Consider the following 57,671-nt stretch of genomic DNA (forward strand, 5'->3'; position numbering starts at 1 on the left):
CGGGCGGGGGTGGGCCGCCGCAAGCACAAGCTAATATATGACCGGCTTTAATGCCTATGGTGTGATCGCGGAATCGCTTGACGGGCAGTCTAGGCCATCGGGACTAATTGCTGCGCTTTCATTCTGCCAGTAGCTTGTAGGTCTGGTCATTTAGCCACCTTTGTGCCCAGATTGGTCGGCACGCTCACCGTCACCGGTGCTTGGTAGTTGATCGTGCCGACCTCCCTTTTTGCTACGTGGAATCGATGCCCCTGTGGCAACCGAAGAAATTGGCGAACGCGCCGCATTGAAGCTAGTCCGAGCGCTGGCGAAGGCCATTATTGAGACCGTGGAGCGTTTGACGCGAAAATAGTTGTGCCGGATAATAATGGGCGATTGTACGTTTCCGACAATCCACAATCCAGAACTATTAGACACAGTCAAAGTATCGCAGTATAGCGGCCGATTCCGCGAGGCTTTTAGCGGCTTTAGAGCCCGCTATCGCCCCTTGATGGTGGGCTATTTCTTAGCAGACCAAAGTCTTATTCTTGAAATCCAATGGTCTGATACATGCATTTCACTCCCTTTGCGTTCATTGGATGTTCTATTAGTTTATAAAATACTTATATAACATTGGGCGACAGACGAAATAGGCCCGCCACTGAGGACACAACTACAGCGGCGGGCCTTGCTTTTGAGGCTTGGCCGGGGTTGGAAGCCAAGCTGCAAACCCAACTTCGATTTCAGAAACAGGTTCCAGCCTTATGAAAAGATTTAACGCTTGCCGGCTTTTGCAGGTAGGCCCGCCGCTGAGGTCACAGGGACGGGCCCTGCACCAGAGCTTGGACTTGAGGGAGGGAGTGTTCTCACACCATGCAAATTCCGAACTTCGCTTGCGGATGCATGTTCCTCACGTCGGTTCGAAAAGGGATTGTCGTGGTCATCGATTTCGGTTGTGACACCCGAGCCCGCCGGCAGCATCATGCAGGCGGCAGGCCCAATGAAGAGCTCGCGACGGGGAGCGGCCGGTCGTTGCAGCCCGGGCGCGTTTCACTCCTCCCGGAATGCTCGCTGGATCTGATCGGCCAGGGGCTTGACGAGATAGGACAGCATCGTGCGGCTGCTGGTCGAGAAGAACACCTCGACCGGCATGCCGGGCGCCAGGGTCAGTCTTTTGAGTCTGGCAAGTTCCGTGCGCGGCAAAACGATATGCACGGTGTAATAACCGGCGCCGGTGCGCTCGTCGGTGCTGAGATCGGCGGAGATCTTGCTGACGGTTCCGTTGAGTTCAGGCGTTGTGCGCTGATTGAAGGCCGAAAGCCGCAGCGTCGCCTCCTGCCCCTGTTTCAGCTGATCGATGTCCTGTGGCGCGACACGGGCTTCGACGGTCAGTTGGTCCGCGACCGGCACGATGAGCATGACCGGTTCGCCCGCAGTGATGACACCCCCAATCGTATGTACGGCAAGCTGAAGGACGACGCCGGCCTGCGGGCTGCGAATGTCGATGCGCTTGAGCTGGTCTTCGGCCGATACCTTGCGTTCGACGAGTTCCGAGAGTTTTGCCTGGACCTCACGCAGTTCGGTGGCGACTTCGCTGCGCAGATCCTGATCGATCTGGATGATTTGCAGGCGGATTTCCGACGTGTGGCCTTTCGACTGCGCTATCGCGGCGGTCAGCTGCCCATGTTCAGCCTCCAGCCGCACGGCCTCGCGCTCGAGAGCGGTGATGCGATCGATCGAGACCAGCTTGCGCTGCCATAGTGTGCGCATGCCCGCGAGCTCGGTTCCGATCAGCTTGATTTCCTGGCTCTTGGCGTCCTTTTGCTCGGTCAGGCCGGAGACTTCTTCGGCGAGCTGGGAGATACGTTCCGCCAACTGCGCCTTCTGGCCAGCGCGTGCCTGCCGGCGGAACTCGAAGAGCGACTGCTCTCCGGCCATTGTGCCGCTGACATCCGGATCGTCCCGCCGAGACATCAGCGACGGCGGAAAACCGATGGCGTCCGCACCGTCGCGCTCGGCCTTGAGACGTGCCAGGCGGGCATCGAGTTCATCCGCGCTCTTGGTGACAATGGCCAGATTGGCGCGGGTGACGGTTTCATCGAGATGAATCAAAACCTGTCCCGCTTGCACGGCATCGCCTTCGCGCACGAAGATCTGGCCGACCACGCCGCCGGTTGGATGCTGCACCTTTTTGACGCTGGAATCGACAACCAGCTTTCCCGAGGCAATGACTGCGCCGGAGAGGTCGGTCACCGCTGCAAGGCTGCCCGCTCCACCGACCAGAAGGATGGAGGTCGCAACGCCGCCGAGCAGATAACGTCGAATGGTCCGATCGATCACCGATGTCGCCCTCTCCGCCATCAGAGCGCCGCCTCTTCAGGACTTGAGACAACTTTTAACGGAACACTGATGGGGCGGGTCACCTTGGTCATGATCTCATTCTTCGGGCCAAAGGCCTGGATACTGCCGTTCGTCATGACAAGGATCTGGTCAAGGCTTTGCAATGCACTCGGGCGATGCGCCACCACGATGGCCATGCCGCCTCTGTCGCGCACGCCCTGGATCGCCGCCGTCAAGGCGGCTTCGCCGTCGGCATCGAGATTGGAATTCGGCTCGTCGAGTATGACAAGAAACGGATCGCCATAGAGAGCACGCGCCAAGGCGACCCTCTGTCGCTGGCCCGCCGAAAGCGCCGACCCGGCCTCGCCGATACGCGTTTCATAACCTTCAGGCAGGTGAACCACCAGATCATGAACACCGGCGGCGCGCGCGGCGGCCAGTATCTTGTCCGAGGGGGGCTGGGGTTCGAAGCGAGCTATGTTCTCGGCAATGGTGCCATCGAACAACTCGACATCCTGCGGCAGATAACCGACATGCTTGCCGAGTTCTTCCGACGACCACTGGTCGAGCGTCGCACCGTCGAGCCTGACGGTACCGCGCACTGGCAGCCAGACACCGGCGATCGCTCTGACGAGCGAGGATTTTCCCGAAGCGCTCGGACCGATGATGCCGAGGCCGGCGCCCTTCTGCAGCACGAAGCCCGCATCCTGGACGACAAGGCGACGCTCGCCCGGCGGCGCCACACTGATGCCCTCTACCGAGAGGCGAAACGACGGTGGCGGAAGCGAGACACTTGTTGCTGCCTCGGGCAGCAGCCCCAGAAGCTGAGTCAGGCGCGCCCAGGCCTGTCGGGCGCTGACGAAGCTCTTCCAATGCGCGATCGCGAGTTCGATCGGTGCCAGCGCTCGGCTCATCATGATCGAGCTGGCGATCATGATGCCGCCCGTCGCCTCCTGATGGATGACGAGCCAGGCGCCGATCGCCAGGATGCCGGATTGAAGCATCATGCGCACGACTTTCGATGTCGTTCCGAGCGTCCCCGCCAAATCGCTCGCCTTGGCATTGGTGCTGAGATAGTCGGCGTTGATGCCTGACCAGCGCTCGGCGATGCGTGGGCCAAAACCCATTGCCTGAAGCACCTCGACATTGCGGCGCGTCGCCTCCGCCAGCGTGTTGCGCGCAGCGGCCTGCGTGTTGGCACGTTTCGCGGGCTGCCTGGTGCGCACCTCCGCAAGCAAGGTCAGGCCAAACAGAATGACGGCGCCGAGCAGCGCGGTCATGCCGATCCAGAAATGGAACAGGAAACAGATTGCGAGGTAAAGCGGCATCCAAGGCAGGTCGAACAGCGCGGTCGGCCCAGCGCTCGACAGGAACGACCGGACCTGATCGAGGTCCCGCAATGATTGCAAGCCATCGCCGGTGAGCTTCGTGCGCAACGGCAGACGCATCAGTGCGATGTAGACCTGCCCGCTGAGCCGCGCATCGAGCGCCATGCCGATACGCACCAGCAGCCGCGATCGGATCAGTTCGAGGACGCCCTGAAAGACGAACAGCGTGCCCGCAAACACGCAAAGGCCGACCAACGTCGGCACGCTGCGGCCGGGAATGACGCGATCGTAGACCTGCAGCATGAAGAACGAGCCGGTCAGCGCCAGGACGTTGACGACCCCGCTCATCAAGGCGATGCCGACGAATGCCCGGCGAAAGGAAGCGAATATCGCCGTGAGCGTCGTTCGCGGCGGCTCAGATGGATGGATGTGAGACATCTTCCTTCACCTCGGGTCCAGCGCGGGCGCAAGCGGCAATGAACGCGTCCAAGACCGGTTGGCGAAGGGTGTCGGTTTCACTCCATCTTTCAGCATGGCACCTAGATGAACCAATCATTCAGCGCGTAGGCATGGACATAGTCGACGTGCATTTCAGAAGGGGTGGCAAGCCCGTCGGCGGGCGCTCCCGCCATGCCGCCGACAGCCTGGTCGACCAGCATATACATTGGCTTGTGCATGTCGGCAGGCGTTGGTGCGCGGGCAACTTCGACATCGTCGAAATACCAGACCAGCTCGCTTGGGGTCCAAAGCACCCCATATTTGTGGAACCCTTCGGTATCCGCTGCATATACGGTCGAGGTCACTTTCGTATGCGACCCCGTCGCATTCGAGTGGCTGGTCAGGGTGAGCTTGTTGGGATCCTGGCCGACCATCTCCACGGCGTCCAGTTCCGGCGGCCAGGAGCCATCCGCCGGAAGAAGCCAGAAGGCCGGCCATGCACCCTGCTTTTCGGGCATGTCGGCTCGAATTTCGAAATAACCGTAGGTCTGTGCGAAGGAATGGTAGGTCGTCAACAGACCTGACGTGTAATCATAGTTGTTTATGTAGGGCTTGATCGCGTCGGGAGCCCGGGCGGCCGTAATGGTGAGAACACCGTCCTGGACGCTGAACGGGTTGACCGAACTCGTGGGGGCGTAGCTGGTGTCGATATACCACTGAAGCTCGCTGTTGGTGGTGAGCGAGCTGCCGTTCGGAGCACCCCACCAGAAGTTCGTGTCCCAGGTCCCGCTAGAACCGCTGTGCAGGTTCAAAGTATTGAACTCGTCCGAGAAGGTGAGCGTCAGATGCGACTTGTCCAGGGCGAGATCGAACTGGTTGGCGCTGAACTGGTCGATGGTCTTGTTGGCGAAGACGAGAAACTCGGTTGGCGACAGGGTGAGTCGGACGTTCGATCCCGACTGCACCATGTTGGCGTGCACCTGGTCGAAGGAGGTGAAGCCGTAGCCTCCGACGCGCACAATATCGTCGGCGCCGAAGTCGAGAATGAGGTCGCTGCCATTGCCCGGTTTGACGACAAAAATGTCAGCGCCGGAGCCACCCTTGAGAACATCGTCGCCTTTCAAGCCGTCGAGCGTCTGCTGGCCGGAACCACCGACGATGATATTGTTCAGAGCATTTCCGAAGGCATATTGTTTATCGCCCGTGACCGTCAGATTCTCAAAATTCGCCGGCAGCCTGTAGCTCATCCAGGTCGAGATCGTATCGATGCCCTCGTTGGGCAGCTCCACCGCTTTGTTTTTCGCGGAGTACAGGTAGTAAATATCGTCGCCCTTGCCGCCATACATCGTGACGCTGACGCTGCCGTCGCCATACAGCGAATCGTTATAGATGCTGCCGTAGAGGGCCGGGCCCGAATTCGTTGCCGAGTACCACTTTGCGGAGGACCCACTATAGGGGAGCGGAACACCCTTGGCGTTGGTTACGGTGGCCATTTTACTCACAGCTCCGTTGGTTTGTTCCAAGCCCTAACACGATGGAGGGCAAAAGGAGCCGATACGTTTTGTCTTCCAACGTGGGAGGGTTACCAAAGAGTAAATGCGGAGGGTCCGGGCGCGTCCGTCAGGCCGTCAGTGGGGAACTTGAGACTGTTTTCGACGGCGCACTCAAACCACAATGAAGGCGTCCGAAAGGGGCGGCGAACTTGCGCCAGCAACGCCGGCGTTAGCGGGCCGCCGGCGATGGAGGCCGCTCCGGGTTGACGGTTGCACACCGTCTCGCAGGGCGCAGGCGGCCCTAGCTGCCGAAACACTGGCGTCATCCCTCGCAGTTCAGAGCCCAAGGGTCTGGCCTGTTTCCATCTGAAGGAAATCTGCCGACGAATTCCGGAACACCGCGTCTTGGAACGCGTCGACGTGGGTGACATCGACCAGCACGGCCGCTGCGGCTTCAACCTTGTCGGCCGCTTCGTCAACCTTGTTGAAACGCATCAGCATTCGATCGTGGAGCATCGACAACCGCGTGGCGTGATAAAGCACGCTGCGCTTGTGGTAATCCGAGTCCAGCGGCTCAAACAGTATTGTCATGACGGCAACTCCTCGCCATTTCATGTCCATTCGGGGTGATTTGGAGGCCGCCCACGTATAGATATTGGTCTGGCGCTCCCGGGGCCTCCGTCACGCGCTGTTGAGCTGCCCGGATCCTGCAGCACAGGGCGATATTCACCACGCCATTTTTCCTGTCCGTTCCTTCCTCTGCGCGCTTCAACGATTTCTCGGCGCGTTTGACGCGCAACCTTGAACTGCCAAGTTCGAAATCAAGAATTTCAGCCATCGTTCCGCTTCCTATGCGGTTGCGGTCCCTCGGCTGATAATTACGGCTGTTCTGTTTGGTTCCGGCCAATCGCGACTCGGCTCCAGATTTTACAGGAGCCAGGCCGATCTGGCCCTGCCGATTTAAATCTCTCCGGCAATGGGCTTGAGCGCATCTTCTGTCGCAGGCTCCAGCGGGACGTCGGCGACGTTCCGGAGCATCAAAGCGGCGCGCCGAAGGACGATCTGAAATCCGCCCCGTTCGAGGTCTTGCCGGAGATTGCCAGTGACATAGTTCGCCTGCGCCAAATGGCCGACCTTGTGGTCGTGTGCGGTGGCGATGGTTCGGTGTCGGCGGCGGCGATGGCTGTAGTGGAAAGCCGCCTGAGCGTGGCGGCATGTAAGTCCGCGTCATGTCCAGGGGCGCGATCTAGGCAGATACGGCCGAGACGGTATCTCGCTCGCGGAGATACGATGTCGCGCGCTATGGTACTTCGCTTACCCAAACGGATATGACTCTTGGGATCTGATTCCCCTGCGATAGTCCCGCCAGTCCAGAATGAGGCGGGCCACCATGACTTCTTGGCTCCAATGACTGAGTACCCGCGCCTTGCCTACAGCATGAAAGCCGTTCGCAAGGCAGGCGACCGGCTGGCAAAACCTATTCAGTTCGGACGAGACATCACTGTCGGCCAGTATGTGGACGCACTCGAAATCTTTTCAATCGCCAATAGCTGGCGCGACTCGCACTTTCTGCCGATGCGCAGCGTTCGGTTCTCTGTCCGACATCACATAAGAGCCCTGCGACTGGAGGGCGACATGGCATCCCGGCCAAAGCGCATGGCATCCATTCGTCGGAAGCTTCGAGAGTCCACCACCAATTTGGACACCATGAACGACATCTGCGGTTGCCGAGCGATCATGGCCGATATCAAAGGTGTTCGCTCGCTTCTCGCATCGATGCGAGACAAGTTCCCCCATGAGATCCACTCTAGGGAGTTTAACTATATCGATGAGCCGAAGCCGGACGGGTATCGAAGTCACCATATTGTTTTCAAATACCGATCCCGAGATGCCGACACCGAGGCTTTCGATGGACGACGCATCGAGTTGCAAGTTCGTACCAAGCTTCAGCACTCATGGGCAACTGCGGTTGAGGCTGTCGGGCTATTCCGGGGCCAGGATTTGAAGCACGGAGAGGGCGACCAAGATTGGCTTCGCCTTTTCCAGCTTATGTCGGCGGAATTCGCGCACGTTGAGCAGTGCCCCGTTCATGTAAGTGTTCCGGATCACAATGACCGGGTTCGAGAATTGCGGGATCTCAACAAGCGTATAGATGCGATCGGCATACTAGAAAAAATCAATAATACTACCCGCTGCCAAGAGAATTTTATACAGAAAGCGGAAGAAACTAGATACTTTTTGCTTCAATATGGGAAAGATCATAAACTGACTATCGATAATTTCGAGTCAATTATATCAGGCGCACGGAAATTGAAAGAGATCGAGCAAAAAATCGAGCTAAGGGGCAGTGAGGTGAAGGCTGTCTTGGTCGAGGTGGATAAGAAAGAAAAGCTTGCTGAAATGTATCCGAACTACTTCGGAGACGTTTACTTATTTTCTCGTAATCTGAAATCCATCTGCTCGGGAAAAGCGGCTACCGAATACAGTTAGCCTGCACTGGGCCGGCTTAAGCGGCGTCGCTTCCGTATGAAGTAACCCGAGCGTTTGCCGACGATACCATCAAGGCTGCGACCGGCCCACGCATCGTCGTTCATGCCAGGGGCTGCGCGTGAATTATGGCGGAAGCCATATTCGGAGACGTAGCGTTGCAGATGCTTTCTGCGCAGGGCTGATAGGTGCCACGCATGCCACGCTTGAATATGCTGATGCGCCGGGTATTTTGGCAGTGTTTACTCAGCCGCCGGGGCAGGTCATTTCCGATCTTGGGGTGACATCGAGCGATCGCGGCAGTCTGGCGAGTGCGGAGCGTTTCGTCGATCTTGCGCACGTGAGCGGAACCGATGACCGTGACAAATTCACCGTTTAATCGAGCATGGCCTCGACGGTGGCGACAAAGTCGTCGAGCGAGCGATCCCCGCGAATCTCGATGCGTGGGAGGTCGATGGGATCGCAATTAAGGTCCGCCGGCCCGTGTCTGCTGCCGAAGCCGATCCGATAGCCGGACTCCTTGGCCAGTCTGCCGAGCCGTCGGTCGGTGACAGAGAAGGGTGCCGCGAACGCCGAGATTGGCCGACCGGTCCAACGTTCGATGAACATACGAGAGCGCAGCAGTTCGGCGGCCAAGTCAGAACTCGACAGACCATCGATCGCGCGATGCGTCGCGAGATGGCTTCCGAAGAACGCACCTTCGGCGGCGAGCCGCCGCACCGTCCCGGCATCCATAAGCTGCGTCGGCGGACCGTTTACGGAATCCCACTGCGCGCTTTCACCCACCAGGTCAGTCACCAGGAACACTTCCGCGGTCAGGTCGTTCGCGCGCAAGGTTGGCCAGGCATGGTCGGCAAAATTCTGGAAGCCGTCATCGAAGGTGATGAGCACTGGGCGGCCAGCGAAAGGCTGACGGTTGGCGATGGACCGTTCCAGTTGCTCGGATGTGGTTGCGTGAAAGCCATTGGCGCGCAGCCATGCCATCTGGCTGGCGAATGCGGCGGGCGTTAGCCGAAAACGGGCGAGGGCGGCCGGACCTTCTTCGGCGACGCTGTGGTACATGAGGACAGGGATACGTGGCCGCCGCTCGCTGCGCGCGACGTCGCGGCGCAAGGCCCGCGCCCCGCCCCAGACGATATTTCGGGCGACACCGAGTCCGATAGGCGCGCGGATCGGCGCATGATCAATCCTCGGTTCCGTCACCACATCGTCCGGTGACAGGCGGCGGAAGCGGTCTATGCGATAGAGCTCGGTCTGGATCGACTGCTCGAGGACGAGACCTTCGGTCGCTGCGAGCGCCTCTGAGATCGCTTGTGCCCCGAATGTGTTCCAGTCGAAGCCCGTCCTTTCAACATTGTCACGCAGCACGAATGCGTGGGCGCTGATGAAACTGCCGCCAGGCGCCAACGCCTCTGCGAATTTTTTGGCAATGCGCCGCAACTCGGCGAGATCATCCAGATAGTAGAGCACTTCCGAACAGAAGATCAGATCCATCTCACCCGGCAGCGTGTCGGCGGAGAAATCCAGTACGCCGAATTCAATATTCGGCTGATCGCTGCATCGCGCGCGGGCCCGTCCGACGGCTATGGCGGAGATGTCGGTTGCGGTCAGATGGCCCACTCGCGGCGCCAGCTGCCGCGTGAAATGGCCCTCCGCGCAGGCCAGCTCAAGCGCCCGTCCGATGGGGCCGGCAGGCAGGATTTCGAGTTGCCGCTCGTATTTTTCCTGCTCATAGGACGAACCGTAGTTCCAGGGATCCTCGGTCGCGAAATAGCCATTCCAGAACGACGTGCGATCCTCGTCGTGCCTGACCCGTGCACGCCGCGGCGCGGCGGAAGGCTCGGCTGGTTCGGCGCTCGACCGGACCAACTCCCGCGCTTGCGCGGCCAATCGCGCGAGTTTGCCGAAGTGGCTGTCCGGATCAGGCCCGCGTTCGGCTGTGCCTGACAATGCCCCGGCTGGAAGCGTGTTCGGAGTGTTGGCGCCAGCCTCTTTTTGCGGTGCGAAATTCCGGATCAGTTCAATCCAATGATCCCTTGTCACTGTCCCGAGCACGCCGAATTGTACGACGGCCTCGATGTGGCCATCCATCATCAGGTAGGCATAGATTTGGTCGATTCCTTCCGGCAGTTCGGTCGAGGTCGGATTTCGAGCGTCGACGCGGATTCCAAGTGTTCGCGCCAGCCTGCGCGGCGCGCCAAGATCGTCGGCGTCGAGAAGCATTTGCTCAAGCTGATACTGGATGCGGCGAGCCGCCGCGGGATTGGCCCAGACCTTGCCGAGTTCGGTAATCAATTCGGTGATGGCGCCGCCGAACCTGCCCCACCTGGCAGCCAGTTGCGCCGGCACAGACAGGCTTCCCACCGCAAGGCCGTTGACGGCTACCTTGGCGATCTCACTCGCCCACTTGCGTCCGGCCGGAAGCGCGCGCAGGGACTGCGGGTTGATCGAGCCCGAGCCGCCGCCGCAATCCGACGCGGCGTTCCAAAATGCGAACCACGCGAGTGCTTCGGAAGCGGTGCGGCCATCCGCCGAGTTCGCTCCGTTGGCGTGGATAGTTACCGGGTGTTTGACTCTGGAGTCGGCAGAGAAGCCACGGGCGATCACGATTTCCGCGTCGGCCAGCATCTGAGATGAATTGCGGGTGAGCGAGTTGGAGCTAGCCCGGCAAAAGGCGAGCGGCTCGTCGACCATTACCCAATTCCTGCCGAGACGGGCGAGGCGCTGCCACAGATCCCAGTCCTCGCATGTGCGCAGCGACACATCGAAACCGCCTAACTCGACGATTGTCTCCCGGTCGACCAGCAGCGCGTGAGTGGCGATGGCACACCGGCGGGCAAATGTTTCAAAGGGCTGGACCGCAACCTCTGACGAGACGCTCAACGGAATAAGTTCGCCATCGGGCATCACGCACTGAGAGCCGCAATAGGCGGCCACTGAATCGGGCGCGGCCTCCAGTGCGGCTAGCATTTTCGCGAGGAAGCTGGCGTCTACCCAATCGTGTGCATCCAGAAACATGAGCCAGTGGCCGCGCGCCGCCGAAATCCCGCTATTGCGCGCGCCGGCGGGGCCATGCGCGCAAGAACTCAACGTCCGAAATCGGGCATCTTGCTCCACATAACCGGCAATGATCGCGGCGGTGCGGTCCGTGGAGGCGTCGTCGACGATGATCGCCTCCCAATCCACGATTTCCTGATCGAGGAGGCAATCGAGTGCGCGCGCCAGCGTTACCTCTGCGTTGTGCGCAGGAACCACGACTGAAACCAATGGATTATGCGCCATGCCGTCTTACCCACGCCTGGTTCGAAGGTACAAGAGTCCCAAGACATAGCCGGCGATTTCCCGCCAAAGGAAACGGTCATCGAGGATGCTGCGTCCAAACAGTCTCCCGTGACCTCTTCCGAGCCGTCGCGCCTCCATTTGGCTGCAGGGCGAGCTTGCTCCTGTCCTGCTAGCGACGTTAGAAGCCTGGCGCAGCATTTCATCCGTGCCGCCGAGATCGGGCGCCGGCTGTCGCAGATGCACGTCAAAACCAAGCATGCCGCATACTCATGTCCCTGAAATCGGCACCATGACCACAAGCTGCGGTCCCTGGCACTTGGCTATGGCAAACTGGCGTCCTTTGCAATCGACGACGCAACAATGCAAGCCCACTGAAGCTTTGGTTGAATGACTGCCAGCTATTGGGGCCTATTGCTCTCTCCTATCGACCGAAACACCGCGATTCCGGGCTGCATTCTCGATCGGCGATTCCTCGTGTGAAAAGAAGATTCTCCTTCTACTGTTGAGCTCGCGCCGGAAGCTGATGGTGGCAGTATATAGCGGAGCGAGAGGCAATATGCTGCCCGCTGGAACAGCTATTTTAGCAATTTCTAATAAAAAATTGTTACTTAATTCCATCTAAATAGATATACATAATGCCATTGTATCACTCGGCTTCATAGTAGATTTCGCCCGATAACCAATTAGGTTAAATGGCTATGGTTGCTATCACAGGGAGGGCGAGAGCAACACCTAGCGGTACTGGTGCTTTTTCTGCCAGTCCAAGAGGTGTAAAAAGAGCACCCAAATTGGCTTGCGCCAAGAAGATTCCGGCTTGCAGGTCGCGGATTTTGCTGGCATCTTCATCTGTTTATGGGTCTCTGCACTGTGGCAGGTGTTCAAATAGAGGGGTATAAGGATGGCCAAGGAATCTTCGAGTACTTCGAGTGCCGTTTCCTCCGCAAACAAGGCGGACGCAAATTTGATTGGTAATGCAGACGGAAGCGGGCTGAACTTCATGGCGGCCCAGGTTCGCGAAAACGGGGGCGCCGGCGACGCCGTAGGTGTCGACAAGATACGCGATCTGCTGTTCGGCAACCAGATGCAGGACTATGACCGCCGTTTTTCCAAGCTTGAAGAACGGGTGTTGCAACGCTTCAAGGATGTCGAATCCGAAGCCAAGCGCAATCTTGAGATGTACGAGTCAAATGCAAAGAAGCAGATCGATTCGCTCGCGGCGCAATTGCGGAACGAAAAAGACTCACGAGCCGATGCCGACAAGGAGATTGACCGGAATCTTCGCGAGCAAAACCAGGCACTTGAAAAGCAGGTGCGTGCGTTGGCGGATCAATTGAGCGCGCTTGAGCGGGACGTTTCGGACCGGATAAATCGAAACGATCATTTGCTGCGTGAGGAAATCAAGCAGAAGAATGAAGGCGTTCAGATGCTGATTGAGAAAATGTTTGCCGATCTCAGCAACGTTAAGACCGACCGAAATCTTTTGGCTGGCCTGTTTGTAGAGGTTGCGAAATGTCTGAATCAGGATCCCGTCGGCAGCAAGGGCAACTCGGATCGTAGCTGGAAAGTGAGTTGATGGGACCTTGACGTCAACCGTCGACCCAATCAGTCTTCCACAAAGAACAGCCTCGAACGATACAGAAATTGATCGCGAGGCTCTGGCTCGTCTTTTGGTCGAAATTGCCCGGAACGTTGATCCGGACTATCGTGCGCGTTTCGACGGAGTCCCAACCGCCGATCCTCGCATGGAAACGCTGCGCCAGTTGCTGGTCAGCCGCGAAATTTCGGAGCTTTCACGAGTTACGCATCTGCTGGACGAACCCGAGCAGCTTGCGGCAGCAGTGGGCGACATTCTTCCCAGTGCGGCCGCGCGAGCGCCTCATGCGCAGCTCGGCGAGGCGCTTGCGCCTGCTGTCGAAAGGGCTGTGCAACGGTCAATCCAGAAGAGCCCGCGCACACTGACGGATATATTATACCCGGTGTTTCTGCCGGCAATTCGCAAGTCGATCGGGGAAAAGATCGACCAGACCTTTCAGTCGCTGAACGAAACTCTAAGACATATATTTACCTGGCATGGGCTCAAGTGGAGATTTGAATCTTGGAGGACAGGAGCAAGCTTTTCGGAAGTTGTTCTTAAGCACTCTCTTGTTTATCGTATAGAGCATGCCTTTCTCATTCACCGCAATTCCGGTCTTTTGATAGCGCATGTAACCGCCGATAATGCAACGAGCGAAGATCCTCAACTCATCTCTTCGATGCTTAGTGCAATTCAGGATTTTGTGAAGGACTCATTTAACGAGAAAGAGCAGAGCGGCCTGGACACAATTCGTTTTGGCGACCTTCGTCTCTGGTCAGAAGTTGGACCGTTTGCGACCCTGGTTTCGGTGATCCGGGGAAATCCGCCAGAGGGATTGCATGAAATACTTCGCGATGTATTGCTTCGCATCCATGAGGAATCCTCACAGGCTTTAGAGCAGTTTGACGGCGACGGTTCGCAGTTGGCCAGCGTAGAGGCGCAGTTGCAGACCTGCGTCGAGCTCAAGCAGGAGGAATCAAACGAGGGATTTCCGTGGCTGGTGGCGGCCGTTGCCCTGCTGCTTTTGAGTCTGGCAGGCGGTTGGTACTTTCTTTCCTGGCAATCAGCGCAGCGCTGGCAAGCTTATGTATCGCGCTGGCAGGCTTACGTGTCGCGACTGGAGGCCCAGCCGGGCATCATCGTTGCCGAACAACAGGCGCGCGACGGCCAATTCTATATTGCCGGCCTGAGAGACCCGCTTGCCGCCGACCCGCAGACCCTGTTGTCTGGAACTGAGGTCGATCCCGCCCAGGTTCATTCGCAGTGGCAATTCTATCAGAGCCTTGAACCGGAGTTCGTGCTGAAGCGGCTGAAGGCGTCGCTGGCTCCGCCGGATTCAGTACGACTATCAATCGACAATGAGCGCATCGTTGCCGAGGGTGAGGCCCCCGACACCTGGATAGATCGGGCGCGTGCAGCGGCCCGACAGCTTTCGGCAGGCGGACCGGAATTCGACATCTCCAAGGTTCGTGACGTAAGCCCCGAAGTACTCGAGGCGGAGCGCTGGCAGGCCTACGTGTCGCGACTGGAGGCACAGCCGGGCATCATCGTTGCACAACAAAAAATACGCGATGGCAGATTCTATATTGCCGGCCTGAGAGACCCGCTTGCCGACGACCCGCAGTCGCTGTTGTCTGGAACGCAGGTCGATCCCGCCCGGGTCCATTCACAGTGGCAATTCTATCAGAGCCTTGAGCCGGAGTTCGTGTTGAAACGGCTGACGGCGTCGCTGTATCCACCAGATACAGTACGACTTTCGATCGTCAATAATCGCATCATTGCCGAGGGCGAAGCTCCCGACACCTGGATAGATCGGGCGCGCGCAGCGGCCCGACAGCTTTCGGCAGGCGGACCGGAATTCGACATTTCCAAGGTTCGTGATGTCAGTCCCGAAGCACGCGCGGCGGAGCACTGGCAGTATTATGTGTCGCGACTTGAGGCCCAACCGGGAATTATCGTCGCCCAACAATCGACCAGGGGTGGACATTTCTATATTTCCGGCCTGCGAGACCCGCTTGCCGCCGACCCGCAAGCTCTGCTGTCCGGAACGGAGGTCGATCCTGCCCGCGTTCATTCACAGTGGCAATTCTACCAGAGCCTTGATCCGAAGTTTGTGGTGAAGCGGCTGACGGCGTCGCTGACGCCGCCGAAATCGGTCCGACTTTCGATCATCCAGGGTCGCATCGTTGTCGTGGGCGAGGCTCCTGCCGCCTGGATCAACCGGGCGCAGGCCGCCGCTGAACAACTTTCGGCGGACGGAGTGGTTCTGGATGTCTCGCAGCTGCGTGAACTGGACCTTGCAGAGCTCAATCATTTGAGAGAGGCCATCCAGACGACCGATATTTTCTTCTCTTCCGGCAAAGTTGTGCCGGGACCAGAGCAGACGCCGGTTCTCGACAGATTGGCGGATCAAATAAAGGAATTCGCCCAAAATGCCCGCAAGTCGGGCGTAACTGCGCGGTTCATGTTGACCGGCCATTCGGACACCACGGGCCGTGAGACGGCCAACGCGTCGATCAGCGCCGCCCGCGCCGAGACAGTTCGTGCGCTTCTCAACAAGCGCGGCGTCGCCCCGGAACTGCTGCTGGTTCGGGGCGCGGGTACCTTTGAACCGGCGGTGCCTGAAAATAGTCAGGCTGGTAGCTCCACCAATCGCCGGGTTTCCGTTACGGTAAACCTGGACTAGGGCGGAGCCCAAGATGTTGCAAAAAAAGATCTGTATGCTGGGCGGGTTCTCTGTCGGAAAGACGAGCCTGGTTCGCAGGTTTGTGAAAAGCATCTTTTCAGAAACCTACTTGACCACGGTGGGAGTGAAGATCGACAAAAAGAGTGTCGAACTCCCGGACAAAACAGTGGATCTGATTTTATGGGATTTGGCCGGCGAAGATGATATCGGCTCATTCCGCGTCAGCCATGTGCGAGGTGCGACAGGCCTCGTGCTTGTCGTCGATGGAACCCGCGCCGCTACCCTTACCGCCGCGCTCACGCTGCGCGAGCGGGTCGAGGCTGAATTCGGTGCTATGCCGTTCGTATTGCTTTTCAACAAATCAGATCTGGCCGATCGGTGGGTAATACCAGATAGAGAAATTGACGAACTGAGGCAACGCGGATGGCAAGTCTATCTGACAAGTGCGCTCTCGGGTGAGCATGTCGATGATGCGTTTCTTAAACTCGCTTCGATGGTCACCAAATAGACCATGCAAAGATTGCCAAGAGAGATCGGAAACTGGATTTACGATTTCTTCTACAACGAGCGTGCTATTGCGTATGTGAAAATTGACGCCCAGCTGCGGACAGCGGCGAAGGGCGGTAACGTTGAACATTACGGGCTCTCATCCCTTCGCATCGGTAAGCCTGTTGCCGATCAGCTTGAATTCATGGAAGGTTTGCTGCCTTGCCCGGAGCTTCCATTTCATATGCCTATGGTCGAACTGCCCAGCGGGCGTGTCGCGGACCTTCATCTTTTTGCTGATGATGACTGCGTGTGGCTGCTCTTTCTTGATGCCACTGCCGAACGCGACAACAAGCAGCGGCTTCAACAGAAGGCTTATGAAATGACTCTTCTGCAAGAGAGGGAGCGCCAACTCAACGAGAAGTTACATTCGGCCAATGAGGCGTTGAGGAAGAGTCAGGAGGGATTGTCGCGTGAATACCAGCGCGCCGAAGCCCTGCTCCTCAACATTCTTCCGGCGTCGATCGCGGAGCGGTTGAAAGCGCACAAGAAAATTGCAGACAACCACGCAGAGGTGAGTGTGCTTTTTGCCGACATCGTCGGTTTTACGGAAAGAGCGCGCAGCGTCGGAGCGGTGACGACGCTCGCTATCTTGAATTACTTCTTCAAGGCGGCGGATCGACTCTCGGAACGACACGGCTGCGAAAAGATCAAGACAATCGGCGATTGTGTGATGGTGGTCGCGGGCCTGCCCACCGCGCGATCCGATCATGCACAAGCCCTGGCGCACTACGCAGTTGAACTGCGCAAGGCGGTCAAACGCGAAAGCTTCGCAGGAGAACCGATAAGACTGAGAATTGGAATTCACTCGGGACCGATCGTCGCTGGCGTCATAGGCAAAAGACGGTTCGCCTATGACTTGTGGGGCGAGACCGTTAATCTCGCCTCGCGTATTCAAACGTCCGCGGAGCCCAGTGAAATCCGTATTTCCGATGCAACGCGCCAACTGCTGGGACCAAAATTTGCTTGCGATCCACTTGAGGAAACGGAATTGCGTGGTGCAGGTCGTGTACGAATGTGGCGGCTCCCAGCCTGATTGTCGCTTGCCGGCGCTGGAGCGCACTGCATCTCAAGCCGCAAATTATTAACGTGAAGATTTGATCAAACGGGACCTCATTGGGCGACTTGCGACACAGCTGACATCAGTTCCTTCGGATTGGGCGCCCCAAACATGTATCGCCCCCCCTCCGGAACCTCCGTGAAACTCCAGCGGACAATTCCCTGCCTGTCCAGCAGGAATTGACCGACCAATTGTCCGTGTCCTGTTGCGATCATCTGTTCGTCGGCTTCGGTCACTTCGTAAGGGTCCTTCCTATCGAGGATTTCGCTCGCTGCAAAAGGATCCATGGGACCGGGCAACTCGCCTGGTATGTCGACCCGCATATCCTTTGCTGCTGCCATCGAGACCTTGTACGGCCAGTTCGTCTCGTTTTGGGTGAATTCGAGATTGGGTAGTCCAAAAGCACGATGTGAAGCGCGTTCAGGGTCGGAGGCCGCAAGCAGGTTCGGCATCGGGTGGTAGCGGAAATAGAGACGCGCTCGTTCGATCGGCGTGTTGACCACCGTCAGGCTCTCCACGCCCCTTTCGCGCAGCTCCGGATCAAGCCGCGCCTGGGCGGCGATGTGGCGCCGGCAGAAGGCACAATGCAGACCTCGAAACAGGCCGACCAGCACTGGTTTTTGCCCGCGAAAGTCATCGAGCGCGATCTTGCCTTCCTGGGTAATGGCGTCAAGCACCAGGTTCGGCGCACGGTCGCCCGGTTGAAGCGGTACCAAGTCACTAGGCGCGGACATTTCCAACCCCTAACCCCGGCTAGTCGAGAAAAGGCAGCACCACAAGCGCTTCCGGGTCGAGCCCGTGCTGGGCGCATATACCCTGCGCCAGGGAAAAGTAGCGTTCGGCCTCGGCCAGATTGTCGAGGTCCAGATTAAGCGTTGCGAGACCATCATAGCACGGAAAGAGCAGTTGGGGCTCGCCCATTTCGCGGGCGACGTCCAGTGCTTCGTGGAACAGGCCAACCGCCAGTTCAGGACGGCCATTGCACTGGTGGATCTGCCCAAGCACGATCAACGGCACCGGCAGGTGCTCGCGCTGGTCGAGCGCCCGGTCGATCTCGATAGCCTTCTCGGCGGCAGGCACGCCCTCCGTTGGACAGCGATCCGTGAAAGTACAACAAGCGACCGCCAGATTGGCGAGGAGGCGGGCCTGGAAACCCAGATCACCAATATGGCGCGCCACGTCCAGACCGCGCCGACAGACCTCCATCGCCTTTGCCGGATCGATAGTCGTGTAAAGCACGCCGAGATTGGTGTAGCCGCGGCAGGCCGCACCCAGCAGACCGGCGGCTTCGGCCAATTCAATGCTGCGCTCGACCTGGCCAACGGCTTCACGGTTTCGTCCGAGGCGAGCCAGCGCAACAGCCTTGGTATTAAGTGCCTCGGCGGTCACAAGAGTGGCATCGCGTCCTACGTCGGAAACATGCTCCGTCGTCAAAGTGCGTACGCAATCCAGCGCCGCGTCCGCCCATTTTGCCGCTAGGGAGTGATCTCCGCTCCGGAACGCCTGTCGGCCACGTTCTTGCCAGAGATGCGCCTGCTCGATCGGGGCATCCGCTCCATCGAGGAGCGCTGCCGCTTCAGCATAGCGGGATTCTGCGTTGTCCCGCTTGCCGACGTCCCAGAGCAGCCGACCGACCTTACGCAAAACGCGCGCCGAAGCGACACGATCTGCCGACTGGCGGTATGCCAGCAACACCGCCTCGTAGTGGTGGTGCGCGACCTGGCGGCGGCCTGCCGGGCCGCTCAGATCGGCAATGCGCTCTGCAATTGCCAGCTTGAGCGGTGTTTGCCCGATCGCACCCAATGCGGTCAGTGCTCGCTCATAGAAACGAAGGGCGTCATCGTTGGCGTATATCATGCGAGCGCGATCACCCGCCGCCTGCAGGCAATGCGCGCCCCTTTCCCGCTCGGCGCTCTGTGCGAAATGATGACCGAGCACCGCCAAATCCTCGAGCCGTTCCGGCTTGTCGCCGTACAGTTGCTCCAAGGCAGCACCGACCCGCCCGTGGATGTCGGTCCGGCGTTGCAGGAGCAGATTCTGGTAGATCACGTCCTGCAGCAATGTTTGCGTAAAGCGGTAGCTTTGCGACGAGCCCGAGCCAGATCCGGCAACTTCCTCGATGATTTCCGCATCGCAAAGCAGTTCGCAGCCGGCTTCTAGCCGGCCGGGGTCGGATGTAACGGTTTTCAGAAGGGTGGCATCGAAGCGCGGGCCAATTACCGCGGCTTCCTGGGCCAACCGGCGCACCTCTTGGGGCAACCGGTCGACCCGAGCAAGCAACATTGCCTGGATCGTGGCGGGAATGCCGGTTGCGACTTCGCCTGCCACAGTCCGCCATCGCTGGCCCTCGCGCATCAATACACCGCGATCGATAAGGCCGCGAACGATCTCCTCTAAAAAAAGCGGGTTGCCGCCCGAGCGCTCGAGGATCTGGCCGAGAAGCCCTCCTGCGGAGTTTACCCAGCTCTCGCCGAAAAGCGCCGCCAGCAGACTGCGTCCGTCATCATTGTTGAGCGGCGAAAGCCTGAGCGCCGTGTGACTGACCCGATTTGAATCGAGTTGGTCGTTGTCCGGCGCTGGACGATGCGTGACCAGCAACATCAACCGTGTGCGTTCCAACCTGTCCATCACGAAACGCAGTGCCTCAAGTGACACGGCGTCGGCCCAGTGCAGGTCTTCCACGACAATCAACAGCGGCGACAACGCAAGCCGCCGTTCGATGATTGTGCGGACTGCGTAAAGAATTTGCCGCCGCAGCTGCTCGGGCTCGACATGCTGCAAGGTGGCATCGGGGTCGCCAAGGCCAAGCACATGGTAAAGCAAAGGCATCAGTCGCTTTGCCTCTTCGCCCTGCAGGCCGAGATCGGTAAGCAAGGCTGCGAGCTTCCCCCGTATTTCATCCCCATTGTCGTTCTGCATCATCCCCGCAGCGCTGCGCACAACTGCGTCCAAGGCGCCAAATGATTGTTCGCCCAGCGGTGAGCACGCGGCCTGCCGCACGGCGACGTTGCGAAAACGATCCTCGTCGCCGACGCGGGCGACGAACTCCTTCACCAGCCGCGACTTCCCGATACCGGCTTCTCCGACGAGGCGGACAAGTTGGGCCGAGCCGCCGCACGCCTGGTCAAGGCTCGCCAACATTCTATGAAGCTCCGCACCGCGACCAATCATCGGCGCGCTGAGGCCGAGCGCCTCGAGCCCACGTGCTGCACGCGGGGCCGCAAGCGGTGCATCCAGTCGATGGACGAGCACGCTGCCGGCCTTGCCGCGAAGCACGACATCGCCCAGCGACTCGTAAGAAAAGGCATGCCGGGTCAGCCTGTGAGTGAGTTCGCCTACCAGCACCTCACCCGGTGCGGCCAGCGATTGCAGGCGCTGCGCCGTATTCACGGTGTCGCCGGTCACCGAATAGGATTTGGCGGTGCCGATGCCCAATCCGCCAGTAACAACCGGACCGGTGTTTATGCCGATGTGGAGTAACAGAGGCGAGCCGGAGTGGGGGGTGCCTTCACCGAGCCGCGCCGTCCGGGCGATCATGTCGAGAGCGGCGCAAAGCGCACGTTCTGGGTCGTCTTCATGCGCCACGGGCGCACCGAACAAAGCGAGCAGCGCATCGCCGATGAATTTGTCGACGAAACCGCCAAAGTTTCGCACGGCCGCCGTCAATTCCTTGAACAGCGCGTTCTGCAGAGCTTGCATCACCTCGGGGTCGAGTTGTTCGCTGAGTGTCGTGAAGCCGCAAAGGTCGGCGAACAGGACCGTTACCGTCCGGCGATCGGCGTCAGAGACGGGATGCAGCCCATAGCTTTCGATGTTCGTAGGCAGCGACAGGATTCGAGAAGGCGGCACGATGGTCCCGCTTGGTTTCGGAACAGGCCGTTCGGCGGCTTTTGCGGACGCACCAAGGCTTGCCCCACATTTCGGACAGAACTCGAAGTCAGGTGCGCAGGGGTAGCCGCAGCTGGCGCATGGCACAGGCTGGCGCCTGCCACACTTCGGACAGAAGGCGTAACCGCCCCCAATCTCGAAACCGCAGCCCGAGCAGTCCATGGAAACCTCACCCGAGCATGATGCCGAAAAGTGTGAAGCGGTTTTCGGACCACATCCTGCTCTGTCTCTTTGACCTAGAGATGGATTCAGATTTCAGGTCGATTCGGCCTGCAATCATCCGGCTCTTGGGGCCATGACTCGTGATCTCGCCACGCCCTTCACGGCCAGGGTATTCACAATGATGAACCGATAGCCGTCAACCGGCAAGCGGCAGCAAATGGGCATCCGTGGGTCCGGTGGCGGAGCGTTGCCGATTCGGACGGCTGCTTGGCCGTCGTTGCGACGTTCTCTCTTCGCCCCTCCGTCTTCCTGCTATCATGGAGATGAGGAGACGGACTTTGAGCGAGAATCGCAGACTAGTCGCAATCCTGGCTGCAGATGTGGTTGGATACAGCCGGTCGCCAGCGCGGACGAAGATTCGCCTCGCGTCTGGAGGGCGTCGCGGCGCCCGGCGCCATCTGCCTGTCCGAGAACGCCTATCGCTAGGTCAAGGCGAGTCTCGACCTCTCGGTCAGCGATCTCGGCACGCGTGGGCGGCATGGCAGGAACTGCTCGCGTCAATCCTGACTATTCGCTGGAATACCGTCGCAAAGTCTTGCCTTACAAGAACCATGCCGATTTCGAACTCATGATCGACGGGCTCCGCAAGGCCGGAATAGTGCAATGACAAATGAGGGCATGCGGTCGGATCAGACGCCAAAGGCTCGGCCGATCTTGCGCCATCGGGCGTTTTCACGAACCAGTTTCAGGTCGTCGGTCGTCTCGGCAAAAGTGTGCGAACGGTAGTGCCCGAGCAGGTCAGGAAACAGCCTCCCTGCCGGCAGGCCGGCAACCTGTTCGCGGACCGACATTTTTTCATCGATGACCCGGGTGCCCCAGGCATTTTCCCGAACCTGCAACTCGGCAGCCAGACCGCGCTCTTCCGGCGCGGTTTCATCCAGCGCAGCCAGCAGGATCGAGTGGAAAAGCGCTACATAACCGATCTGCCTCAGGCCGCCCACGACCCGCACGCGCGGCAATATGGCAAGAACGAGGAACGTCAAGAACAAGTTCGGCAGCAGCACGCCCTCCAGCAGCGCCTGCTTGAGATGCGCCCGCTCGAACGGGATGGAAAGACCGTTCGGCCTTTCAGGCTCGATCAGGTGCCCGTTCTCGAAAACAAGCTTGCGCACGCGCTCCTCGCGAATGCCCCAGAAATAGGCCGTGGCATTGGGCAGGAATCTGCCAAATGGGCCCGATTCGGTCTCTTGCAGGGTACGTTCGAGACGCTGACGCCTTGCGGGCTCAAGGAGCAGCTTGGAAAGAAGGCTGCCGTCATGGTCCAGATGCCGCGCCACGACGGAAGCCGCGAGCCGGTCATCGATGAACACCGGCCGAGCCATGCCAGAACGATCCCAATCGGCGACCAGATCCTCGTTGAGGTCTGTCAGTGCATCGGCGGCGGTTCCAAACACCTTGTCCTGGCTGGCGAGCAGTGTGCCCAGCCAGCGGCTGGCATCCGTTTCGTCGCCCACCGCTTCGAGCGCCCGCTTGTTGAGGGTGACCGGGCCGGCCGCGCAGGCGCTTTTGCGGCATAGTTTGTGGCGCCCCATGCCAAACAAGTTGACCTTGTCGTCGCCGACATCGAGCCATCCCGGCCCCTCCCGGCCAATTGTCTCCATGGTCATCGTCGTTCCCATGAAGCCGACGAACGCCGACAGCCCGTTTTCGACCGCGCCGAGCCAGGCAAACAGGAGGGCATCGAAGGTGATCCTGTCCATCAGCAGCAGGCAGTGGAGGCCGGACTGAATCACCGGTCTGTGGTCGAATTCTTCAAGGGCCTTGCCGACCTCTTCAGGCTGCATGATCAAATCAAGGCGCTGATGCAGTACATCAAGCAGGATCGAACGGGCAGCGATCGCCGGACCCGAAGCAGGCCTTGCCACCGGCCGCCACAGATGGCGGGCGTATTCGGAAACCGGTGCATTCCAGTTCTGCTCGATGTCACGCACGACTTCCGGGCAGAGCAGTGACAGCACTGCCAGAACATCCACCGGAGCCTTAAGGGTCGGATCAAAGTCCCAGGTCATCAGAACCGCAGCCGGGCCATGCTCAGAAGGTCGTGATACCGTCCTTCGGTAAAGCCGGCCTTCACATGCCGGCCTTCGACCTCGAAGCCGTGGCTTGTGTAGAGGCGGATGGCCGGTTCATTGTCGGCATAGACGGTCAATTCGACTCGCTTCAGGGCGCGCCAGTTGTCGGCCACGTCAAGCAGCGCGCCAAGTATGGCAGAGCCGATACCCTTGCCGACAAAGCCATCGTCAAGGCCGATATTGATCTCGCCGATGTGCGAACGGCGCGGCGAACCCTGCACGACAAGGCTGCCATGGCCGACGACCTTGCCGTCCAGCTCGGCAACGATCCAGGTGGTTTCCTGGCCGGACTTGGTGATACGCCGTTCTACCTGCTCCACCATCTCGAATGGCACCCTGAGCGTGCCCCAGCGGAAGCCCGGCATGTTGAAGATGGCGCAAAGCGCCTCCGCATCGCTTGGCCGAATGGCCCGGAGTTGCGGCTGGATTTTCTTTGGGAATGGCGAGGTCGTGCTGGTCATGGCTTTCCCGGCAAAGGCAATGGGCCCGGCACGATGCACCGGACATCATCTGAAAATCCAGCCATCTCATCATCCTATGATGCCGATTGCGCGCTGAAGTACCGGGAGACGGCGTAGAGTTTGAAGATGCCGCTGATTCCGATCCAGCCGAAAAGGGCGAGCCAGCACAATGTTCCCGTCGCCGTCCAGTCGATCCGGTGCACTGCGGCCTCGGTGATGACAAGGCCAAGGATGGCAAACAAGCCGACCAGAAACTGCGCCAGACCGAGCACCAGCAGCTCTTCGCGCGGCGCGCTTTTCCAGACGAGATATGTGCCGCCCGCTCCGGCGAGGAAGATGGCGCTGTAAACCTGAGCGTGGAAGGCGTCGATCGGCCACGGCCAAAAGCCGCCGAATGTCAGGGGAAACAGCAACAGACCGACGCCATAAAGCCCAAGGATCGCCATTTCCATCGACATATAGCCGCGCCATGCAGAGTTTAAGGTCACGCCCTTTGCGGAAGGACGGCCCCCGGCCCGTAACAGGAACAGCCCGGATACCGCGACCGAAGCAAGATAGACCAAGAACCAGAGCCAGGGCGCTTTCCGCTCGAAGTTGAAATAGCCGAGATTGATGAACGAAGCCGCCGAAACGATGACGGTGAAGATGAAGGCCATGACAAGCACTAGCCTGCCTGGCGACCAGCGATTCCAGACCAGCAGCGCCGCCATCACGGCCATTTCGGCGGTGTAGAAGCCGCCGAGGAAGCGGGCGTTGAACGGCGTGACGGCCCAAGGCCAGCGCGGCCTGACCAGCGCAGGCGCGAAAAAAAGGCCGGCGCCGACGATCAGGACGATGATGATCCCCGCCGAGAAAAGCCGCAAGGCCGCGGGAAATGGCGGGTTGTCGGGTGTCGGCGCGGGAGAAAGTCCCAAAGATGAATACCCCATGGACCCACCATAGTACCGCTTGGGATCGGTGAAAATCCCGACGGATTGACACGTCGGCGGGCTTTTCCATTCGAATGGCCGTACGATCCGTTTCGAAGTAAGATGGAGCGCTCGGAACGAAGACCGGTTCCGGTCAACCACCTCGGGGGTGCATTTTCCGGAGACTGCACGATGACCGAAATTCAGGATCTGTTCTCGCTTTTGCGGCAATCGACCGATGTCGATCCCCAGGCAATCGACGCGATCCGGCGGACCATCGCGGAAGGCAAGGATCATGAACTTTGCCGCATCAATGTGCCGGCTTTCGCCAGCAAGCATGGCCTCGACGAGGAACGCGCCATAAGCGCCTTCCTCCATGCGGCGCGGGTGGGCATCTTCGACATTTCATGGAATGTTCTGTGCCCCGGCTGTGGCGGCGTGCTCGACACCAACGCTACGCTGAAAACCCTGCAGAAGGACGAATACACCTGTGCGCTATGCTCCGAAGGCTATTCGCCGACCCTCGATGAGATGGTCGAGGTGACATTCACCGTCAGCCCTCGCGTGCGCAGGATTGCCGCCCACAATCCACACGAACTGCCGTTGGTGGAATATTTTCGCCAGATTTACTGGGGATCCGGCGTCGATCTGCCGGAAGAGGGTTTGGCGAAAAACATAGAAGCGTTCTCGCTGGAGGATATCGAGCTGGCGCCGGGTGAAAAGGCCGTTCTGCCCATACAGCTTCCGTCCGAATTCATCATCGTCTTCGAGCCGGTCACCCATTCAGCGCAGTTCATCGACGCGAAGGGCGAACCAACAAAAGAGCGGCGAAGCCTGTCGTTGGCTTTCGACCGCGACCATGTCCAGAACCAGACACTGGAAATGCAACCCGGTCCGCTGCGTATTTCGCTGGAAAACAGGACCGACACCCGCGTGCTGCCGGCAGTCTTCATCGCCGGCGAGGCATTGCATAATCTCCTGGGCAAACGCCGGCCTTTTCTGACCGCCAAGCGCCTGCTCACCAACCAGACGTTCCGCGACCTCTATCGTACGGATACGCTCGACATCAACCAGCGCCTGAAGATCACCAGCCTCACCTTCCTGTTCACCGACCTGCGCGGATCGACCGCGCTTTACGAGCGGGTGGGCGACCTTTCAGCCTTCGATCTCGTGCGCGTGCATTTCCAGGTTCTGCACGAGATCGTCGCGGCGGAGGCAGGCGCGGTGGTGAAGACCATCGGTGATGCGGTGATGGCGACATTCGCGACGCCTGATCGCGCGATGGCTGCGGCCCTCAGGATGCGTGATGCCATGCGTGCGCTCAATGACAGAAGCGGGCGCGAGGATCTGCTGCTCAAGATCGGTGTCCATGCCGGCCCCTGCATCGCCGTGTCCATGAACGAGCGACAGGACTATTTCGGCCAGACGGTCAACATTGCTTCACGGGTCCAGAACCTGGCCAACGCACAGGCTATCTTCGCAACCCGCGCGGTGGTCGACGACAATCTCACCGCCGATCTGTTGCGTAGGAACGCTCTGACGCCCGTGCCTCACGAAGTCTCGCTGCGCGGCATCGAGCGGGAGATCGCGGTGTATACAATCCCCTGAGCAATTGGGCCGTCCAGAGCAATCCCAGGGAAAGTGTAAACGGTTTTTCGGGAAAAACGCGTAGCACTTTCCCTTGGAATTGCAGTAGAGCAGCGTTTGCGTGAAAAGATGAGGCGCTCTCGGCCGCTCACACGCGCTTGCAGAGGAAATAACGATCGGCGGGCTCTGAAGTCGGCGCCGGGAGGCGTTGCAGCAGCGGGTGATCGAGCGGCGTGCCACTGACCGCGAAGCCGCCGACCCGAAGCAGGCTCGCAATCAGATCGGGAAGCCAGGTAGCAGTCACTGCATCCCGATCGTCATAGCCGGTGCCGATGTCGGCATGTACAAGGGCGGCTTCGATGCCAATGAACTTGCGGGCCGTCTCGCGTATTTCGCCGAGCACGAGGTTTTCGGCTTCGGGAATTGAGCTGGCATGTGCGCCGACTTCGCGGTCGAACACCACGATCCGGCGCCCGGGCAGGCGCTCGCGCAGATGGTGGAACGTCCGACCGTTGCCGAGGCCGAGCTCGAGTACAAGCCCCTCCATCTTCGCCACCTCGACGCAGACTTGGTCGAGAATGTCGCGCTGTGCGGTCATCCTGCTGATGAAATTCTCGAGGCGACTCATATGCTTTTGTGTGTCCTGAACCAGAAAGAGATCGTCAATGCCGCCGACAAGAACTGTTCACGGGTGAATCCCGAAGGCGTAGTGCGAAACTCGATCACGTGTCGGCACATATAGAGGCGGACCATGAACACTGCAACAACCGTACAGGCAGCCGGCAGGATCATACCGGGTGGAATAGGCGGCACGGCGCGCGGCAAAATAACAACTCATTTGTAGGGATCTGCGGCGTCCCGCAAGCCGTCACCGAGGAAGTTAAACGCCATGATGACGAGAATGACGGGAAGCATCGGCAAAAGCAGCCATGGATAGAATGCGATCACGCTGACGCTGCGCGCCTCGGTGAGCAGGATGCCCCAGCTGGTTATCGGCGCTCTCAGGCCGAGCCCGAGGAAGCTCAGCGCCGTCTCACCCAGGATCATGCCGGGAATGGAGAGCGTCGCCGTGGCGATCAGATGCGACATGAAGCCGGGAATGAGATGCCGGCCGATGATGCGGCTGCTCCCGGCGCCCATCAATTGCGCGGCCAGAACGTAATCCTCTTCGCGCAAGGCCAGAAGCTTTGAACGCACGGCCCGCGCCAGTCCGGTCCAGTCGAGCACTCCGAGGATCACGGTGATGCCGAAATAGATCAGGATCGGACTCCAGGTTATCGGCATGATCGCCGCCAGGGCCAGCCATAGCGGAATGCTGGGAATCGATTGCAGGACTTCGATTATCCGTTGAACGATCAGATCGAAGATACCGCCGTGATAACCGGCCAGTCCGCCGATGACGATGCCGAGCAGGAAGCTGAAACTGATGCCGACGAGGCCGATTGTCAGTGAAATGCGTGCGCCATAGATCATGCGCGAGAGCACGTCGCGCCCCAGCCTGTCGGTGCCGGCCAGAAAGAGCTGGCCGTTTTCGGCAGCGCAGACAAAATGCCTGTCACCTTCGATCAGGCCCCAGAACCGGTAACTGTCGCCCTTGCAGAAGAAACGGAGCCGCTGAACATCGCCCTGGTCGTCGATGTAGTTCCGCTTGAGCGTGTCCATGTCCAGCGTCATCTGGCGGCCATAGACGAACGGCCCGACGAACTCGCCGTTGTGGAACAGGTGCACCTGCTGCGGCGGCGAATAGATATAGTCCATGTTGCGTGTGTGCAGATTGTAGGGCGCCAGGAACTCGCAGATCAGTATCCCGAAATAAAGCACTATCAGGAATATGCCGGATACAAGGGCAAGCCGGTGCATGCGGAATTTCCACCACATCAACCGCAACTGCGACGCCTGAAAGACCTTCGACTGCTCCGCCGTCATCGCCTCGACCGACTGCAGGTCAAAGGGCGCGCTGGAAACGTAGTGTTCTAGTGGAGCACCCGGAGCGGGGAGCGGCGAATCCGTCTTCATTTGGTGCTGCCGCCCTGCAAACGAATTCGTGGATCAAGCACCGCCAGCGCCAGGTCTGAAATCAGGACACCGATGACTGTCAGGAAGGCTAGGAACATCAGGAACGACCCCGCCAGATACATGTCCTGGCTTTGCAAGGCCTTGATCAGCATCGGCCCGGTCGTTTCCAAAGACAGCACGATCGCCGTGATTTCGGCGCCGGAGATGATGGCCGGCAGGATAGAGCCGATGTCGGAAATGAAGAAATTGAGCGCCATGCGCAGCGGATATTTGACCAGCGCCTTGAATGGATGAAGGCCTTTGGCGCGCGCGGTCACCACATATTGCTTGTGTAGCTCATCGAGCAGATTGGCGCGCAGCCGCCGGATCATGCTTGCCGTGCCCCCGGTGCCGATGATCAAGACCGGGATCCAGAGATGGGCGAGTATCGACTTCGCCTTGGCCCAGCTCATCGGCTCGCTGAGATATTGCGGGTCCATGAGATGGCCGAGGGACGTGCCGAACCAGATGTTGGCGAAATACATCAGGATCAGCGCCAGCATGAAGTTCGGAATGGCAAGGCCCAGGAGGCCGAAAAAGGTCAGGCCGTAATCGCCCCAACTGTATTGATGCGTCGCGGAGTACATGCCGATCGGAAAGGCGATGAGCCAGGTGAAGATGATCGTCACGAAGGAAACCAGCACGGTCAGCCACATTCGGTCCCCGACGACGTCGCGAACCGGCAGCTCATATTCGAAGGAATAGCCGAAATCGCCGTGCAGCATCCCGCCGACCCAGTAGAAGTAGCGAATGATCGGCGGCTTGTCGAAACCATATTCCTTCCGCATCATCTCGATGCGATCGGAATCCACCCCTTCGCCCTGCGCCCGAAGCTCGGCGACATAGCTGTCGAAATAGTCGCCGGGGGGAAGTTCGATGATCGTGAACACCATCGCTGATATCACCAGCAGCGTTGGAACCATCACAGTAATGCGCCAGACAATATATCGAAGCACGCTCAGGACTCTCCAAGCCAGAATGTATCCGGCATGTAGACACCGAAATAGGCGGTCGGATCGTAGCCGAAGAGCGCCTTGTCAGGCAGATTGCGCAGCCGTGAGGACACCAGAATCGGCTGATGCGTTCCGTTCACGGTCCCGATCGAAAACACCTGATCGGTGTAGATCGACAGCATCGAATTCCAGATTTCGGCGCGCTCTGTCGCTTCGGTCGATGCGTTCCAGCGCTTGAGCAAAGCCATCAACTCGATCACTTCAGGAAGATCGGGCGCCTCGCCCATCTTGCCGTGAGACAAGTAGTGAGCACCCCAGAGCGGCCATTGCAGTTGATCGTCGATGGTGGGGGCCAGCTGGCTCGGGTTCATGTCGGCGGTCGGCACGCCATTGTCGATGCCCGACCACATCGACATCATGATCTGGCCGCCAAGCGCGCGGCTGCGGAAGATGTCGCGCTGCGAAGTCCGGATGAACAGGGCGATGCCGATCTTTCGCCAGTGATCGGTGATGAGTTCGAGCGCGTCGGTTTCCAGTGTGCTTTCGCCGGCGGTTTCCACGATTATCTGGGCAGAGCGTCCATCGGGAAGTATCCGCAGGCCGTCATCGTCACGTGCCAGAAGCCCGACCTCGTCGAGCAGTGCATTGGCCTGGTCGGGATCATGGGCAACCCAAGCTTTAGCGAATTCCGGCCGGTAGAGCGGGCTCTCGGACAAGACCGTATCGGCGCTTTCCTGCGCCAATCCGTAGAACACAGCCATATTGATCTCGCGCCTGTCCACGGCGAGCGAAAGTGCGCGGCGCACGCGCACGTCACGCAGAAGGCCACGCCACACCTGGTCGGCGCAATTCAGATTCGGCAGCAGCGCCAGCCGAGAACCCTGTGTACGTTTCCACAGGTGCATCTTCACCGGATAGCGCTTCTCCGCGTCTTTCAGGAAGGAGTAGTCGCTGAAGTCAATTCCCATGCATTGCAGGTCGCTCTCGCCCGCACCGGTCTTGGCGGAGATGATCGCCGATGAGCTGACATTCATGATGATCCGGTCAACATAGGGCAGTTGCCGGCCGTTCTCGTCTATTCGATGAAAGAACGGGTTGCGCTCGAAGATGAATTGCTCGGCCGGCGGCTTGGTCCGGTTCTGCCAGGGGTCGAGCGTCGGCAGTTCCGGGTTCTCCGGGCGATACTGCCGCGACATGCGGATATGCAGGAGCGTCCATTTCTGGGTCCGGTTCTCCTTCATCAGGCCGGCGAGCCGGAATGAATCCTGATATTTCTTGTGGAACTGCTTGAGATAGGCGGCCGGCAGGACAAGCGATAGCGGCGAAGCGGCAGCGAGCTTGGGCAGGAAGTCTGGATTGGGCGCATCCCAGCTGTAGCGGACCGTCAACGGATCGACGATCTCGAAGCGTGGCGGCTTGCCGTCCGCCAGCAGGGCGGGGGCGAGCCCGCCTTGCGAAAGCTCGTCGTTCAGCCAGACATCTTCCCAACAATAGCGAAAATCCTCCGGCGTCAGCAGGCTGCCGTCAGACCATTTGTGCCCTTCCCGTATCTTGAAGGTGAAGACGCGATCATCCGCCACGTCGAAACGCTCGAGAATGTCGGGTTGCATGTTGAGCTTTTCGTCATAGCCGACCAGGCGAGAATACCCGTAGATCGTCATCATCCGGATATCTTTCTGGCTGCCGATGATTGTCCGCAGCGTGCCGCCATACTGGCCGGGCAGCCGGCCCATTGCAGCGAGATTCAGCGCGCGCGGACTCTTGGGCAGGCGCTCAGCGAGTGTCGGCAGCGCCTTGACCGTCAGTTGTTGCCGAAGAAATTCCGGCTCCAGATCGCCGGCGCGCGACGTCCCTGGCAGAAATGCCGAAGCCATGAGACCAAGGACGGTGCGCCGGCTGATCAATGGCGTAACTCACTGATATCGGCCGAATGTCTCGCCAGCACGAGGTGGCCACCGCCAAGATCGAGTGGTGACAGCCTATCTTCGTCGCCCTCGTCGCGGAATTGCGGTCCCCATGCGCTGGTGTCGGAAGCTCCGCTGAGCTTCAGCGTCTTGAAATCCATCGGCCTGTCGAGATCGGGGAAAGGTACCGCGGCGACCAGGGAGCGCGTGTAGGGGTGGATTGGTTTTCTGAGCAGAATTTCGCGCGGCGCAAGCTCGACGATACGCCCGCCGCACATCACCGCGATGCGGTCTGCCATGTAGTCCACCACCGCCAGATTGTGGGATATGAACAGGTAGGTCAGGCCCAGTTCTTTTTGCAGGTCCTTCAGAAGATTCAGGATCTGCGCCTGGACAGAGACATCGAGCGCCGAAACCGGCTCGTCGCAGATCAGGAGTTCGGGCCCTAGCGCCAACGCACGCGCGATGCCGATGCGCTGACGTTGCCCGCCGGAGAAACTGTGCGGATAGCGCTTTATGAAGCGCGGATCGAGCCCGATTGCCTGCATCAGGCTCTTGACCGTGGCGAGTCGGGACGCCGCATTGCCACGTTGATGGATCTCCAGCGGCTCGCTCAAGATGTTCTCCACCGTCATGCGAGGTGAAAGCGACGAAACCGGGTCCTGGAAGACCATCTGGATTTTCGCGCGCAATATGCGCAGGGCATCTCCCTCTGCGCCCAGGACGTCGGTCGGTCCATCGCGGCCGTTGAAGATCACAGAACCGCCGCTGGGGGTGATGGCCCGCATGAGGATCTTGCTGACGGTTGTTTTGCCACAGCCGCTTTCGCCGACCAGACCCAGACACTCACCCCGCCTGATGTCGAAGCTCACGCCGTCCACGGCGCGAACAGAGGTTTGATGACCCCCGCTGAACCATCCGGACTTGCGGGTGGTGAAGGTCTTTGTCAGATCCCTCACCGAAAGCAGAATGTCCTCCGGCCCCTTCGATGCCGGCGCAGTCTGCTTGCCGAGCAGGTTCCCAACGTTCACCGGCACCTCGCGAAGCGCCTTTAGCCTTTCACCAGGCTTCAGGTCGAAATGCGGAACGGCTGCCATCAGGCCCTTCAGGTAAGGGTGGCCCGGCCGGCGGAATATCGCCTCGACAGGCCCCATTTCCATGATCTCGCCATGGTACATGACCACCACCTCGTCGGCGACATTGGCGACCACGCCGAGGTCGTGCGTGATCAGCAGCATCGCCATGTTCAGCTTGGTCTGAAGCCCGCGCAGCAATTGCAGGATTTGCGCCTGGATGGTGACGTCCAACGCCGTCGTCGGCTCGTCGGCGATCAACAAAGCAGGCCGGCAGATAAGCGCCATGGCGATCATGGCGCGTTGCCGCAATCCTCCCGAAAGTTCAAATGGATACATGTCGTAGGCGCGCTTGGGATTGGGAAATCCGACAAGGCCGAGCATTTCCTCGGTCCGCGCCTTGCGCTCCGCCCGAGCCATAGGCGTATGAATCTGCAACGATTCGCTGACCTGGTTGCCGATCGTGTGCAGCGGCGACAGCGATGTCATCGGCTCCTGAAAGATTTTGCCGATGCGACTGCCTCTCAACGCCCGGATTTCGGTTCCGTCACGCTGCATCTGCAGGATATCCTGCGTCGTTCCGGGCTTTTCAGGATCAGAAAACAGGATACGGCCGCGAACATGGGCCGTATTCGGCAAAATGCCCATCACTGCCTGGCTGAGAACCGATTTTCCGGAACCGGACTCGCCCACAAGCGCGGTAACCTTGCCGGGCAGGACGCGAAGATTTGCGCGCCTGACGGCATGCAACGGTCCCCCGATCATGGCAAAAGAGATGCCAAGATCCTCGATCCGCAGCAGATCAATGCCCGAATTCATCCTCACACCAGCCCCACTCTGGCAGTCTGCCGGGCGGCAGACCCAAAAGCGAGACTAGCGTATTGCCAGCCTAGAGCAACTTGGATTCGAATCGAATTCCGCGACGGAACCGGCGACCGGGCTGCACACCAAGGCTTTCGGACCGGATCGTGTCGGTTACTGGAGCTTCCTCCGGTCGCTTGCCGACAACCGCGCGGCATCGCGATGAAGCAGCATGACCTGCTCGGCGTCCGATATCCGGTCGTGAATCGGCGCAGCGTCTTCATCGAGGGCGAGAGCACCCGACAAATCGGGTGAAAGCACCGTCAGCTTCTGCTTGATACCCGCCAGTTCCTCCGTGCCGAGCGTCAGCCAACTGTTGTCGCCGCAATAGCTGGCGAAGTCCTTGCTGGCGAGAACGCTGTGCGGATATTTCTTGGTCAGGGTCTGGAGACGCTGGACCTCGTTTACAGCCGAGCCGAAGACAGAGAATGTCAGCCGGTCGGTAAGCCCGACATTGCCGAACATCACATTGCCGACATGCAGGCCGATACCAAACTTTATGTCGCCCAGTCCCTGCTCCTTTCTGCGCAGATTGAGTTCCATCATGCGCGCGCTGGCCTTGTGCGCTGCCGCAAGAGCAGCCTGGCAGGCGATCTCGGACTGCGAGCGATGCCTTTCGCAGGGGTAGACGGCGATGAAGCCATCACCCAGGAAACTCATGATCTGCCCGCCTTTGCGATTGAAAGGCGCAGCGATGGCATCGAAAAACTGGTTCAGCGTATCGATGTAGATTTCGCGACCGGAGGTTTCGGCAAGCCTTGTCGACCCGCGCATATCGCCCATGACCAATGCGGCCCGGATTGTGTCACCCTCGCCGCGCTTGATCTGGCCGTCCAGCACACGCCTGCCGGCGTCGCCGCCAAGATAAGTGGTCATCATGTTGTCGGCGAGCTTGGTGAGCACCGCCATCTTGGTGGCGATAGCGAGATAGTTCTGGATCCGCAGTAGCGCCGAAATCATGCCGTCGCTGAAGCCAGACGCACTGTCGGTCGACCACGACCCCATCATGCCCTGGCTGGTATCGCCGTTGAAGGGGTGCACGAAAGCCATGTAATCGGTGACGCCCATACGCCTGAGGTCGTCGAAAACAGGAAACTCCGACCGCACCGACGGGTCAAGCCGGCGCCGCAGGTGGTCGAGCTTGTTGCTGAGCAGATGGTAATATGGGCTGGTCAGGAATCTGTCGGAATGAACGCCGTTCTCACTGCGGAAGCCTTCCACTTCCAGGCCCTGGCCGCGAAGCCAGGTAAAACCAAGCGCGTCATAAAGCGGATGAAGCATCGAAAAGCTCAAATGCACCCGCTTCAGCGGCAGGCCGGCAGCAGCCAGCCGTTCACAAAAGCCCTTTACCAATGTTTCCAGGTCGTTGCCCGCCAGCGCCGATTGGCTCAGCCAGTCGGCAACTTTATCCATGAGAATGGTGGAAATTTCTGCTTGCGCTGTGCTCATGCCATCTCAAACCCGTCGAAGACGAGCCATCTCCTTTGATCCGCCACACAATCGAAGTCAGTGAAGCCGGCTTCGGCGACGAAAGCCGGCGAAGAATTTCCTAAATAACTCCTTGCAGGAAGGAAGCAGGCGTAAAACAGCATCTATCACCTGGAACCCTATGTGGCGAGGCTTCCGGCGGAGTGCAATCTCGATCCTGACATCGGGCAAAGAATTCGCCGTCTCAGACACCGTCGGGCCTTCACCACTGTCTCTTGGGCACCCCGAGATGGCCAAAAAAATTGCGTGTGTCGACGATCAGAGGAGCGTGATCAGCGATCGCCTGATAGTCGATCGCGTCGTGGCCGGTTGCCACGACGACAGCATCGAATCTTCGGGGCTTCCGGTGTTTCGTCAGCGGTGTCGGAACGCAGATTATGATGGCATCGCAGACGGCTAGTTCGACAAATCCGCAGTGGCGCGGAACCGCCCGGTCGGCAAGGGCTGTCGACGTCACTGCCTCAAGGAGGATTGGCCGTTGTTCAGGCTCTCGACCTTCCGGGTTTCGATGTCGAAGCCGGAAAACCGGGGACCCGGCGCGTGCGATCGCAACCGACAGCGGCAACCCAGCATAGCCAGCCCGATCACGCTGACATGCGCGGCGCGCCTCGAAATCCGGTTAAGAAGACGGTCATATCGTGAGGCGTCCAAAAAATCTGCTTTCCCGTCAATTCGGACAGGTTACCCGCTCCCATGGCGAGGCTCACCGGTGCCAAGAACCATGAGTGAGGGCATATTGCGGAACTCGAATTCCGCAAGCAGTCAGCAGACCTGCGCCTTCGCCTTCAGGCTTGCGGCAGCCATCGCGTAGCCGCCGGCGGCGCCATCGATGAAGTGAACGTGATCGCGCTGCAGCGGCGAGATGACGAGGCAGGTCATCAAGGCGGACTTCTGGCGGTGCAGGCCATAATTGCAGATGCCCGCTTCTTCCGCCTGCTTCAGCCGGTCTTGGATCCGATGCAGCACATCCGCGTCAACGTCGATGGTCATCTTCAAGCCGTCGTCGAACTTTCGGAAATCCGAATTGCTGGCCACCTCGCGTTTGTAGACCTTCGGATCGAAACGGCCAATCGTCCAGCCAAATCGATCGGTTGCAGCCGTAAGCGTCATCAGGAACACGATCCACAGCTTCGACCGCCACCGCCATCCTGCCGGGGCCATCGCCCGCGCCTCGACATCCAGGCCGGCGGGCAGCAGACTGTAGCCCGGGCCGTCCACCGGCACCGGGTGGCCATCGCGCTCCTGCCTGCCGGCGAGGGCGATGATGTCGGAAGCCAGAAACTGAAACCCGCGCAAGTCGCGCGACGCCCCCGGTGTGGCTATGATCGAGACGATTTCGCCATGCCGGGCCTCGATCGGGTTCCAACGGCAGGAGAGGCCGGTCAGATCCGGCCGCGCGCCGGCCGGCGCAGGATCGATGCGGTAGCGCCCCGCTTTCATCTCAGCTTCCGCCCAACTGCCGCCACCGCCGGCGAACATGGCATAGAAGGCCGCTTCGGAAGCCCGGAACCTCGCCACGCGAACGTCGAGGCCATGCGCCCTTATGTCCCCTATCGGCACGATCGCGGCGCGCAAGGTAAGGCCCAGTTCGTCCGCCACCCACCTTTGGACGGCCGCCAGCGCGTTGCGGGCAATCTCCAGCGCCGAGCCGGGAAACGCCACGAGCGCGCCGTCGCCGCCGAAGACAAAGGGGAGGTCTTGCCGACCCAGCGCATTGAGCAGCGCCGAAATGACGCTTGCGCCGGCCATATTGACGGTTTTATAGCGCCCCGCCTCGATCGCCTTGGTCGAGCCGACAATGTCGGCAGTGGCCAGCGCCCAGCCATCGGGGAGGGGCCGATAGTTATCGATGTCGGCAACGCTTTCGAACTTTGCGAAGACCGGCAAAGAAGCGACAAACGGGTCGGACGCGACAGCTGTTTCCATGGCCATTGATAGCATATTCCACGGCTTGAAGGTGAAGTCGATTACGCTTGGAAATTGACTTGCGCAGGCTTTCCGGTGATAGGGTCGCGCGATGCGAATTGCCTTCTACGCGCCGCTGAAGTCACCCAATCATCCCGTTGTTTCCGGCGACCGCCAGATGGCACGGATGCTTGTCAAAGCGCTGGAGCACGGAGGGCATAGCGTCGAACTGGCATCTGAGTTGCGCTTCTATCTACGCCAGCCGGAGTCGAAAAGTTTCGAGGCACTAAAGATCGAGGCCGCAGAGGAAGCCGCGCGGCTGACCAAACTTTGGGGTCGTGACGGCAAGCCCGATCTCTGGTTCACCTACCATCCTTATTACAAGGCGCCCGACTTGATCGGGCCGGAGCTGGCGTCGGCCTTTGCTGTCCCCTATGTGACAGCGGAAGCCTCCTATTCCAGGCGACGCGAAGCCGGCTTGTGGGCCGATAGCCAAGCATTGGTGGCGCGAGCCATCGAACAGGCGGCGATGAACATCTGCTTCACCCAAAGGGATCGTCAGGGACTGGCGGATGCTATTCCCAAGGCCGCTTTCGGTATGCTTTCGCCCTTCATCGACACATCGGCATTCCGGGAAATCCCGGCACGGGGTTGTCCGACGCGCCTCATTACCGTCGCCATGATGCGCCCAGGCGACAAACTGGGCAGCTATCGCATGCTGGCGCAAGCGCTCGGCTTGATAGGTCACCTGCCCTGGACCATGTCGATCGTCGGAGACGGCCCAGCCCGCGACGAGGTCGAAGCGCAATTCGCCGACCTGCCCGCCGATCGTATCGAGTGGATTGGCTCGATCGAGCCAGCCGCCGTGCCGGATGTCCTTTACACCGGGGGAATCTATGTCTGGCCGGGTTATGGCGAGGCCTACGGCGTTGCCTATCTTGAAGCACAGGCCGCCGGCCTTCCGGTGGTGGCTCAGGACATCGCCGGCGTGCCGGAGGTCGTGCGGGATGGCCAGACCGGGTTTCTAACCCCGCCGGGCGATGTCGCGGCGTTCGCTTCCGCCATTGAAAGGCTTCTGGCCCGTGACGACGAAAGAACCATCATGGCCGCGGAAGCCAGGCGTTTCGTTCTCGAAGAACGTTCCCTCGGTGGCGCAGCTGCGCGTCTGGCCGGACTTATTGCGAAGGTCCCGGTCTCATGACGTCCGATCCGATCTGGCAGCCCTTGGTGGAAGAGCTGGCGCGCCTGCAACGGGCGGGCCGCAAGGCGGAGTTCTGGCTGCGCGACGACGACGCCGTGGATCCGACGCCTGCGCTTAATCGGCTGCTCGACCTCACCGGTGAATTCGCGGTTCCGGTCACTCTGGCCGTCATTCCGGCCCTGACCGACGCGAAGCTTGTCGCCCGGCTTGACGAGGCCCCGCATGCCACGGTCGCGATCCATGGCTGGGCGCACCGAAATCATGCGCCCGAGGACCAGAAAAAGCAGGAACTCGGCGCGCATCGGCCACGCGAGGCGGTGCTCGATGATCTGGCTCGCGGACTGTCGCGAGTAACCGGCCTGCACGGCGCACGTGCCGTTCCGATGCTGGTGCCGCCATGGAACAGGATCGACGCCGGCGTGGTATCCGACCTTGGATCGATAGGTTTTGCGGCCTTGTCAGTCTATGGGCCGCCGAAGCCGGCTTCATTGGCGGTCATCAACAGCAATGTCGACATCATGGATTGGCATGGCACGCGCGGCTGCCTCGATCATGGTCTATTGGTCCAGGCTATCATCGCACACTTGCAGCATGCATCCGACGGCGAGCCGATCGGCCTGCTCACCCACCATCTTGTACATGATGAATCGGCCTGGCTTTTCCTCGAACGATTTTTGACAGTCACCGCACAGGCTGAACCCTGTGCATGGCTTCCGATCAGGACATTGATCGGGCGCCGCGCGGGTAAAGGAAAATAGCTCAGCGCTTTCTGTGCGATGAGACCGGGAATTTGAGCATCTGGCCATCCCGCGCGGCAAAAGCGCCGGCAAACCTGTCCTTGGCCAGCTTCTCCATCTCGTCCAGTTGCTCGTCGGTGCGTGTCGGATCGTGGTGAAACAGCGCAAGCGCCCGTGCACCAGCAGCCTCACAGAGCTTGACGCCCTGTTGCCATGTCGAGTGCCCGTTACCGCGGCGGCGTTCCATTTCCTTCTCGGTGTAGGTGCAATCGTAAATGACGAGGTCGGCATCTTCGATCAGGTCGAGCACCGACTGATCGAGTTTGTCCGGCTCGTGCTCGGTGTCGGTGATCACCGCCACGACGCGGCCGCCCCATTCGATCCGGTAGCCTATGCAGCCTCCCGGATGGGCGAGACTGCCGGTCCGAACCACCACCCCTTCGCGCGGCCGAAGCACGTCTCCGGATACAAAATCGCGGCAGTCGAGATTTGCTTTGCAGACGTTCATTTTCACCGGAAACCACGGCGGCCGTATGAACTCATCGATAATCTGCCGGGTCGTCATGCGTCCTGCAAGATGCCCGGACCAAAGCGTAAGTTTGACGCTCGGGTCGAAGATAGGCGCAAAAGCCGGCAGCCCGATGATGTGATCGTAATGGCAATGGGTGAAAAGCAGGTCGAAATCGGTTACATCCGACGCCTGAAGCGCCCTACCGGCAGGCCGCAGGCCAGAGCCTGCGTCGAACAGAAGCGTATGCTTGCCGCATCGCATCTCAATGCAGATTGTGTTGCCGCCATAGCGAGCGAATTCTGGCCCGGATACAGCAATGCTGCCGCGCACGCCCCAAAATCTGACCAGGAAAAAATCGTCGTCCATGCTACCTTTCGCTCATCATAGCTCTAGGCGCTTCGTGCGTCGATCAGATCCGCGGTCGTATGGCTTAGCCGATCGGCAAGAACCCGCAATATCTCGATGGTCATTTCCGGGAACTCCTTCATAAGCCTCAGGAAATGATCCTTGCGGATTCTCAAGGCCTCCAGATCACTTGCCGCGCTGACGGTGGCAGTGCGGGAGCTGTTGCACAATATGGCGATCTCGCCGACGATCGAATTTGGCAGCAGTTCGGCAACCTTTATCGGCCCGCTGTCGGAATCGACCAGAATATCCGCCCTGCCTGAAAGGATGACATAGGCAGCGTCTGCCTCGTCGCCCTGCCGGAAAAGAATCTGGCCGGCGCTGTAATTCACGCGATCGGATGTGAACGCGAGCAGCTTGAGCTTTGCCGGCTCAATGCCGGAGAACAAGGGAACGCGTTGCAGCATTCCAACTTCATCCTTGAGCAGCATTGTCGCAAACCTTCCTAAATTCGCGTCTGCCAGACTATGACAGAAGTTCCTTGAAGATACCGTTCTCTGCCAAAAGTGTCTCGTGTGTACCGTCTTCCACCAATTGCCCCGAGTCAAAGACGATAACGCGATCGAACATCATCGCCATTGCCGGACTCGTCACGACCCACACAATTGCCGGCGAATGGCCGTCGCGTCTGGCTTCCTCGAGCACGTTTCGCAGCACCTTGTCCTGAACGCGCTGGTCGAGCGCCGACAGCGGCCGGTTGAGAATGAGAAAATCGGGACGCTTGAGCAGAGCCCGGGCAACATCGAGCTTCTGTCGCTGTCCGCTGGTCAGCCGCCTTCCACCGGCGCCGACGTTGAAGTCCAGGCCGACATCCAGAAGCTCGGCATAAAGCCCCAGCTCGTCAAGAATGTCATAGACGATGGAGCGTATGCGGTCCGGCGCGTCGGGATGGTTGTTTCCCACACGGCCGAACAGGACATTGTCCATGACGGTGGCCGCCGCAATGTATTTGGCAGGATCATACCGTTCGATCGCGTTGTGCAGCTCGGGCGGCAGGTTTTCATAGAACCGGTTGCGTGCGGCGACGATCTTGCTCATCAACTCGTCGGTCAGCAGGCCGAAGCGGTGCCGGGGCTCGATATAGGCAAAGCTCAAGGTGATGATCATGGCGCGGTCGGCCTCCGAAACCGCCTCGTAGGGGCGGTTCTTGAGCCGCTGCAGCAAGGTCTCGTAGGCGGGGATCTCCTCGGCGCTCATGAAGGCGAGCTGCTGGAAGAACTGGTGATCTGGCGGCAGGTCGGCAAACAGCTCGATCGCCTGTTCGGCGATCTCCATGCCCATCTCGTAGAGCGTGCTGTCGAGGCCGGCCTGCTTCAGCACGGAAGCAAAGTAGGGATTGGCCGCCAGAGCCTTGTCGGCCAGTTCGGGGCCGGCGGCGGCGCCGAAAAGCAGGTTCTGGCCGATCGTCGCTTCCGTGTTGTAAGCGCCCGGCTCGAAAGGAACCACCAGTTCGCGCAGCCCTTCCTGTTCGAGCCGGGTTCGCAGCGCTGCACGCAGTTCGACGATCCGCCCGGCGAGCTTCGTGTGACGCGTGAGGTCGGCCGAAGAGCGCAAGCCAAGATCCAGAATGTCGCGCGACAGAAGAACCGCGTCGAGCACCCGGCGCACCGCTTCAAAGAGGTCGTGCGGGCCGGTAGCACCGGCGGAAGCATAGTCGATCCAGTCGCTGTGGACGTCGAAATCCGGATTGCCCGACCGGCGCGCCTCGTCCATGTTCCAGCGCTGCTGGTCTGCCGCGGTGCCGTCATAAGTCACCGATGTCAGCGGTGCATGCTTCAACCCGTAGAGCAAGTTATCGCGCAGGCTTGCTTGGAACAGGAAAACATCCGACGAGGCGTAGGACATGCGCCGGCCGGTCACGGCTTCGGGGAGTTCAAGCAGGTCATCGGCGCCCGAAGCGACCTTTCCACTCTCTGGCCAGTTCAGACGCGCGAAGGCTTCTGCTAGCGCCTCTGCTCCGCCTGTCGGGGTGCTGACCAGCGCCACCGTCTCAGCCGGCTTGACCTGCATGGAGACACGGTTGAGGAGCATTGCACCGCCATCGTCTGCCATGGACAGACCGACCGCCGACAGCGGGTTTGTCATCGGACCGGGATCGTCGATCGCCAGTGCCGCGATTCCCGGCGCAATGATATCCTCGACGGTGAACTGTTCAACGACCTGCTGATATTTGACCTGGACATCCTGCCGATCCTGATCCCAGTCGATCAGCTCCTTCATCGGTCCGGGCAGGTCCTTGTAGGCTCCGATCACCGCCACGAGCTGACCGACGTCCAGCCGGCCCCCTATGACCAGATACCCGCCGATCATGTAGAACAGAAAGGGCGTGAGCTGTGCGAGAAAATTGTTGAGGAACTTTACCATGAATTTCCATTGGTAAAGATCGAAGCGGATCTTGAAGATGAGCCCTAGCCTAGCAGCTATGTCGGCGCGCTCGTAGTTCGACGTGTCGTGGACGTGAACCGCGCCGATACCGTCGACGATTTCGCCAACCCGGCCGGAAAGCGCGCGCGCCGTCAACTGCCGTTGGCGCCCAAGCACGAGCAGCCGCCGCCGCATCCGCGGGATGAGTACGATCTGGATGATCACGATCACCATCGCTATCATTCCGAGCCAGACGTTCTGGACCATGATGAACAGCATGGCCGTCAGCGCCTGGCCGCCGAGCAGCACCGGCTGCAGGAAGGCATCGCCGATAAAGCCGCCCAGCGGCTCCACCTCATCCTTCACCATGGTCGCCACTTCGGCGGATTTCACCCGCTTGAAGTAAATCGGCGGAAACCGCAGCACACGATCGATCAGATCGAAGCGAATACGCCGCAGCATGCGTTCGCCGAGGCGGCCCTTGTAGGTGTTGATGTAGAGTTTGAACAGGCCGTTGATGACGACCAGCAAGAGGAACACAAGGCTCAGGGCAAGCAGCGTCTCCTTGCGGTCCAGCTGAAAACCGGAGAAGAACTGGACCTCGCCAATGAACGGCAGGTTATAGTGCAATTTCATGAAGGGCAGGGTCGCGCCGGGTTGCTCGAACCCCTTCCCCTGGATCGGGCCGTTGACGATCAGCTTCGGCAGGTCGAAGGACATGAAATATGGGATCATCGAAAGCAGGACGATCATCAATATCCAGATCTGCTGCTTCCGGGTGTGCGTCCAGATATAGCGGGCTAGGCTGGGTTCCATATGCGGCTGTCAGTTTGGAGGAAGCAGGCGGTGAAAGCACCTGCTGGCAAACGATGTATCGGCAATGTCTTCGCGGATGGACGCCGCTGGTCCGGACAGACGCAACCGGCCCCCTTCGTGACCGTGCAACGGCGAAACGGCTGGTGGCATAGTCTCATCCGCAAGTCGAACAGCCTTGGGTGAGGCAATATTGCGTTGTGTAGCCCGAAATCCCAACATAGAAGACGAATATGATGGATGTCACGCAAGCACGCAATGCCGGCATTGACGGGCACGAACAAGCCTTGGACCTCGCCCGGGGAATTGCCGCTTATGTCGACCACCCTCTTGTCGCCGGGCTGGCGCGGGTCATCGCCAAGCATCCGACGGCCGATATCGCCAACGCCTTCAACCACAAGCAGGTCGCCTGCAAAATGTGGGCGCTCGACAAGCTGTTCGAAAACGACGGCGGCCGGTTCGGGCGCATATGGGTTCTGGGCGGATGGTACGGCGTATTGCCGGCAATGCTTTTCAACGACGCCCGTTTCGACATTGCGGCGATCGACAGCATCGACATCGATCCTGAAGTCGGGCCGGTCGCCCGGACCCTCAACCGGGAAGCCGGCGACCGCTTCCGGGCGCTGACGGAAGATATGTACGCACTCGACTATGCGGCCGGTCGGCCCGACCTGGTGGTCAATACGAGCTGCGAACACATAGCCGACCTGGGTGCCTGGCTTGCCCTGCTTCCGCGGGGCACGAAGGTGCTACTGCAATCGAACGATTACTTCAGCGAGCCGACGCACATCAACTGCGTGGCTTCGCTTGCAGCCTTCGAAGCAATGGCGGCGCTACGGGAGATCAGGTTCTCCGGCGAACTGCCGACAAAAAAATATACCCGCTTCATGCTGATTGGAACTGTTTGAAGCGCGTTGCGCGAATCCAACCGAGATATGACCTGGGCTAGGATTTCGAGGACCAGGTTCGATGCCGCTCGCGCAGGATTTGCGCCGAGTGACGGGCGCCTTCCAGATCTAGACGATGCGCGGCTGGCGTCGGTCCCGCAAGCGCCTGTTCGATCGCTTGCGCCAGACACTCAGGCGTCAGGTCGTTTTCCCTCAGAACCGTCGCCAAACCCAGTTCTTCGAGCATCAAGGCTCGAACCGTCTGTTCCGTTTCCCCGCCGGCTGCAAAAGGAACGAGCAGCGAGCGACAGCGCGCGCGCAGGACATCGCAGACAGTGTTGTAACCCGCCTGCGAGACCGACAGGCGGGCGCCGGTCAGCAAGCTGGCGAAATCCTCGCGAAACCGAAAGATGGACAGGCCCGGCGTGGCATCGCGTGTAATCGCGTCAAACTCGTCCTTCGGCAGGTTTGGGCCGGTGATCAGACACCATTTCCAGGCGTTGTCGGCATTCCGCGCTGATGCGATGGTGGACCGGACAAGGCTCTTTCCGGCGGCCCCGCCGCCAACCGACACCACAACGTCGAAACGCTCGGAGGCCGCGGGCGCTGGTGGCGCGGCAACGAGCCCTGTGTACGCAACCTCGGCCCTGATCGCTCCCGCCAGTGGAAATGTCTTGTCTAGGGTTGCGAAAGCCGGATCGCCATGGACCATGACAAGGTCAAAATGCCTGTTAACGAGATCGACCGTTTCCTCGTTTCGGCCCGGCTTGACGCGCTCCTGAAGGATATCACGGACGGACGTCACCAGCAGCGGTCTGGGCGACGCCGCGTCGATGGCCTCGATCAGCGGCAAGAGTTCGAAACGCATCTGCCGGCGCCCAAATGGAAACGCCTCGACAATGACGATATCAGGCCTGCAATCCCGGAATGCCTGCAGCAGCATCTCTGAACGCCGTTTCTTGAAATCATCGTCAATGGGCTTGCCCTGCAGGTCGACAAGACCGGAAAATCCTTCATCACCGGAGGTAACAGATGGCAGGGTTACAGATATTGCCCCCAATCCCGGAAACCCCGCGACCGGCGCTCCGCCAGTGACGATGGTTACGTCAAACCCGTCATCGACCAGAGCCGCCGCGACGCGGCTGGAGCGCGCGAGATGGCCGATGCCGAGCAGGTGCTGGACATAGAAGAAAGCGCGCAGCCGCTTCATTCGGCGGCCCGCCACTCCCGTTCGAACAGCTCCTTGAGCTGTCCAATGCTTGCCATGTGATCGAAATTGCCGCGCACGCGCGCCTCTGCGGTGTCGCCGAGGCGGGCACGCAGCACGGGATCACGGATCAGTCGCTCCAGCGCCTGTGCCAGGGCAATTGGGTTTTCCGTCGGAACCAGTAGCCCGGTTTCATCCGGCGATAAAAGCTCCGGCACGCCGGAAACATCGGTCGACACGCAGGCAAGCCGCTGGCTGGCCGCCTCCACCAGAACATTCGGCAGACCATCGCGGTCGCCATTTGCGGTGATCCTGCAGGCCAGGGCGAAGATATCGGCGCGGCGGTAGTGCTCAAGCACCTCTTCCTGCGCGAGCGCGCCTTTCCAAGAGATGCGACCATCCAGTCCGAGTTTTTGCGCCAACGCCTTGAGCCGCTCCAATTCCTCGCCGCCGCCAATATGCTCGAAACGCCACGCTAAATCACCGGGCAAGAGGGCAAGGGCCTCCAGCAAGGTGTCGAAACCTTTCTTTGCAACGGCGCGCCCGACACTCAGAACGATAACCGGTTCGTCCGGCGCCGAGCCGTCATGCTGTTTTCGTGCCTCGCCGAAAATGCCGAAGCGATCAAGGTCGAGCCCATGATAGCTCAAATGCACTGACGAGTTGCCGTCGGCGAGTTTTTTCAGACGGTCGAAGCCCGTTTTCGTGCAAGTTACCGTCCAGCGCGCCGAGGAAAGCTTGCTGGCCAGATCCCAATCCGCCGAAGTCCAGATGTCCTTGGCATGGGCCGAGCAGCTCCAGGGCAGACCAAGAAGCTGGCTGGCATAGCGCGTCACCGATGCCGGCGTGTGCGCGAAATGCGCATGCAGCCATACCGCGTCTTCGGGCCATTCGGCCGCTAGCACGAGCGCTTGCCCGAAACGGCGCGCGCGATTGCGCGTAAAGTCGCGCGGCATATCGACGGCCAGCGATCCCAGTGCACGCCAGAAGCCCGGCCGCTGCAAACAAGCAGAAAGCGAGCGAACCACGCGCAGCGGCTCTTCATGCAGATATTCCGGCAGATAATGGACGGGCGCTTTGATCTCGTCATGCACGGGGTGGCGTTTTGCGTCGGTCGGCCGCCTGAGCGCAACGAGTATCAGATCGAACCCCGCACGCTCCAGTCCGAGCAGTTCCTGCGCGATGAAGGTTTCCGACAGCCGCGGATAACCCTTCAGAACCACGACGATCTTGCGATGTTGCAACTCAGTTCATGCCTTCAATAACCGAAAGGTGAGGGCCAGCCTGCCGGTCGAGCAGTTCCGCGACGATTTCGGAAATATGAGGGAGCCCTTCCAGGGTCAGATGTGGATTACTCTGGGATGGACGAGGCCGATTCGGCAGCGCCACCAGTGCATCGGCAAACCGCTGGGAGTCCTTGGCTTCCTCCGGCAAAAGCATTTCGATGAGGCCCAGTTCGGCCGCGCGCCGCGCGCGGATCAGTTGTTCCTGGCGGGGTTCGATGCGCGGCACGATGAGCGCCGGCTTGTCGAAAGAAAGTATCTCGCAATAGGTGTTGTAACCGCCCATCGCCACTACCGCCTTGGCGCCGGCAATCAGGTCTTCCATGCGGTTGTCGAACTCGATAATCTTGATGTAGGGGATCGTGGCACCCTTCTTCAGCAACTTATTGCGCTTGCGAGCCGGCATGTAAGGCCCAAGCACGATCAGCGCCTTGTGCTGCAATTTCGGATCCTCCTGATAAGCGTCGATGACGTCGTGAATCAATTCGGCCCCGTCGCCGCCGCCACCGGTGGTAACCAGGATATAGTCGCCCTCTGGCCGGTGGCCGGGCAACTGGTTCCGCTGCAAGCTCCGTTGCAGGAAACCGACGAATCTCATTTTTGCCCTGACAGCCGGCGGCACATCCAAGCCGGTCAATGGGTCGTAGAAATCCGGCGGGCCATAGGCCCAGACCTTGTCGTAGAACAGGCCTATCTTGCGCATCACATCCCTGCGAGCCCACTCTGCTTCGAGCAGATGCGGTGCATCCATCACCTCGCGCAGGCCAAGCACCAGCGTGGTGCCCCGGGTCTTGAGGTAGGACAGCGTGTCCTCAATCTCACCGCGTAGGCCGAGCGGTTCCTTGTCGACGATGAAGATATCCGGCCGGAAGGTCTCGGCTGTGTGGCGGATGATCGACTGACGCATCCTTAGCGTCTCATGCAGATCGATGTCCTTTTCCAACGAGGTGTATTCGCCGTTGCGCAACTTGATGACGCTGGGGATCTTCACGAAGTCGACACGGGCGCGGTAGTCGAAGGCGCCGGCGATAGTCGCACCCGAAATGATAAGCACCTGAAGCCCACGGAAATCCTCGACTAGCGAATGCGCAATAGTCCGGCAGCGCTGCAAGTGGCCGAGCCCGAACGTGTCGTGGCTGTACATGAGAATTCGAGCGTTTTCTGCGTGCTGGGTCATTCTTGAACGTCTCTTAAAATTCTCGCCTTGAGACCGTGAGCGCCCCCCGGCTTCGAAACCATCCCGGGTGTGAAACACATGGCCGCAATTTCAATTTATATCGCTTCTATGGAATGCCGTTCAGATATGCTTTCTGATCGCCAGTCCGGAACTAGGTGGGTTGGCGAATATCGCCGCGAGGAGTGAGCAGAGACTTCCTGTTGTATTGTGGGATGGATCGAGGAGGAAAACGATGTCAAAAAAATAGGCAGAAGTCATCCCTCTTGATTCCAATCCGGATTGCTAAAAACGATTTCCCCTATCTTGCCCATACAGCCAATTGCTTGATCGGTATACGAAAGGACAAGGTCGCTGGGCGTCGCACGGCGCATTGTTGTAGAGCTCATTCGTGCGCCATTGCACTCGCCTTGGACCAAAGGTGCCGCCCATTATTCTCTTGAAGGGCGGTCTGATTGTGATTCGCCGACCAGAAATTGAGCCATCTGTCGCCAAGCTAGCCGGAATTTTAGCAATAATCGAGTGGATGCCAGCGGTCGCGCCACACCGCCCGCAGCAGGGTGTGTGCGACACCGGTTGCTTGTCGATCATTATGACCCATGCCAATGCCTTATTGGAGCGGTGACGGTACCTTTTTTAAACGGCTTGGGCAGGGCCGTCGAACGTCTTGAGGTACAAAAATCGCCCAATTGGTCCCGATAGTTGGTGAACCCTGGAAAAATTCTTTGCGGCGATTTCCCTTTAGAACCAAAGCGTAATTTTTTGACGGCTCTGGTCGGTCTCTTATGGGGCTATGGAAACATCCTAGTGTAATTTCAATTAGTTATAGGCTGTTTGAACAATCGAGTGGGAGTAGGGGTTAGCGTAGTCGGGGGTGCTCCGGCGTAGTTTCTCGCAAAAAACGACGCGCTTTAAGTCTTTGTTTTCGTGCATGTCGTTGTCCCAAACCGGAACTTTTGGGCGACATGCATTAGCCTACCGTCAGCGCATGCCCGCATTTGCGAGATTGGCCGCCGGTGTGTCTTGAGATCGCCTCATCGGCTGACCGCAATCAGAATTCTAGGCGATGCCGCCCAAAAGTTCCTCCGCCCTGGAAACAGCGGCCGCCTGATGTGGCTGCAAGGGTTGGCCGGCATAGCTTTCGAAGACCGGCAGGAACGGGTCGTCGATATGCGTCCTGATGCCGGACAACTGCTCCATCACCGCCAGGCCACAGTAGGGAACGTAGGAGGCGGAATAGCCGCCTTCGTGCGACATCATCAGGCGCCCGCCGCAGAGGTCGTCCGCCGCCTGCATCAGCATCCGCGTCATGTCGCGGTAGCTGCCGCTATGCAGCATCATGCGCCCCAGCGGATCGGCCGCCGAGGCGTCGAAGCCCGACGGCACGACGATAAGATCAGGCTTGTAGCGATTGAGCGCCGGCAGCACGACGCGTTCGAACACGGACATGTAAACGCCGTGGCCGCAGCCGGCCGGCAGCGGTACATTGATGTTGTAGCCTTCGCCCTTGCCCTCGCCGCGTTCGTTGTGAAGACCGCTGTCATGTGGATAAAGCCCGTCCTGATGGATCGAGATGGTCAGTACCGACGGGTCCGAATAGAAGGCGGACTGGGTGCCGTTGCCGTGATGAACATCCCAGTCGACGCAGGCGACCCGCTCGAAGCCATGTTTGGCCCGGTTCTTCAGGATAGCGACCGGAACGTTGCCGAACAGGCAAAAGCCCATGCCTTGCCCGCGCTCGGCATGATGGCCGGGCGGTCGTACCAGCGCATAGCCATTGTCGACCTCGCCGCTCAACACCGCATCCATCACCGCTGCCGTGCCGCCGGCGGCCAGACAGGCGATCTCGTAGCTGCCATGGCCGAAGGGGGTGAGATAGCTCGCATCGCCGCCGCGCCCATCACTAAGCAGCTTGATACGGCTGATGTAGTCGCGGTCGTGGAACAGGGCGAGGTCATCCTCGCTCACCGCGATGGAGGCGATTTTGGACAGTTTCTCGGTCAGGCCCGAAACCTCCATCAGATTGCGGAATCGGCGTTTCGTGTCGGCATTCTCCGCATGCTCGCCCGGCTCGATGGTCAGGCTCGGCTGAAAGAACTGCGCGGCATTGCCGGTCTCGTGCCAGAGATAGAGTTCGTGGAAATTCCAGCCTGTCGTCATGTTTTGTCTCCTAGCCCGCCAGGATCATTGACGCGGCGCGTTCGGCGATCATGATCGTCGGCGCGTTCGTGTTGCCCGACACCATTTTCGGAAAGACCGAGGCGTCGGCGATGCAAAGCCCGTCCAGCCCATGAACCTTCATCGACGTCGGATCGACGACGGCCATCGCATCTGAACCCATGCGGCAGGTGCTGGTCGGGTGATAGAGCGTCGTGCAGTGGCCGCGTATATAGTCGGCGATCTCGGCGTCGCTCTCGCATTCGGCGCTCGGCGTGATTTCGCCGGCGAGCATTTCGGCAAGCGGCGACTGCGCCGAGATGCGCCGGCTGATGCGGATGCCTTCGACCAGCGTGGCGATGTCCGAGCCATCCTCGTCGCTGATGAAGTAACGTGGGTCGATCGCCGGATATTCGATCGGATTGGCCGAGCGCAGGCGAATCTCGCCGCGGCTGTCTGGCCGCTGCAGCGTGGTGTGCAGCGTGATGCCGGGTCTGGACGAAAGGAACCGAACATAGTCTCGATGCGGGCTGATGGCGCCGTAAAGCTGCAGGTCCGGCTCGATATCGGGCCGGCTCTTGACGAAGCCGCCCGCCGCCACCCAGGGTGAGGAACGCGGGCCGCTGCGCGATGTCTGCCATTCGGCGAAGTCGCGCTGCAGCGTCTCGTCGGTCCAGGCGCCGACGCCGATCTTGTCCTTGGTATAGAAGGTGATCGGAATGTTGATGTGGTCCTGCAGATCCTTGCCCACGCCAGGCAGGTCGTGCACGGGAGCAACGCCGACCTGGGCGAGTTCGTCGGCCGGCCCGATGCCCGAAAGCAGCATCAGCTGGCAACTGCCGATCGAGCCCGAGGACAGCACCACCTCGCTGTCGGCGAAAGCGGTCTCAGGTTCGCCATTGACGAGATAGCGGATGCCCTTGACCCGGCCCTTCTCGACGACCAGGCCCGTCGCCAGCACACCGGTTTTCACGGTCAGGTTGGGTCGTTCCCGCGCCGGGCGCAGATAGGCCTTGCCGGTGCCCCAGCGTTCGCCATTCTTGATGGTGAACTGGAACAGGCCGACGCCTTCCTGCTCGACGCCGTTGAAATCGCGGTTCTGCTTGTAGCCTGCGGCCTTGCAGGCCTCGATCCAGGCAAGCTCGTTGGGATCGACATGTCCGACATTGCCGATATGCAGCGGCCCGTCGGCGCCGTGCAGCGGGTCGTTGCCGAGTTCGGCATTGCTTTCACTGGCCTTGAACACCGGCAGCACGTCAGCCCACGCCCAGCCGTGGCAGCCCATCGCCGCCCAGCCATCATAGTCGGACGGCAGGCCGCGAATATAGATCATGGCGTTCAGCGCGCCGGAGCCGCCGATCATCTTGCCGCGCGGCCAGAACACCCGCCTGCCGCGGCAGCCGGCCTGCGGCTCGGTGTAGTAGCCCCAATCGACTTCCGTGTTGAACATGGTCGGCCAGTCCGACGGCACGTCCGAGGCGAGCGGCGCCTCGCGCCCGGCCTCCAGCAGCAGCACCTTGCGGGCAGGATCGGCGCTGAGCCGGTTTGCCAGCACGCAGCCGGCCGAGCCGGCGCCCACTATGATCGTATCGAACATCGTCAGTCTCTCACTTTCCGGCCGGGGTCGGGCTTTGCACAATGCTGCTTGCTGCTGGCTTGCTGTCGGGGCTGGCGCGACGGCGCCCGAGCCAGTCGATGACATCGCCAAAACGGCCGACCAGCCCCTTGGGCATCAGCACCACCGACAGGGCGATGATCAGGCCGAGCCCGAGCGTGCGGAACTCGCCGCTCTCTCGCATCAATTCGTCAGCCAGCACCAGCACCACCGTCCCGACCAGCGGTCCCCAGAACGTGCCGACGCCGCCGACCACGACGATGGCGATGATGAACATAAGTTGCGACATCGACAGCACACCGGGGCCGATCGCCTGGAAATGCGCGGCATAGAAACCGCCGGCCAGCCCGGTGAAGAAGGCGGAGATGCCGAACACCAGAAGCTGCGCCTGGAAGCGGTTGACGCCGCGGGCCACCGCATAGCCCGGATTGTCCTTCAGCGCCCGGAAAGCAAGGCCGATCGGGCTTTTGACGATCGCGTAGGTGAAGACCATGGTGAGCGCGAACAGCACCGCGATGATGGCGTAATTGCCGACCAGCCACTGCGCTCGGAGCAAGGCCCTGGTGCCGAGGTCGCCGAAGCGGGCAAAGCCGACGGCGCCGCCGGTGAACTGGCGGCAGACGGAGCCGACCATGACGAAACATTCGGTGTCGGTGACGATCAGCAGATACATCGTCTGGGCGATCGCCAGCGTCAGCAGCGCCACATAGACGCCGGTCAGGCGAAGGCAGGCGAGGCCGACGACCAGCGAGAACAGCACGGCGCCCAGCGCGCCAGGCACAAGTGCTGCCCAGACGTTCCAGCCGAAATAGAAGCAGAGCATCGCCGTCGCATAGCCGCCGAAGGCAAAGATCGCCATTTGCGCCAGCGAGAAGATGCCCGAGAAGCCGAACAGGAGGTTCCACTGCGAGGCGATCGTCGCATAGAACAGCGCCAGCACGATCTGGCCAAGGATGTAGCGGCTGTCGACCAGGAACGGCAGCGCGATCGCAGCCGCGATCAGCATCAGGCTGATGGCAAGATCAGTCCTGGCCGAGCGGGACATGGAGGAACGGGACATGGGACGTGTCTCTGTCATGATGCCCCTCACATGCGCCGGATTTCGGCGTGGCCGAAAAGGCCGGACGGCCGCCAGATCAGCACGCCAATGACGACGAACAGCAGCGATGGAAAGCCCCACCTGGCGCCCAAGGCGTACTGGACGAAGGATTCGAGCAACGCCAGCCCAAGTGCTGCTGCGATGGCGCCCGGCAGATTGCCGAGACCGGCGACCACGCACATGATGAAGGCCTTCAGCATCGGATCGTTGCCGAGTGGCGGCGACAATTGCGTCATCGACGAGACCATGACGCCGCAGATGCCGGCGAGCGCGCCCGACAGCATCAGCACCTGCAGGTAGACGCGGTTGACGGCGACGCCCATGAGTTGCGCCGCGTCGCGGTTCTGCGCCGTCGCCCGGATCGCACGACCCATCCGCGTGCGGCCGAGCGCCGCCGAGACGACCACCATCATGACGACCACCACCGCGATGATCAGAAGGTTTTGCCAAGGCAGCGTCAGCGGCCCCAGGCGCAGGGCGCCGGCGATCGAAACCGGCTGCTTCAGCGGCTGCCCGCCATAGGTCAGGAGGATGGCATTCTCGAGGGCGATGCCGATGCCGACCGTGGCGATCATGACGTTGGCTTCGAATGTCGATTTGTCGTTCTGCAGGAGATTGCGAACGATCGCGAAATAGAGGATGGCGCCGGCCAAAGCACCCGCGCCGATAGCACCGGCGAAACCGATCGCGACCGGCAGGCCGAGCGAGGTGATCACCGTGAAGGCGACGTAGCCGCCAAGCGTCAGCATCGCCGCATGGGCCATGTTGAGCATGCCCATCGAACCCCAGACCAGCGACAGCCCGACCGTCGCCAGCGCATAGAGCGCGCCCGAGGTGAAGCCGGCGACGAGAATGGCCATGAGAACGTCGGTCATGGCGTCAGCCTCCGAGATAGGTTGCGAGGAGTTCGTCGCGCGCCATCAGTTCGGCGGGCTTGCCTGACCAGACGATGGCGCCGTCGTCGAGCAGATGCAGGCGGTCGGCGAGGTCCTCGACCCGGGCCGGGTTCTCCTCCACCAGCAGGATCGTGCGCCCAGCCTTGCTCAGTTGCGAAATGACGTCGTAGACCTGATCGATGATCAGTGGCGCGAGGCCAAGCGACGGCTCGTCGATCAAAAGGATGCGCCCGCCCATCATCAGGCCGCGGCCTATGCCGACCATGCGCCGTTCGCCGCCCGACAGGCTCGAGGCGATCTGGTTGCGACGGTCGGCAAGCTTCGGCAGAAGCGCGTAGACCTCGTCCAGCCGACGCGCGATCTCGGCCTTGTCCGGCGCGAGATAGCCGCCCATCAAAAGGTTTTCGAGCACGCTCATCTGCGCGAACAGCATATCGCCCTGCGGCACGTGGGCGACGCCCAACATCGCCGTCTCATGCGGCTTGCCGGACAGGCGCCGGCCGTCGATGCTGATCTGACCGCCGCGCAGCGGCACCAGGCCGGAAATGGTCTTGAGCAATGTCGACTTGCCATGGCCGTTCGGGCCGACGACGGTGACGAATTCACCGGCATGAACGGTCAGCGAAATGCCCTTGAGCACGTCGAGTCCGTCATAGCCGCAGACGATGCCGTCGAGTTGCAGGACAGGTGGTTTTGCGGCTGCGCCCGTCATGGCGTTCCCCCCACCGCCGGATTCGTCGCGGCAGCTTGCTCATCGAAGAATTTCTTCAGCCGTTTCTGCGTGCCCTGGCCGAGATAGGTTTCGACAACGGTCTGGTCCTCGGCGACCTTGTCCGGCCGGCCTTCGAATATCACCTTGCCATGGTGCATGATGATCACGCGGCTGGAGAGCGCCAGGAGAAAGCGCATGACGTGCTCGATCAGGACGATGGTCAGTCCCTGGTCGCGCAGTTTCAGCACCATCGCCATGATCTGGTCGATCTCGGCGACGTTGAGCCCGCCCACCGGCTCGTCGAGGAAGAGCATTTTCGGCCGGGTGGCGATGGCGCCGGCAATCATCAGCAGCTTGCGGTCGAGCACCGGCAGCCGCGCCACGGTCTCGTCGGCCTTGGCCGCAAGCCCGACGAAGTCCAGCGCTTCGATCGTTGCCTGCCGGACATCCTCGCCAAGGCGGAAGCCGGCCAGCCTTCGCCGCTGCCGGCCGAAATACGCGGCGATCTCGATGTTTTCGCGAACGGTCAAGCTGTCGAAGGCGGCATTGAGCTGGAAGGTGCGGGCGATGCCGAGTTGGCAGATGCGGTCGGCCGGAAGCGCCGAAATGTCGGTGTCGCCGAAATGCACCCGGCCGCCACTGGCCGGCGTGATCCCGGTCACCACGTCGAAGAAAGTTGTCTTGCCGGCGCCGTTTGGCCCACCAATGCCAACGATCTCGCCCGCATTGACCACCATCGACACGCCGTCGACGGCGGCCAGCGAGCCGAACCGTTTGACCACACTGTCACAAACCAGCATCGGACCGGCGGCCTCAGTCATATTTCTCACCCAATGGAGCCGGTCGGGCAAACGGCCCGGCCGGTGTCGTTGGTTTCATTTCCGCGTCCGGTCACTTGATCCATGGCGGCAGGATGAAGCTGTCCGTGGCATAGAGCACCGGCGCGATCAGCTTCGGATCGGTTTTGTAATCCTGATGCTGCAGGAACTGGTGCGGCATGCCAAGCGACGGATCGGCTACCTGCGTCGGATAGCAGAAGGCCGATTGGCCGGCCGGATCGGCCCGGTAGGTGCCGTTGACCCCGCGATAGACCAGGCGCTTCATCGCATTGGCCACCTTGGTGGTCTGCGCCTTGTCCATCGGTTCGCCTGGATCACCGGCGATTGCCGCGGCAAGCGCCCACATCCACAGGCCGTCATAGGTCTGCGATCCCGTGATGTAGGCCGAGTTCGGACCGAATTTGGCCCGGTAGCTCTCGCGGAACGGCTTGGAGAAATCGTCCGGCAGGCAGCCGATCACCGTCGAATAGACGACGCCGTTGACCGCCTCGCCGCCGATCTCGCGGAAAGCCGGCAGCGATGGTCCGTACTGCATGTAGATCAGGCTGTTGATCGGCTCGGCGAGGAACTGGACCATGAACTGCGCCAGGTCCTGCGGCAGGAAGTGCGTGACCAGGATCGCCGCCGGCGGGTCCTGGCGAAGTTTCGCCAGCGTCGGTCCCCATTGGTTGGTCGGGAACGGAACGGTCTCGAACAGACTAACCTCGAAGCCGTATTCGGCGGCCTTGTCGCGGATCGCGTTGGCGATGACGATCGAATATTCGTTGGCAGACGGGATGATGGCGATCTTCTTGTTGGGCGCCTTCCATTTGCCGTCCGCGGCAAGCGTCTTGAGGAAGTTCAGGCAGCCCGGTCCATACCAGAACTCCGGCGGATCGCCCTGGAAGGAGCTGTAATAGCGGGCGGGGTCGGTCTTGAACTTCTCATTGTGCGAAATCAGCGTGTTGTAGTGCATCATGATGACGTCGTTGTCGGCGGCGACGTCCATCTCGATCATGTTGGTGCCGAGATTGTAGCCATTGATGATGACCGGCGCCTCGAAGCGGTCGATCAGGCGCTGCATCGACTGGCTGACGAGGTCGGCGCCCATTTCCTTGGTGTCTTCGATGTGGATCTCGACAGGCCGGCCGAGAATGCCGCCCGCCGCATTGATCTCCTCGGCGGCAAGTTCGAGACCGTTCTTGAACTCGATGCCGTCGGCGGCGGCAATGCCGGACATCGGCAGGGCCGAGCCGACCGGAATGGGCTTGGTGTCCTGGGCGATCGCCGCAGTGTTCATATCGGCAAGAAGCGCGGCACCGGCCGCACCCGCGCCGACCACGCCCTGCAGCATTGCACGTCTGTTCATCATGGCAAAGTTCCCCTTTTTTGGCGTTGGTTAGAGTCTTTTCTTCATGCGAAATCTTTCACACCAGATCTTTCTGGCGAAACGCGTGGGTCATGGGCACGAAAGCGGCTTCCAGGTCGGCTGCCGCCGAAAGCACGCGGGCATCGTCGCCGCGCGCGCCGATAATCTGGAAGCCGACGGGCAGGCTCGCCTCGGTCATGCCGCAAGGGATGACGCAGGCGGGTTGCTGGCTGAGATTGATGGGGTAGCTGAACGCTGCCCATTCGATCCATCGCGAGAGGCCGCTGCCCAGAGGCACTTCAAGGCCAACGTCGAAGGCTGGAATCGATGACCCCGGCGAAACGATGAAATCATAGTCGTCCAGCAGCCGGTCCATGGCGGCGCCGAATTCGGCGCGCTCCAACTGTGCGGCGACGAGCGTATGGACGTCGAACGCCGCCCCAGCCTGTGCGATCTCCAGGAAGCCCGGATCGATGCCCGCCCGTTCGCTCGGCGGAACCAGCGCCAGCCGCGCCGCGGCGCCGGTGAACCAGTGATGCTGGAACAGGTCGAGGAGATCGCCACCGGGAAGATCAATCGGCTCGACCGTCGCGCCGAAGGTGTCGAAACACGTCAAGGCGTGGGAGACGACGGCGGCGATCCCGGAATCCAGCGCTCCTGAAGGCGGCTTCGACCAGTAGCCGATCCGAGCGCCCCGCAAAACTTCTTCGATCCGGCCAAGCGGCGCCAGCGTTCCCACGCCTTGCTGCCAGTCGCTGATATCACGGCCGGACATGGCGCCGGCCATGACGGAAAGATCGAGTGCTGTCCGTGCCATCGGTCCGATATGGGCGACGGTTCCGAACGCGCTGGACGGATAGGCGGGCACGCGGCCGAAGGTCGGCTTCAATCCGGCGATGCCGGTGAACGAGGCCGGAATGCGGATCGAGCCGCCGCCATCGGTACCGAGATGGAAGACGCCGGCGCCGGTGGCGGCGGCCACCGCCGCTCCGCCGGAGGAACCGCCGGGGGTCTTTTGCGCATTCCAGGGATTGCGCGTGATGCCGCAGAGGCCGCTGTCGGTAATCGCCTTCCAGCCGAATTCGGGCGTCGTCGTCTGTCCGATGAAGACGGCGCCGGCTCTGCGCAGCAGGGCAACGGCGGGGGCATCCTTGTCATAGGCGGCGGAAGTCGTCGTCCTGCTGCCGTAACGCACGCTCCAGCCCTCGACCCAGACGATGTCCTTCAGCGTCGTCGGTATGCCGTCGGCTGCCGACAGCGGCTCGCCTGCCCGCCATCGTTTCTCGGAAGCACCTGCGGCCTCGATCGCACCCTTGCGGTCGATCATGGTGAAGGCGTTGAAAAGCGGATTGATCGCTTCGGCGCGATCCAGCGCCGCCAGCGTCACCTCGACGGGCGACAGCGATCCAGCGCGGTAGGCGGCGCTAAGCTCCGCAGCAGCCAGGCGGCACAGATCATCGGCGTCGGCAATGGGAGACAGCCCATTCGGCATGCAGTTCGAACCCCTCACTTCATGGCCGCTCTTCCGGCAGCCTTGTCAGCCCGGGCAATCTGGCGGGTTTTTTCATCACCATAAAATGTATTGTTGTGGGGAATATTCGCTATTTAATGTAACAAAGAGCCATGAATCTGACCATTCGGCAGTTGCGCTATGTCTGCGAAGTCGCCCGCCTTGGCAGCGTGCTGGCGGCCTCCAGATCGCTCTACATCTCGCAATCCTCCATCCTCGCGGCGATCACTCTGGCCGAGGCCGGGATGGGGGCGCGCATTTTCGACAGGCGGCCGGCGCGCGGCGTCTCCATCACGCCGGCCGGCCAACGCTTCGTCGCCGCCG

43 protein-coding genes and 1 pseudogene (1 of these 44 running past the window's edge) are annotated in these 57,671 nt (G+C 60.4%); 11 read left to right on the forward strand and 33 right to left on the reverse strand.

The window, feature by feature from the left end; translation table 11 throughout:
- Positions 1–1,029: 1,029 nt before the first annotated feature.
- The 5 genes from AC0L24_RS00005 to AC0L24_RS00025 form a co-directional block, all read right to left on the reverse strand.
- Positions 1,030–2,340 carry an HlyD family type I secretion periplasmic adaptor subunit gene (locus AC0L24_RS00005; RefSeq protein ID WP_127811239.1) on the reverse strand — a complete coding sequence of 437 codons (1,311 nt, stop codon included), beginning with the start codon at positions 2,338–2,340 and terminating at the stop codon, positions 1,030–1,032.
- A complete protein-coding gene (locus AC0L24_RS00010) occupies positions 2,340–4,085 on the reverse strand; it encodes a type I secretion system permease/ATPase (RefSeq protein ID WP_127811238.1) in 1,746 nt (581 codons plus the stop codon). The genes AC0L24_RS00005 and AC0L24_RS00010 overlap by 1 nt, the downstream gene beginning before the upstream one ends.
- Before the next feature lie 101 nt (positions 4,086–4,186).
- Positions 4,187–5,578, reverse strand: coding sequence for an endo-1,3-1,4-beta-glycanase EglC (gene eglC / locus AC0L24_RS00015; RefSeq protein ID WP_128287415.1), 1,392 nt, complete (start codon positions 5,576–5,578; stop codon positions 4,187–4,189).
- A 336-nt stretch (positions 5,579–5,914) separates the two neighbouring features.
- Positions 5,915–6,169, reverse strand: coding sequence for a hypothetical protein (locus tag AC0L24_RS00020; RefSeq protein ID WP_473563293.1), 255 nt, complete (start codon positions 6,167–6,169; stop codon positions 5,915–5,917).
- On the reverse strand, positions 6,153–6,416 hold the full coding sequence (locus AC0L24_RS00025; RefSeq protein WP_127396654.1) for a hypothetical protein: 264 nt from the start codon (positions 6,414–6,416) through the stop codon (positions 6,153–6,155). The genes AC0L24_RS00020 and AC0L24_RS00025 overlap by 17 nt, the downstream gene beginning before the upstream one ends.
- A 569-nt stretch (positions 6,417–6,985) precedes the next feature.
- Here AC0L24_RS00025 and AC0L24_RS00030 point away from each other — a divergent pair.
- Positions 6,986–8,068 carry a RelA/SpoT domain-containing protein gene (locus AC0L24_RS00030; protein ID WP_292699561.1) on the forward strand — a complete coding sequence of 361 codons (1,083 nt, stop codon included), beginning with the start codon at positions 6,986–6,988 and terminating at the stop codon, positions 8,066–8,068.
- On the opposite strand, the pseudogene AC0L24_RS00035 reads toward AC0L24_RS00030, so the two are convergent.
- Together AC0L24_RS00035 and AC0L24_RS00040 are read right to left on the reverse strand one after the other, a co-directional pair.
- A pseudogene (locus AC0L24_RS00035) lies at positions 8,065–8,282 on the reverse strand (IS1595 family transposase); the annotation flags it as partial. The gene AC0L24_RS00030 and the pseudogene AC0L24_RS00035 overlap by 4 nt on opposite strands.
- A gap of 158 nt (positions 8,283–8,440) precedes the next feature.
- Complete coding sequence (locus tag AC0L24_RS00040; protein ID WP_473563294.1) at positions 8,441–11,347, reverse strand: trifunctional glycosyltransferase/class I SAM-dependent methyltransferase/polysaccharide deacetylase; 2,907 nt, start codon at positions 11,345–11,347, stop codon at positions 8,441–8,443.
- A gap of 898 nt (positions 11,348–12,245) precedes the next feature.
- Between AC0L24_RS00040 and AC0L24_RS00045 the strand changes: the two genes are divergently transcribed.
- Genes AC0L24_RS00045 through AC0L24_RS00060 form a run of 4 tightly spaced genes read left to right on the forward strand, consistent with a single transcriptional unit; the run spans position 12,246 to position 17,188 of the window.
- A complete protein-coding gene (locus AC0L24_RS00045) occupies positions 12,246–12,920 on the forward strand; it encodes a hypothetical protein (RefSeq protein WP_473563295.1) in 675 nt (224 codons plus the stop codon).
- A 7-nt stretch (positions 12,921–12,927) separates the two neighbouring features.
- Positions 12,928–15,606 carry an OmpA family protein gene (locus tag AC0L24_RS00050; RefSeq protein WP_292678497.1) on the forward strand — a complete coding sequence of 893 codons (2,679 nt, stop codon included), beginning with the start codon at positions 12,928–12,930 and terminating at the stop codon, positions 15,604–15,606.
- Positions 15,607–15,619: 13 nt separating this feature from the next.
- Entirely contained in the window at positions 15,620–16,114 is a 495-nt protein-coding gene (locus AC0L24_RS00055; RefSeq protein WP_128287413.1) for a Rab family GTPase, read from the forward strand.
- 3 nt (positions 16,115–16,117) lie between these two features.
- The gene (locus AC0L24_RS00060; protein WP_473563297.1) at positions 16,118–17,188 is read left to right on the forward strand and encodes an adenylate/guanylate cyclase domain-containing protein; all 1,071 of its coding nucleotides are present in this window, start codon (positions 16,118–16,120) and stop codon (positions 17,186–17,188) included.
- 77 nt (positions 17,189–17,265) lie between these two features.
- Here AC0L24_RS00060 and AC0L24_RS00065 read toward each other — a convergent pair whose 3' ends face one another.
- Together AC0L24_RS00065 and AC0L24_RS00070 are read right to left on the reverse strand one after the other, a co-directional pair.
- Positions 17,266–17,946: a redoxin domain-containing protein gene (locus AC0L24_RS00065; RefSeq protein WP_127380484.1), complete on the reverse strand. Its 681-nt coding sequence runs from the start codon at positions 17,944–17,946 to the stop codon at positions 17,266–17,268.
- Positions 17,947–17,965: 19 nt separating this feature from the next.
- A complete protein-coding gene (locus tag AC0L24_RS00070) occupies positions 17,966–21,262 on the reverse strand; it encodes an adenylate/guanylate cyclase domain-containing protein (RefSeq protein ID WP_128362679.1) in 3,297 nt (1,098 codons plus the stop codon).
- A gap of 538 nt (positions 21,263–21,800) precedes the next feature.
- Here AC0L24_RS00070 and AC0L24_RS00075 point away from each other — a divergent pair.
- Entirely contained in the window at positions 21,801–21,929 is a 129-nt protein-coding gene (locus AC0L24_RS00075) for a hypothetical protein (RefSeq protein WP_281035284.1), read from the forward strand.
- 22 nt (positions 21,930–21,951) lie between these two features.
- On the opposite strand, the gene AC0L24_RS00080 is transcribed toward AC0L24_RS00075, so the two are convergent.
- From AC0L24_RS00080 to AC0L24_RS00090, 3 genes are all read right to left on the reverse strand, one after another.
- Positions 21,952–23,331 carry a hypothetical protein gene (locus AC0L24_RS00080; protein WP_473563298.1) on the reverse strand — a complete coding sequence of 460 codons (1,380 nt, stop codon included), beginning with the start codon at positions 23,329–23,331 and terminating at the stop codon, positions 21,952–21,954.
- Positions 23,331–23,855 (reverse strand): GNAT family N-acetyltransferase, encoded by a 525-nt coding sequence (locus AC0L24_RS00085; RefSeq protein ID WP_127398873.1) that lies wholly within the window; start codon positions 23,853–23,855, stop codon positions 23,331–23,333. The genes AC0L24_RS00080 and AC0L24_RS00085 overlap by 1 nt, the downstream gene beginning before the upstream one ends.
- A 74-nt stretch (positions 23,856–23,929) precedes the next feature.
- Positions 23,930–25,060 carry a hypothetical protein gene (locus AC0L24_RS00090; RefSeq protein WP_292633933.1) on the reverse strand — a complete coding sequence of 377 codons (1,131 nt, stop codon included), beginning with the start codon at positions 25,058–25,060 and terminating at the stop codon, positions 23,930–23,932.
- Between AC0L24_RS00090 and AC0L24_RS00095 the strand changes: the two genes are divergently transcribed.
- Positions 24,956–26,371 (forward strand): adenylate/guanylate cyclase domain-containing protein, encoded by a 1,416-nt coding sequence (locus AC0L24_RS00095; protein ID WP_127319622.1) that lies wholly within the window; start codon positions 24,956–24,958, stop codon positions 26,369–26,371. The two genes, AC0L24_RS00090 and AC0L24_RS00095, sit on opposite strands and share 105 nt — an antisense overlap.
- Before the next feature lie 127 nt (positions 26,372–26,498).
- Here AC0L24_RS00095 and AC0L24_RS00100 read toward each other — a convergent pair whose 3' ends face one another.
- The 7 genes from AC0L24_RS00100 to AC0L24_RS00130 all read right to left on the reverse strand — a co-directional run bounded on the left by AC0L24_RS00100 (position 26,499) and on the right by AC0L24_RS00130 (position 36,616).
- Positions 26,499–26,978, reverse strand: a complete 480-nt coding sequence (locus tag AC0L24_RS00100) for a class I SAM-dependent methyltransferase (protein ID WP_023809557.1) — start codon at positions 26,976–26,978, stop codon at positions 26,499–26,501.
- Between the two features lie 206 nt (positions 26,979–27,184).
- Complete coding sequence (locus AC0L24_RS00105) at positions 27,185–28,366, reverse strand: ABC transporter permease (protein WP_127319624.1); 1,182 nt, start codon at positions 28,364–28,366, stop codon at positions 27,185–27,187.
- Positions 28,363–29,361: an ABC transporter permease gene (locus AC0L24_RS00110; protein ID WP_473563299.1), complete on the reverse strand. Its 999-nt coding sequence runs from the start codon at positions 29,359–29,361 to the stop codon at positions 28,363–28,365. Before AC0L24_RS00110 ends, AC0L24_RS00105 begins: the two co-directional genes overlap by 4 nt.
- A 2-nt stretch (positions 29,362–29,363) precedes the next feature.
- The gene (locus AC0L24_RS00115) at positions 29,364–31,232 is read right to left on the reverse strand and encodes an ABC transporter substrate-binding protein (RefSeq protein ID WP_473563300.1); all 1,869 of its coding nucleotides are present in this window, start codon (positions 31,230–31,232) and stop codon (positions 29,364–29,366) included.
- A 26-nt stretch (positions 31,233–31,258) separates the two neighbouring features.
- On the reverse strand, positions 31,259–33,154 hold the full coding sequence (locus AC0L24_RS00120) for an ABC transporter ATP-binding protein (RefSeq protein ID WP_127395735.1): 1,896 nt from the start codon (positions 33,152–33,154) through the stop codon (positions 31,259–31,261).
- Positions 33,155–33,310: 156 nt separating this feature from the next.
- On the reverse strand, positions 33,311–34,645 hold the full coding sequence (locus AC0L24_RS00125) for an adenylate/guanylate cyclase domain-containing protein (protein ID WP_127811228.1): 1,335 nt from the start codon (positions 34,643–34,645) through the stop codon (positions 33,311–33,313).
- An 801-nt stretch (positions 34,646–35,446) separates the two neighbouring features.
- The gene (locus tag AC0L24_RS00130; RefSeq protein ID WP_473563301.1) at positions 35,447–36,616 is read right to left on the reverse strand and encodes a DUF3095 domain-containing protein; all 1,170 of its coding nucleotides are present in this window, start codon (positions 36,614–36,616) and stop codon (positions 35,447–35,449) included.
- An 85-nt stretch (positions 36,617–36,701) separates the two neighbouring features.
- Here AC0L24_RS00130 and AC0L24_RS00135 point away from each other — a divergent pair, with 85 nt between their 5' ends.
- Together AC0L24_RS00135 and AC0L24_RS00140 are read left to right on the forward strand one after the other, a co-directional pair.
- Positions 36,702–37,790 carry a glycosyltransferase family 4 protein gene (locus AC0L24_RS00135; protein WP_127395733.1) on the forward strand — a complete coding sequence of 363 codons (1,089 nt, stop codon included), beginning with the start codon at positions 36,702–36,704 and terminating at the stop codon, positions 37,788–37,790.
- Positions 37,787–38,548, forward strand: coding sequence for a polysaccharide deacetylase family protein (locus AC0L24_RS00140; RefSeq protein WP_473563302.1), 762 nt, complete (start codon positions 37,787–37,789; stop codon positions 38,546–38,548). The genes AC0L24_RS00135 and AC0L24_RS00140 overlap by 4 nt, the downstream gene beginning before the upstream one ends.
- A gap of 1 nt (position 38,549) precedes the next feature.
- Here the strand turns inward: AC0L24_RS00140 and AC0L24_RS00145 are convergent, their stop codons facing one another.
- Genes AC0L24_RS00145 through AC0L24_RS00155 form a run of 3 tightly spaced genes read right to left on the reverse strand, consistent with a single transcriptional unit; the run spans position 38,550 to position 42,623 of the window.
- Complete coding sequence (locus AC0L24_RS00145) at positions 38,550–39,404, reverse strand: MBL fold metallo-hydrolase (protein WP_127811227.1); 855 nt, start codon at positions 39,402–39,404, stop codon at positions 38,550–38,552.
- Between the two features lie 23 nt (positions 39,405–39,427).
- Positions 39,428–39,874: a cyclic nucleotide-binding domain-containing protein gene (locus AC0L24_RS00150; RefSeq protein ID WP_127292062.1), complete on the reverse strand. Its 447-nt coding sequence runs from the start codon at positions 39,872–39,874 to the stop codon at positions 39,428–39,430.
- A 34-nt stretch (positions 39,875–39,908) separates the two neighbouring features.
- Positions 39,909–42,623 carry an ABC transporter transmembrane domain-containing protein gene (locus AC0L24_RS00155; protein WP_127326884.1) on the reverse strand — a complete coding sequence of 905 codons (2,715 nt, stop codon included), beginning with the start codon at positions 42,621–42,623 and terminating at the stop codon, positions 39,909–39,911.
- Positions 42,624–42,856: 233 nt separating this feature from the next.
- On the opposite strand from AC0L24_RS00155, the gene AC0L24_RS00160 reads away from it, so the two are divergent.
- Positions 42,857–43,528, forward strand: coding sequence for a methyltransferase domain-containing protein (locus AC0L24_RS00160; RefSeq protein ID WP_473563465.1), 672 nt, complete (start codon positions 42,857–42,859; stop codon positions 43,526–43,528).
- A gap of 37 nt (positions 43,529–43,565) precedes the next feature.
- On the opposite strand, the gene AC0L24_RS00165 is transcribed toward AC0L24_RS00160, so the two are convergent.
- The 11 genes from AC0L24_RS00165 to AC0L24_RS00215 all read right to left on the reverse strand — a co-directional run bounded on the left by AC0L24_RS00165 (position 43,566) and on the right by AC0L24_RS00215 (position 57,329).
- Entirely contained in the window at positions 43,566–44,717 is a 1,152-nt protein-coding gene (locus tag AC0L24_RS00165) for a glycosyltransferase family protein (protein WP_292335640.1), read from the reverse strand.
- A complete protein-coding gene (locus tag AC0L24_RS00170) occupies positions 44,714–45,958 on the reverse strand; it encodes a glycosyltransferase (RefSeq protein ID WP_127811225.1) in 1,245 nt (414 codons plus the stop codon). Before AC0L24_RS00170 ends, AC0L24_RS00165 begins: the two co-directional genes overlap by 4 nt.
- Position 45,959: 1 nt before the next feature.
- Positions 45,960–47,174, reverse strand: a complete 1,215-nt coding sequence (locus AC0L24_RS00175) for a glycosyltransferase family protein (protein ID WP_473563466.1) — start codon at positions 47,172–47,174, stop codon at positions 45,960–45,962.
- A gap of 1,056 nt (positions 47,175–48,230) precedes the next feature.
- Positions 48,231–49,331, reverse strand: a complete 1,101-nt coding sequence (locus tag AC0L24_RS00180) for a class II histone deacetylase (RefSeq protein WP_127396190.1) — start codon at positions 49,329–49,331, stop codon at positions 48,231–48,233.
- A 10-nt stretch (positions 49,332–49,341) separates the two neighbouring features.
- Complete coding sequence (locus AC0L24_RS00185; RefSeq protein WP_292633922.1) at positions 49,342–50,925, reverse strand: GMC family oxidoreductase; 1,584 nt, start codon at positions 50,923–50,925, stop codon at positions 49,342–49,344.
- Between the two features lie 10 nt (positions 50,926–50,935).
- Positions 50,936–52,003 (reverse strand): branched-chain amino acid ABC transporter permease, encoded by a 1,068-nt coding sequence (locus tag AC0L24_RS00190; protein WP_236383177.1) that lies wholly within the window; start codon positions 52,001–52,003, stop codon positions 50,936–50,938.
- 26 nt (positions 52,004–52,029) lie between these two features.
- Positions 52,030–52,917 (reverse strand): branched-chain amino acid ABC transporter permease, encoded by an 888-nt coding sequence (locus tag AC0L24_RS00195; protein WP_292335645.1) that lies wholly within the window; start codon positions 52,915–52,917, stop codon positions 52,030–52,032.
- Positions 52,918–52,921: 4 nt separating this feature from the next.
- Positions 52,922–53,650 carry an ABC transporter ATP-binding protein gene (locus tag AC0L24_RS00200; protein ID WP_127326892.1) on the reverse strand — a complete coding sequence of 243 codons (729 nt, stop codon included), beginning with the start codon at positions 53,648–53,650 and terminating at the stop codon, positions 52,922–52,924.
- Positions 53,647–54,471, reverse strand: a complete 825-nt coding sequence (locus AC0L24_RS00205) for an ABC transporter ATP-binding protein (RefSeq protein WP_127317773.1) — start codon at positions 54,469–54,471, stop codon at positions 53,647–53,649. The genes AC0L24_RS00200 and AC0L24_RS00205 overlap by 4 nt, the downstream gene beginning before the upstream one ends.
- Before the next feature lie 70 nt (positions 54,472–54,541).
- The gene (locus AC0L24_RS00210; protein WP_473563303.1) at positions 54,542–55,840 is read right to left on the reverse strand and encodes an ABC transporter substrate-binding protein; all 1,299 of its coding nucleotides are present in this window, start codon (positions 55,838–55,840) and stop codon (positions 54,542–54,544) included.
- 55 nt (positions 55,841–55,895) lie between these two features.
- Complete coding sequence (locus AC0L24_RS00215) at positions 55,896–57,329, reverse strand: amidase (RefSeq protein WP_127811220.1); 1,434 nt, start codon at positions 57,327–57,329, stop codon at positions 55,896–55,898.
- Positions 57,330–57,460: 131 nt separating this feature from the next.
- Here AC0L24_RS00215 and AC0L24_RS00220 point away from each other — a divergent pair, with 131 nt between their 5' ends.
- Positions 57,461–57,671 carry the 5' end (the start) of a LysR family transcriptional regulator gene (locus tag AC0L24_RS00220; protein ID WP_127811219.1) on the forward strand. It continues 758 nt past the right edge of the window, so only the first 211 of its 969 coding nucleotides appear in the window; the start codon lies at positions 57,461–57,463; its stop codon lies beyond the right edge, outside the window.

This window comes from Mesorhizobium sp. WSM4809 (assembly GCF_055811655.1).

What these genes read in the sequence shown, in the direction of transcription:
- AC0L24_RS00155 (WP_127326884.1), bottom strand. Translation starts at nt 42,623, where the DNA reads ATGGAACCCAGCCTAGCCCGCTATATCTGGACGCACACCCGGAAGCAG.
- AC0L24_RS00130 (WP_473563301.1), bottom strand. Translation starts at nt 36,616, where the DNA reads ATGGCCATGGAAACAGCTGTCGCGTCCGACCCGTTTGTCGCTTCTTTG.
- AC0L24_RS00200 (WP_127326892.1), bottom strand. Translation starts at nt 53,650, where the DNA reads ATGACGGGCGCAGCCGCAAAACCACCTGTCCTGCAACTCGACGGCATC.
- AC0L24_RS00150 (WP_127292062.1), bottom strand. Translation starts at nt 39,874, where the DNA reads ATGCTGCTCAAGGATGAAGTTGGAATGCTGCAACGCGTTCCCTTGTTC.
- AC0L24_RS00160 (WP_473563465.1), top strand. Translation starts at nt 42,857, where the DNA reads ATGGATGTCACGCAAGCACGCAATGCCGGCATTGACGGGCACGAACAA.
- AC0L24_RS00065 (WP_127380484.1), bottom strand. Translation starts at nt 17,946, where the DNA reads ATGTCCGCGCCTAGTGACTTGGTACCGCTTCAACCGGGCGACCGTGCG.
- AC0L24_RS00195 (WP_292335645.1), bottom strand. Translation starts at nt 52,917, where the DNA reads ATGACCGACGTTCTCATGGCCATTCTCGTCGCCGGCTTCACCTCGGGC.
- AC0L24_RS00060 (WP_473563297.1), top strand. Translation starts at nt 16,118, where the DNA reads ATGCAAAGATTGCCAAGAGAGATCGGAAACTGGATTTACGATTTCTTC.
- AC0L24_RS00145 (WP_127811227.1), bottom strand. Translation starts at nt 39,404, where the DNA reads ATGGACGACGATTTTTTCCTGGTCAGATTTTGGGGCGTGCGCGGCAGC.
- eglC (WP_128287415.1), bottom strand. Translation starts at nt 5,578, where the DNA reads ATGGCCACCGTAACCAACGCCAAGGGTGTTCCGCTCCCCTATAGTGGG.
- AC0L24_RS00205 (WP_127317773.1), bottom strand. Translation starts at nt 54,471, where the DNA reads ATGACTGAGGCCGCCGGTCCGATGCTGGTTTGTGACAGTGTGGTCAAA.
- AC0L24_RS00165 (WP_292335640.1), bottom strand. Translation starts at nt 44,717, where the DNA reads ATGAAGCGGCTGCGCGCTTTCTTCTATGTCCAGCACCTGCTCGGCATC.
- AC0L24_RS00005 (WP_127811239.1), bottom strand. Translation starts at nt 2,340, where the DNA reads ATGGCGGAGAGGGCGACATCGGTGATCGATCGGACCATTCGACGTTAT.
- AC0L24_RS00140 (WP_473563302.1), top strand. Translation starts at nt 37,787, where the DNA reads ATGACGTCCGATCCGATCTGGCAGCCCTTGGTGGAAGAGCTGGCGCGC.
- AC0L24_RS00175 (WP_473563466.1), bottom strand. Translation starts at nt 47,174, where the DNA reads ATGACCCAGCACGCAGAAAACGCTCGAATTCTCATGTACAGCCACGAC.
- AC0L24_RS00080 (WP_473563298.1), bottom strand. Translation starts at nt 23,331, where the DNA reads ATGACCTGGGACTTTGATCCGACCCTTAAGGCTCCGGTGGATGTTCTG.
- AC0L24_RS00085 (WP_127398873.1), bottom strand. Translation starts at nt 23,855, where the DNA reads ATGACCAGCACGACCTCGCCATTCCCAAAGAAAATCCAGCCGCAACTC.
- AC0L24_RS00180 (WP_127396190.1), bottom strand. Translation starts at nt 49,331, where the DNA reads ATGACGACAGGCTGGAATTTCCACGAACTCTATCTCTGGCACGAGACC.
- AC0L24_RS00210 (WP_473563303.1), bottom strand. Translation starts at nt 55,840, where the DNA reads ATGATGAACAGACGTGCAATGCTGCAGGGCGTGGTCGGCGCGGGTGCG.
- AC0L24_RS00100 (WP_023809557.1), bottom strand. Translation starts at nt 26,978, where the DNA reads ATGAGTCGCCTCGAGAATTTCATCAGCAGGATGACCGCACAGCGCGAC.
- AC0L24_RS00010 (WP_127811238.1), bottom strand. Translation starts at nt 4,085, where the DNA reads ATGTCTCACATCCATCCATCTGAGCCGCCGCGAACGACGCTCACGGCG.
- AC0L24_RS00020 (WP_473563293.1), bottom strand. Translation starts at nt 6,169, where the DNA reads ATGACAATACTGTTTGAGCCGCTGGACTCGGATTACCACAAGCGCAGC.
- AC0L24_RS00105 (WP_127319624.1), bottom strand. Translation starts at nt 28,366, where the DNA reads ATGAAGACGGATTCGCCGCTCCCCGCTCCGGGTGCTCCACTAGAACAC.
- AC0L24_RS00120 (WP_127395735.1), bottom strand. Translation starts at nt 33,154, where the DNA reads ATGAATTCGGGCATTGATCTGCTGCGGATCGAGGATCTTGGCATCTCT.
- AC0L24_RS00030 (WP_292699561.1), top strand. Translation starts at nt 6,986, where the DNA reads ATGACTGAGTACCCGCGCCTTGCCTACAGCATGAAAGCCGTTCGCAAG.
- AC0L24_RS00135 (WP_127395733.1), top strand. Translation starts at nt 36,702, where the DNA reads ATGCGAATTGCCTTCTACGCGCCGCTGAAGTCACCCAATCATCCCGTT.
- AC0L24_RS00055 (WP_128287413.1), top strand. Translation starts at nt 15,620, where the DNA reads ATGTTGCAAAAAAAGATCTGTATGCTGGGCGGGTTCTCTGTCGGAAAG.
- AC0L24_RS00045 (WP_473563295.1), top strand. Translation starts at nt 12,246, where the DNA reads ATGGCCAAGGAATCTTCGAGTACTTCGAGTGCCGTTTCCTCCGCAAAC.
- AC0L24_RS00215 (WP_127811220.1), bottom strand. Translation starts at nt 57,329, where the DNA reads ATGCCGAATGGGCTGTCTCCCATTGCCGACGCCGATGATCTGTGCCGC.
- AC0L24_RS00025 (WP_127396654.1), bottom strand. Translation starts at nt 6,416, where the DNA reads ATGGCTGAAATTCTTGATTTCGAACTTGGCAGTTCAAGGTTGCGCGTC.
- AC0L24_RS00185 (WP_292633922.1), bottom strand. Translation starts at nt 50,925, where the DNA reads ATGTTCGATACGATCATAGTGGGCGCCGGCTCGGCCGGCTGCGTGCTG.
- AC0L24_RS00125 (WP_127811228.1), bottom strand. Translation starts at nt 34,645, where the DNA reads ATGAGCACAGCGCAAGCAGAAATTTCCACCATTCTCATGGATAAAGTT.
- AC0L24_RS00070 (WP_128362679.1), bottom strand. Translation starts at nt 21,262, where the DNA reads ATGGACTGCTCGGGCTGCGGTTTCGAGATTGGGGGCGGTTACGCCTTC.
- AC0L24_RS00040 (WP_473563294.1), bottom strand. Translation starts at nt 11,347, where the DNA reads ATGGCGCATAATCCATTGGTTTCAGTCGTGGTTCCTGCGCACAACGCA.
- AC0L24_RS00190 (WP_236383177.1), bottom strand. Translation starts at nt 52,003, where the DNA reads ATGTCCCGTTCCTCCATGTCCCGCTCGGCCAGGACTGATCTTGCCATC.
- AC0L24_RS00095 (WP_127319622.1), top strand. Translation starts at nt 24,956, where the DNA reads ATGACCGAAATTCAGGATCTGTTCTCGCTTTTGCGGCAATCGACCGAT.
- AC0L24_RS00115 (WP_473563300.1), bottom strand. Translation starts at nt 31,232, where the DNA reads ATGGCTTCGGCATTTCTGCCAGGGACGTCGCGCGCCGGCGATCTGGAG.
- AC0L24_RS00075 (WP_281035284.1), top strand. Translation starts at nt 21,801, where the DNA reads ATGGCAGGAACTGCTCGCGTCAATCCTGACTATTCGCTGGAATACCGT.
- AC0L24_RS00090 (WP_292633933.1), bottom strand. Translation starts at nt 25,060, where the DNA reads ATGATCCTTGCCTTCCGCGATGGTCCGCCGGATCGCGTCGATTGCCTG.